The sequence below is a fragment of the Mesorhizobium sp. USDA 3734 genome (genome assembly GCF_056279665.1).
The window spans coordinates 7582962-7625000 of the sequence record NZ_JBWCCW010000001.1; the positions used below are offsets into that span (position 1 = coordinate 7582962).

The following is a 42039-nucleotide window of genomic DNA, read 5'->3' on the forward strand; positions in this document are numbered from 1 at the left end:
CACCGCCAGCACCATCAGCGGCACGCCGATATAGTAGGGCGTGCGCTGCTCCAGACAGAGGTGGCAAGGGATATAGCCGCCGAGATACTGGAAGCCGAGCGCCGAGCCGACGGTGGCGGCCATGGCGAGGGCGAGGAACAAGGCCGTGCGTGTCCGCTGGCGTCCAGTGTCGACATTCATGGTCGCTGTCATGGGTTTTTCGTCCGTTGAGTTCGCCGCCTGCTCAGAACGCGTATTTGACGACGATATAGAGCAAAATCAGGGCAGCCGCGCCGCCGCCGGCGATCAGGCCAAGGCGCTTTTCGATGAATTCGCGGATCGGCTCGCCATAACGGCGCAGCAGCCAGGCCAGCAGCAGGAAGCGGGCGCCGCGTGCCACGATCGCCAGCACGATGAACAGCAGCAAATTGACGCCGATGACGCCGGAAAGGATCGTCACCACCTTGATCGGCGGCAGATGGGCAGCCCCCGACGTGATCAGCATCAGGATGATGAAGCCGACACCCGACGAGGTCCGCAACGCTTCGAACTCGTCATATTTGCCGTAGAATTCCAGGATCGGCCTCGCCACCGCGTCATAGGCGTAATGGCCGATGAACCAGCCGGCGATGCCGCCCAGCACCGAGGCGACCGTGGCGATCAGCGCATAGCGGTAGGCGCGATCCGGCCGCGACAACGCCATCGGCAGATAGAGCACGTCGGCCGGCACCAGGAACACCGAACTCTCGACGAAAGCGATGAAGGCCAGCCACCATTCGGCGGATTTGCGGGCCGCCAGCGACAAGGTCCAGTCGTAAAGTCCGCGAAGCATCGGCACTCCTAATGCGTGTCGCCCAAAGGTGCGCAGCGTTTTCGGGACAATGGCGTGCACAAAAACCAGACCCAAAGCGCCCTATCGTCCCTCCAGACGTGCAGCACTTCGATGCGCCGCCTGTCTAGAAAGATTTTCCGCGCTGCACAATGGCAGCCCCGTCACGAAATCGAAAGGCGCAGTTTGGTCGCATCTTGAGGGCGCCGGAGAATTGGCCAGTTGACGAACGGGCCTCCAACCGTATAGTCCCGCGCCATCCAGGCCGCCCGGCCTGAGCCCCTATGGCGGAATTGGTAGACGCGCTCGACTCAAAATCGAGTTCCGCAAGGAGTGCTGGTTCGATTCCGGCTAGGGGCACCAATTCACTTTTCCGAGTTCGGAATCTGAATTCCGGCAGGGATCAGGACGGTTTGCAGAGGCCGTCCGCGGACACGACAACCGTTGGAGTGCATTTCAACGGCTCGGCTTTTTGGGGCTCGGTGTGCCAGAAGGCATTCCTGAATATGATCGCAAGGCCGATCAGCAGGGCGACCCAAGGGCCAGCTTGTCGCAATTTCCGGTTTGCATCGGTTAACCACCCAAGCTCGGGCTTTACCGCCGCCCCAGCAAGCTCTTCATCCGGTTGCGCAGCAGGCGGGCCATGTTGCGGGTTTCGCGGTAGAGGTGCAACTGCGAGGCGGCCTGGCGGGTGAGGCGGTCGGCGTCCGGCGTCAGGCCGATGACCAGCGTGCCCATCGGCTTGCGCTCGGCCCACAGCCTGCTCATTACCGGATGGTCGGGCACGGCGCAGGAATCGGTCATCATGATGTTGGGGTCGTCGAGATGCTGCCTGGTCACCTCGATCATCAGCAGCGTGCCGGGCGAATAGCTGGCCAGCGTCTCGTCATAGGCGGTCTTCCAGGTGTAGGCGACGCCGGCTTCGACGAAGACGATCAGGCAGGCGATGGTGCGGCCGTCGAGCGTCAATGAATGGATGCGACACATGTCCTGCTCGGCCAGCCGGTGCACGGCTTCGCGGGCAAAGGCGGCGCGGTAGCGGTCGATCGCCATGGCGGTGCGTTCGCGGCCTTTCCAGCCGGCCGCTTCCAGCGTCAGGAAGCTTTCGATGGCGTGGCGGATGTCTTCGGGGCCGCGCGCCACGACATGCTCCAGTCTGCCGAGGTCGCCAAGGCGCCGCTTCAGGCGGCGGAACTCGCGATAATGGTGCGAACGCAGCGACGCCTTCAGATAGTCATCGCCGTCGAGTTCGCTCTCCAGCGCCGGGCGCTGGGTCTGGCCGGTGGTGACCAGCGTCAGGCCGCGCGTCTCGGCCACGGTGGCAAGCAGGCTCGCCACCGGGCCATCGAGCCGGATATCGGCCAGGACGAACACTTTCGGCAGCTTGAGATGCGGGCGCGACAGCATCGAGAAGAAGTCCTCGATGACACCGACCGGATCGTCGCGGTCGACCAGCGGTGTGCCGAGCGGACCGAACGGGCTCGACCACGTGCGCATCACAGGGACGCCGAGCGGCACCACCGGCCGTTCCACGGAGAACGGTACCAAGAGGCGCAGCCGGTTGCGGTATTCGTCGCCGTCGCGGATGACCGCCAGCCGCACTTCTCGATCCTCCAGCCGCGGCATGGCGGGCGCCAGGAAGCGCGGGTTGAAGAACACGTTGGGCTCGACCGTACGGGCGCAGAGATAATCCAGTTCCTCGACCAGGTCGAAGCCGGCCGATGCCGGGTAGATGGCGAGCTTGCGCTCGGGCCGGTTGTTGGCGAGGATCTCGATATGGGCGGGGTCGGCGTCACGGGTCAGCCCGGCAAGGCCGGACACCATGGCGCCGGCGGTGCCGCCGCTGGTTTCCTCAAGCAACGGGATGGCGGCCATCACGCGGCTCCTTTCGCAGGCACGAAGATAAGCATGACGATGCCGAGCTTGCGCCACACCGTGAAGGACAGCGCGCCGGCTTCGAAGATCATGGCAAAGGCGGTGGCCATGGCCGCGCCCCACAGGCCGAACATCGGGATCAGCACCACGTTGAGCGCGATGTTGAAGGCCAGCGTCATGGCATAGACGGCGGCGCAGATGTTCTGGTTGCCGCTCATCGTCAGCAGGCTTTCGCAAGGACCGACGGCGGCGCGCGCCACGACGCCGAAGACGAGCAGGAACAGCAAGGGATAGCCACTGCTGAACTCAGGCCCGAACAACACCAGCATCGGCTCGCCGAGCGCCAGCACCAGCAGCGCCATCAGGAGCGAGGGCCAGAACGTCCATGACACCGTCTCGCGGGCAAAGGCGGCGAGCCTTTGCGGGTCGCCATGCGTGAATTGCGCATAGCGCTGGGCAACGCCGGCCTTGACGGCGAAATAGACGAAATGCACCAGCGCCAGCGTCTTCACCGTGGCGAAATAGACGGCGACGTCGTTGGGATCCATATAGGCACCGACCATCAGCACGTCGGCATTGGTGAGCAGGAAGAAGAAGCTCTCGACCAGGAAGATCGGCAGCGAGACGATGAACCATTGCGCGAAATGGACCTTCATCGGCCCGGCCGGGATCTGCCGTTCCATGCGCTGGGTGACTCCGATGAGCTGACCAAGCGTGGTGGCGTAGGTGGCGGCGATCGAGGCGAAGATCGCCGTTTTTGCGTCGGGGGCGTAGCCGGCCAGCAGCATCAGCGCCATGAACAGCAGGATCAGGATGGGTCGCACGAGATAGGTCGGCGACAGCGCAAACAGCGCCCAGCTGTTGGCGCGCGCCAGTCCCGACAGAAGGTCAGACATGGCGATCATCGGCAGGCAGATGACGCCGAGGATGAACGGGATCACATAGTAGTTTTCGATCCACGGTGCTGCCAGCCAGACGCCGAGCGCGCCGAGTCCGGCGATGACCGTGGAGGCGATCAGCACGAACAGGCGGCTGGCCAGCACGATGCCGCGCAGCTCGTCCATCAGGCCGCGCTCGCGGTATTCGGGAATAAACCGGATGACCGAGGTGTGGAAGCCGAGGCAGGCGAGGTTGCCGACGATGACCATCGTCACCCAGACGAGGACGAAGATGCCGTATTCGAACGAGCCCATCCAGCGCGCCATCAGCACCTGGCTGATGAAGGCGATGACGGCGCTGACGATGCGGATGGAGAAGGCGATGACCGACATGCGGCCGGCCTCGCCGCGCTCGTCGGCGGTGAACAGCACGGCGTCGATGCGGCCAAGCAACGGCCCCATGCGCAGCGCCAAACGCTGCGGCAGGAACCGCCCGGCTGTCGTGGCCGCGGAAAAGCGCACCCCGATTTCTCTCCGTTTTCCGCTTCTTTTCAGGCTTTGGTGTAGCCAAAACACATTAAGAAACGGTTGGGTGGGGAACGGTCCGCGCAGCGGACGAAAAGCCAACGATTTGGCTTTTCGAGTGACGAACGGTGAAGGCCCGGTCCGCCTTCGGGCGGATCAAAAGGTCCAGTGGACCTTTTGAAGGGGCTGAACGCCCGAAGGGCAGGGAGCCATAGCGGCGGGCCGGCGGGCGGGGGGTGCGCGGGACGCGCTTTCGTCGTGCCGGTGGCATGACGAAAGGCGAGCGAACGCCGGGAAGCTTGGGAGGCCGGGTCGGCGTTGCGCTCGCCCCTCCCCTCGCGAGGGGAAGGCCAGGCACCGGGTATATGCGGTGCCAGAGGTGTCACATGGGGAGTGTCACATCCCCTTCATCGCGTCGCAGGACACGTTCGGGTTCATGTCGGCGAAGGTGCCGGTCGGGTTCTGTTTCCAGGCCCAGACATGCAGCTCGTAGAACGGGCCGAGGCCATAGCGGTTGGGGGCGCTGTTGAAGTTGAACAGCTGTCCGCCGAGCGAGGCTGGGCCTTTCGAGGTGATGTATTCGACCGCCACCAGTTTCAGCGTCCCGTCGGCCATCGGCTCGTACATCACCGCCTCGGGCTTGGCGACGTCGACCGCGTCGTCCTTTAGATAGGCGCCATTGACGTAGTGGATGCCCATGGCGCCGCCGGTGATGCCGCTGGCGCAAGGGATCGGCGCATAGCCCTCGGCGGTTGCCGCCGCCACGTTCTCGAAGCGGTCGTTGGCCGTGCGCACCATGTCGGCTAGCATGTTGGCGTCGTGGGCGTGAGCGGTCGTGGCCGTGATCGACAGGAGGGCGGCGAAGCCCGCGGTCCAAAGCGTTTTGGTCATGGTCTTTCCGTTCGTTGTTGATGACGCGACAGGGAGGTCACGACTGGCGGTGGCCAGGCGTGTTTCACGCTGCAGCGTCTGGTTTTGCAATCCGGAACGAACCGTCCGTCCGGTTTGTACGGGCCGCGGTCAGGCGGCGGTTTTCGAAATGTCTTTCAGCGTACAAATGGCACCGCGAAATCAGTGGTCCCACCAGTAATATTGCCAATATTCCCGCTGGATATCGCGCTCCGACAGGCCGATGTCGCGCCTCAGATAATCGTCTTCCGGGGGCAATCGCCGCCGCCCGCCATACAGATGCGAAGGCAGGTTCGCCGCGAACCGCCATAGACGGCCGAGCACGGAGGTTGCTTGGCCGGCGTCTCCCACGACAGGCGCGGGTTCACCGACCGGCAGGCCAGCAAGCAGGTCGCCATTGCCGCGAAGGGCAGTTTGATGCTCATCGATTTGCCGATCATTTTGGGACTCAACGGTAGAAGTAAGGGTCAAGAACCCGCACCTCCATGATCTTGTCGACCGGCAGCGAATTCTTATGGGCCGCGCTGCGGATCGCCTCGGGCGAGGGGCCGTCGTAGATGCAGAAGCTATGCTTCTTGTCGAGCGACACGAAGGACTGCACCCAGGTGACGCCTTTTTCGGCGTTGCGCATGACGACGCCGCCGAGCGCATCGGCGCCGACTTCGGTGATCGGTACGTTGAGACCGTCTGGAAATGTGCGTTCCACCACATAACGAGGCATGGGAAGTTCCTTTTCGCATTGATTCACGCTCGATCTGAGCGCGACCGGACTATGATCACGTTCGACAAGAGCGCACATCGGAGCCATTCCCTATTTTTTGGCGGGACGATTCCCTATGTTGGCGACGTTATTTGTGGAGAGAACCACTGCAATGTGTGTAAAGTCACATCGCAATGCTCTCGCCCAGGGCTATCGTGGCGGCAGCCACCATGGTGGCCACCCCCCAATCTCGCGAGAGAATGACAATGCTTCTGGAACGGCAGACACAGCTGGAGCTACTGGACGGCCTGCTAATGGAAGCAGCACGCGGCCGTGGCCGGGTGGCGGCGCTGGGGGGCGAGGCGGGTGCCGGCAAGACGTCACTCGTCGAGGCCTTCATCGGCCGCGCGGCAGAAGGCACGCGCATCTTGCGCAGCGCCTGCGAGGATCTGTCGATACCCGATCCGCTCGGGCCACTCTATGATCTTGCCCGGGAGGCGCAATGGGCGCTGCCGCAAGCAATCGACCACCGGCAAGGACAAAGATTGCCGCTGTTTTCGGATGCGCTCGAGATATTCGAGACCAAGACGCAGCCAAGCCTGCTGGTGATCGAGGATTTGCACTGGGCCGACGACGCGACGCTGGATTTCGTTCGCTTTCTCGGCCGGCGCATCGTCAACACCCACATCCTGCTTCTGGTGACGGCGCGCAACGACCGCAGCGAGGCACAGATGCGCGTGCGCCGCGCGCTGGGTGAAATCCCGGCGGGCAATGTCGCGCGCATCGACGTGCCGCTGCTCAGCGAGGCGGCGGTGCTGTCGCTGGCCGATGCGGCGGGCCGCGATGGCGACGCCATTTATAGGGCGACGGCCGGCAATGCATTTTTCGTCACCGAATTGTTGTGCGCCGAAAATGAAACGACACCGCCCGCCAGCGTGCGCGACGCCGTGCTGGCGCGGGCCGAGCGGCTGTCTGCCGGCGCCCGCTCGATGCTCGACGCGGTGTCGGTGTTTCCAAGGCGCGCCGATGCGTGGGCGTTGCAGGGCCTGTGCGGCGTGGCCAGCGCCGGGCAGCTGGCGGAATGCGTCTCCGCCGGCCTGCTGGACGATATGGGCGACGGCTATGCCTTCCGCCACGAGATCGCCCGCCGCGCGGTGGAAATGATGCTGACGACGAGCCACAGGCGGCAATTCAACCAGCGCGCGTTGGCCGCGCTGCTCGAAAACAGCGATGTCTCCGCGGGTCGCCTGGTGCATCACGCGGTGGAGGCGCACAATCTGGAAGCCGTGCGCGAATTCGCGCCGCTTGCAGCGCGCGAAGCATCCCGCGTCGGCGCGCATCGTGACGCCGCAGGCTACTATGAGGTCGCCCTGCGGCATGCCGACAGCCTGCCGGCGGTGGACCGCGCCGTGCTCTACGAGAAGTATGCCTTCGAATGCCATCTCATTGGCCAGATCGAAGAGGCCATCGAGGCGCAGGGCCATGCGCGCCTCCTGCATCAGGCTCAAGGCAACAAGGCGAAGGAAGGCGACAGCCTCAGATGGCTGTCGCGCTTTGCCTATCTGATGGGCGACCGCAAGGCCGCTGACGTCTTCGGCGAGCAGGCGGTGGCACTGCTGGAAACCGTGCCTGCCGGCGCCGAACTCGCCATGGCCTACTCCAACCTCTCGCAACTGGCGATGCTGGCCGAGAGGCTGGACGAGGCCTTGCAGCTTGGCGAAAAGGCGGTCGACCTTGCCGAGCGCATGAACCGGCCCGACATCGTCTGCCACGCGCTCAACAATCTCGGCAGCGCCGGGCAGTGGCTGGATCTGGCGGCGGGGCGGCTGCACCTAGCCCGCAGCCTGGAGATCGCGCTCGAGCAGAATTTTCAGGAACATGCGGCGCGCGCCTTCACCAACAGCGCCTGCAGCGAAATGAACCAGCTTGGCTTCGACGCGGCACAGTCCTTCCTCGATCGCGGCATCAACTATTGCGTCGAAAACGATCTCGTCACCTGGCGTGACTATATGCGTGGCGTGCTGGCGCAGCTGCAGTTGCGCCAGGGGCAATGGGAAGAGGCCGCTACCGAGGCGCTTGATGTGCTGTCCAACGACCATGCGACCATGCTGGTCCGCTATCCGGCGCTGATTGCACTGGCGAGACTCCGGATACGGCGTGGCGATCCTTCACCAGAACCGCTTTTCCAGGAAATGAAACAGTTCCTGGAAAAGGGAATGGAGTTGCAGCGGCTGGCGCCCTATGCGGCCGTCATGGCCGAGCAGGCATGGCTAGGGCAAGGCGACGGGCAAGAGGCGCTGCGGCTGATCGATCTTGCCGAGAGCCTGTCGCCGACACGCGCGGTTTTCAGCGAGCTGGCGACATGGCGGCAGAAGCTGGCTCCGGATGCCGACCCCGGCGATACATCAGGCATGGCCGCGCCCTACCGGCTGCTTCTGGCCGGAGACTGGCGGGCGGCCGCGTCACTTTGGGCGGACCTCAACGCACCCTATGAACGCGGGCTTGCACTCGCCCAGGGTGACGAGGAAGCGCAGCGTTTGGCGCTGGAGATTTTCGAAAACCTTGGCGCCAGACCGGTGGCCCAGCATGTGCGCGAAACGATGCGGCGCAACGGCGTCAACATCGCACGGGGGCCGCGCCGCACGACGCGCGAAAATCAGGCCGGCCTGACCCAGCGCCAGATGGAAGTGCTGCAGCTGATCGAACGCGGCTTTTCCAACAAGCGGATCGCCGAGCAGCTAACCATTTCGCCGAAAACCGTCGATCACCATGTCTCGGCGGTGCTGGGCAAGCTGGAGGCCGTTTCGCGCGGTGAAGCCACTGCGGCGGCACGCGATTCAGGGCTGCTGTAGGAAGTGTGTTCGGGAGGACGGGATCAAAGGTCGGCGATCCTTCGCGCGCCGACCTTTCAAATGATCAGGCGAATGCCCCGTGGCAGTGCTTGTACTTCTTGCCGGAGCCGCAGGGGCAGGCTTCGTTGCGGCCGACCTTGCCCCAGGTAGCCTGATTGTTGGGGTCGCGGTCCTCGGGAGCGACGACAGCGGTTGTCTCCGGGCGGACCAGAAGAGCGGTCTCGCCGCCTTCGAAGTCATTCTCGCCGGTGGTGCCGTCGATATGGGTGCCGAACATGTCGGGGGCTTCCGGAGGCGGCGCTTCGGCGGCCTGGCGGACCAGTTCGACGCGCATCAGCTGCGCGGTGACGGCCTGGCGCAGATTGCCCAGCATCGCCTGGAACAGCTCGAACGCCTCGCCCTTGTATTCCTGCAGCGGGTCGCGCTGGGCGTAGCCGCGGAAGCCGACGACCGAACGCAGATGGTCGAGATTGACAATGTGCTCGCGCCACAGATGGTCGAGCGTCTGCAGCACCACCGAGCGTTCGACATAGTTCATCACCTCGGGGCCGAAGCGCTCGGCGCGCTCCTTGGCGGCGGCATCGGCGGCCTGGGTGATGCGCTCGCGGATGTCGTCCTCGGCGATGCCCTCTTCCTTGGCCCAGTCCTCGATCGGCAGGTCGAGATTGAGGAATTCGGCGACCTCGGCCTTCAAACCCGCGACATCCCACTGCTCGGCATAGGCGTTTTCGGGAATGGCCTTGGCGACGATCTCGTCGATAACGCCCTCGCGCATCTCGCCAATGGTTTCAGAAAGGCCTTCGCCATCCATCAGTTCGATGCGCTGCTCGAACACCACCTTGCGCTGGTCGTTGGAGACGTCGTCATATTTCAAAAGATTCTTGCGAATATCGAAGTTGCGCGCCTCGACCTTCTTCTGCGCCTTCTCCAGCGCCTTGTTGATCCACGGATGGATGATCGCCTCGTCTTCCTTGAGGCCAAGCTTCTGCAGCATGCCGTCCATGCGCTCGGAGCCGAAGATGCGCATCAGGTCGTCCTGCAGCGACAGGAAGAATTTCGAGCGGCCGGGGTCGCCCTGACGACCGGAGCGGCCGCGCAGCTGGTTGTCGATGCGGCGCGATTCATGGCGCTCGGTGGCCAGCACATAGAGGCCGCCGGCGGCCAGCGCCTTTTCCTTCAGCCGCTCGACGTCGGCGTGGATTTCCTTTTCCCGCGCCTCGCGCTCGGGTCCGGCCGGCATGTCACCGAGTTCGTCTTCAATGCGCATCTCGGCGTTGCCGCCGAGCTTGATGTCGGTGCCGCGGCCGGCCATGTTGGTGGCAATGGTGATGGCGCCGGGCTTGCCGGCCTGGGCGACGATCGCCGCCTCACGCTCGTGGTGGCGGGCGTTCAGCACCTCGAAATCCGTGAAGCCTTCCTTGCGCAGGCGATCGGCCAGCTGCTCGGACTTTTCAATGGAAGTGGTGCCGACCAGCGTCGGCTGGCCCTTGGCGCTGGCTTCGCGGATCTCCCTGACGATTGCCTTGTATTTCTCCTCGACCGTCCGGTAGACCTCGTCGTCCTCGTCAATGCGGATGACCGGCAGGTTGGTCGGAATCTCGGTGACGTCGAGATTGTAGATGTTGCCGAACTCCTCGGCCTCGGTCAGCGCCGTGCCGGTCATGCCGGAAAGCTTCTTGTAGAGGCGGAAGTAGTTCTGGAAGGTGACGGAGGCCAGCGTCTGGTTCTCCGGCTGGATCGCCACATGCTCCTTGGCTTCGAGCGCCTGGTGCAGGCCTTCCGAATAGCGGCGGCCGGGCATCATGCGGCCGGTGAACTCGTCGATGATGACGATCTCGCCGTTGCGGACGATGTAGTCCTTGTCCTTCTGGAACAGCCGGTGCGCCTTCAGCGCATTGTTGACGTGGTGGACGATGGCGACGTTCTCGACGTCGTAGAGCGACTCGCCCTTGAGCAGGTCGGCGTCGCGCAGCAGGTTTTCGAGCTTCTCGGTGCCTTCCTCGGTGAAGATCGAGGTCTTCTGCTTCTCGTCGATCTCATAATCCTGCGGCTGCAGCTGGATGATGAAGGTGTCGATGGTGTTGTACATTTCCGAACGGTCCTCGAGCGGACCGGAAATGATCAGCGGCGTGCGCGCCTCGTCGACCAGGATGGAGTCGACTTCGTCGACGATCGCGTAATTGTGACCGCGCTGCACCATCTGGGCGCGCTCATACTTCATGTTGTCGCGCAGATAGTCGAAGCCGAGTTCGTTGTTGGTGGCGTAGGTGACATCGGCGGCGTAGGCGGCGCTGCGCTCCTCGTCGGACAGGCCGTGGACGATGACGCCGACCGAAAGGCCGAGGAACTTGTAGACGCGGCCCATCCATTCGGAGTCGCGGGTAGCAAGATAGTCGTTGACGGTGACGACGTGGACGCCCTTGCCGGCGAGCGCGTTGAGGTAGACTGGCAGTGTCGCGACCAAGGTCTTGCCCTCGCCGGTGCGCATCTCGGCAATGCCGCCATTGTGCAGCACCATGCCGCCGATCAGCTGGACATCGAAGGGGCGCATGCCAAGCACGCGGCGCGCCGCCTCGCGGGCGGTGGCAAAGGCTGGCACCAAAAGGTCATCGAGCGAAGCGCCGTTGGCGATGTCCTGGCGGAATTTCGCGGTGCGGCCGACCAACTCCTCGTCGGAGAGCGCCCGCATCTCGTTTTCCATGGCGTTGATCGCCTCGACACGAGGCCGGGTCGATTTGACCCGACGGTCGTTGGAGGAACCGAAAACCTTACGGGCGAGACCGCCGAGACTGACCATCCAATGGTCCTTTCGATAGAATTCTCAATCTTGAGATGAGCGCCGGCCGGCCCCATCAATTCCACGTGAACGTGGACAAACACAAAAAGCGCCCGGAAAACGGTTCTGGACGCAAAGTCGTTGGACAGATAAGAGGGGGCTCAACTGATGTCAACGCCGCGCTGGCCCTGCCGGGCGCGCCAAATTCCGCCACAATCTGGCTGATCTGGAAGCCACCCCCTCCTCACAATCCCCACCGGAGTTATCTTATGTCCTTGTTGTTCCGCCGCGCGTCGCTCGCCAGCCTTGGCTTGGCCTTCGGCCTGTCGGCCCTTTCGCTGTCGCCGCTGATGGCGCAGCAAACCGCTCCCGCTCCGGCGGATGCGGCAGCACCGGCCGCGGCACCGGTCGATCCGAACACCGTGATCGCCACGGTCAACGGCCAGCCCTTGACCGAGGCCGACCTGGTCCTTGCCGAAGGGGAATTGTCGCAGCAGTTCTCGCAGCTGCCGCCCGAGCAGCGTCGTGCCGCCGCCCTTTCGGCTGCCATCGAAATCCGCGTCATGGCAGCCCAGGCGGTCACGTCGGGGCTCGACAAGGATCCCGACTTCCAGCGCCGCATGGCCTTCCTGCAGCAGCGCGCGCTGCATGGCGAGATGGTCGAGAAGGGCGTCGTCGACAAGGTTACCGACGCCGAGGTTCGCGCCCGCTACGACCAGGAAATCGCCAACACGCCGCCCACCAACGAGTTGCATGCCCGTCACATCCTCGTGAAGACGAAGGAAGAGGCAGAGGCCATCATCAAGCAGCTCGACGGCGGCGCCGACTTCCAGAAGCTCGCCAACGAGCACACCAGCGATCCGTCAGGCAAGACCAGCGGCGGCGATCTCGGCTGGTTCGGACCTGGCCAGATGGTGCCGGAGTTCGACAAGGCGGCCTCCGCGCTCGAGGTCGGCAAATACACCGAGCAGCCGGTGCAAACGCAGTTCGGCTGGCATGTCATCAAGCTCGAGGACAAGCGCACCAAGCAGCCGCCGGCCTTCGACGACGTCAAGGACCAGGCCAAGCAAGCGGTCATCCGCGACAAGTATTTCGCGCTGGTCAAGTCGCTGCGTGCCGGCGCCAAGGTCGAGATTCCCGACGCCAACCTGAAGAAGGCGGTCGATACGCTGGAAAGCGCCAAGTAAGCCTGAAAGTATTTTTCGAAAAAGGGCGCGGCAGCCAAGGGTTGCCGCGCCTTTTTTGTCGGCCAGCGTCGGCACTTTTTACCTTCCGGGCGCCGCTATGCCTCGCATCACGTAGTTGACGGCCTTGCGTATCGTCGCTTCGTCCTCGTCGAGCCGGTTGGTCAACAGATGCTTCCAGGCGAAGGAGGCGATCAGGTCGGCGACAACAGCTGAATCGATATCGACGCCGATTTCGCCCCTTGCCCTGGCGCGTTCGACCATCTGGCCGGTATGGGAGCGCCGACCCAGCGCATAGTCGGCAAGGGCAGCGGACGCCGCATCATCCGACTGCGCCTCGGCGATCAGCGACCGGAACACGCTGCCCGACGACGTCTCGCGCCAGTGGGCGAACAGGTTCTTCAGGAAGCCGACGAGATCCTCCTCCAGCCGCCCGGTATCGGGAACATCGACGCGTTTCTGGCGCTGGTAGACTTCGAGCAGCAATGCGGCTTTGCTCGGCCACCAGCGATAGATGGTGGGTTTGCCGGCGCGGGCGCGGCGCGCCACCGCCTCGATCGAGAAACCGGCATAACCGGCCTCGACCAGCACAGCCTCGGCGGCTTCGAGAATAGCATCGGCGCTGGCGGGGTTGCGCCGCGCACCGATCGATCTACGCGCCGGGTCGGCGTCCTCGGCCATGTCTGTCGTCCTCGCCAACAATTTCGCCGGAACTATAGGTGAGGTCGGGGTGAAACGAAACGGACCGTTTTCGACGGGATCGAAGAATGCGTCAGATGACGCCTATTGCATCGCTTGCGATGTCTCGGATTCGATGCGCCAGCCGCTGTCGGCCTTGACCAGGCCAAGCGTAACGCGCGCCTTGCCGGTCAGGCGTGCCGCCGACTTGTCCTTTGGAAGATAGTCATAGCGCATCGCAAAGACGGCCTCGGCGCGATCCTGGCCATCTGGAGTGACCTCCAGGCTGCCTGATACCAGGCCAAGCGACCAGGAGGCCCACTGCGCGAACCAGTCGGCCTTGACCTTGGCGATGGCATCGGCGTCGTAGCGGGTGCCGAAAATGGTGGCCGACGGGCCGTAGAGCCGCTTGACGGTCTCGCTCATCGCCTTGGTGTCAGGCGCCAGATAGTCCTGGCGCAGGAATTTTTCGATCGATCCCTTGTCGTCGCCCACCGAGCGCTCGAGCACGGCAATCTCGGTCGAGGGCGCCGGAGCCGCGGCCGGCTTCTGCGGCTCTGCAGATTGCCCGTCGGAGACGAATTCGAAACGCTCGAGCAGCGAGCCCTGCTCCCAGGGGCGCTGGGCCTCGCGGGTTTGCGAAACCACGTCGCGGCGCACCGCGATCATCATGTCGTTGATACTCTGGCCGGGTTCGGCGATGTGGCGCAGCAGGGCGGCGGCAAAAGGCGAGTTGCGCCCGCTCCCGTCCATGGCGACGGCACCAGGCGCTGTCGAGAAGGCAATGAACGAGCCGCGCGTCGAATCGAACTGCGCCAGCCCGGCCAGCGCCGTCGCCGAGCGGGTGGTGGCGGTGCGGCTCAAGCTGCGGGCAAACGGGTTGTTGCGGCAGGCATCGAGAAACACCAGGCTGACCTTGGTTTGCTGTTCCATGATGTCGAGGACTTCGTCGATCGGCACCGCTTCGAGCTGCAGCTTGACCGGCACGTCCAACCTGGCGTCGATCGGCACGATGTAGTTGCGCCCGTCGACCTGCAGACCGTGGCCGGCATAATAGAAAAGCCCGACGCCGGCGCCTTCGAGTGCGTCGGAGAACTCGCCGATGCTGCGTTCGAGCTCACGTTTGCCGAGATCATTGCCTTCGATGACCTCGAAGCCGATGGAGCGCAGCTTGTCGGCGATGTCGAGCGCGTCGTTGACCGGATTGGCCAGCGTGCCGGCTTCCGCGTAAGTGCCGTTGCCTATGACAAGCGCCACACGCCGTTGCGGCTGCGCATCCGCGCTCAGCAGCAAAAGTCCCAGAAATGCCCATGCGAGGATCGCAAGCCTGCCCATGGCCAGGATCATAACGCCATCGGCCCCGGCGGCGCCAACAGATTTGAAATGCAAGCTTAATCCCGAGTGGGCTCCCGCCCCCGGCAAGAGCGACGAAAACGCCCTTGCGCCGGCGCGGCGTATCGGGCAAACCGACCTTCCCTTGCGATTTTTCCCGCCCGAGGCCTCCATGTCCACGACGATTTCGCCGCTTGCGCCGAAGAAATACCCCAAGATGCCGGAAATCGAGGGGGTGCGCATCGCCACCGCCGAGGCGGGGATAAAGTACAAGAACCGCACCGATCTGCTGACCATGGTCTTCGATGAAGGCACCGCGGTCGCCGGCGTGTTCACGAAATCGAAGTGTCCCTCGGCGCCGGTCGATTTCTGCCGCCAGAATCTCGGCGCCGGCAAGGCGCGGGTGCTGGTCGTCAATTCCGGCAACGCCAACGCCTTCACCGGCAAGAAGGGCCGCGAGTCGACCGCACTGACCGGCGAGGCGGCGGCGAAGGCGGCCGGCTGCAAGGCAAGCGAGGTTTTCCTGGCCTCGACCGGTGTCATCGGCGAGCCGCTCGACACCAGCAAGTTCAGTCATCTGCTCGCGGGGCTGGTCAGCAATGGCAAGCCTGAGCTGTGGACCGAAGCGGCAAAGGCGATCATGACCACGGATACCTATCCGAAAGTGGCGACAGCCACCGTCAAGCTCGGCGACACCGATGTCACCATCAACGGCATCTCCAAGGGTGCCGGCATGATCGCGCCCGACATGGCGACGATGCTCTCGTTCATCGCCACCGACGCGCCGATTGCCGCCCCTGTCCTGCAGGACCTGTTGTCGCGCGGCACGGCCAAGACCTTCAACGCGGTCACCGTCGACAGCGACACATCGACCAGCGACACGTTGCTGATCTTCGCCACCGGCAAGGCTGCCAGGCGCGGCGCGCCAGCGATCTCTGATGCAAAGGATGCCCGCCTTGGTCCATTCCGACGGGCGCTCGGCAAGGTGCTGAAATCCCTGGCGCTGCAAGTGGTGCGCGATGGCGAGGGCGCCCGCAAGCAGGTCGAAGTCACCGTCACCGGCGCCAAATCGGCGCGCTCGGCCAAGCGCATCGCGCTGTCGATCGCCAATTCGCCGCTGGTCAAGACGGCGGTCGCCGGCGAGGATGCCAATTGGGGCCGCGTCGTCATGGCTGTCGGCAAGGCCGGCGAGCCCGCCGATCGCGACCGGCTGTCGATCTGGTTCGGCGACAACAGGCTGGCGCATGAGGGCGAGCGCGATCCCTCCTATTCCGAGGCAGCGACGTCGGCCTACATGAAGCGCGACGACATCCGCATCCGCGCCGATATCGGCATCGGCCGCGGCAAGGCGACGGTGTGGACCTGCGACCTCACCAAGGAATACGTCGCCATCAATGGCGATTATCGGAGCTGATGGTTTTGGGCTCCAGGCACCCGGCAAGCATGCTCGCGATCGTGCGCCGCTACGAGGCGGCCGGCTTTCGCGCCTGGCCGGCAGCCGCCGTCCACTATGACGGCACCTGGGTGGTGCGGCTGACCGCCGGCCATCCGGCCAAGCGTCTGAACTCGGTCAACCCGCTCGATCCCGGCGACACACAGCACATGGCCGACCGTATCGGCCGGGCCAGCCGGCGTTTCGATGCCTATGGCAGGCCGCTGACGTTCCGCATGTCGCCACTGTCGGGTCCGGACCTCACCAGCCATCTCGACCGCGAGGGCTGGAGCCGGTTCGACGAGTCGCTGGTCATGCGGCTGCCGCTGGCCTCCGCTCAACTCGACGCCGCCATGGACCAGATTCCGCTGAAGGACATCAGCCGCTTCATCGGCGCGTCGCTCAAGGTCAGCGGTTCGGATGTTTCGCTGCGGCCCGGCCTGTCCGAGATCATCGGTGCCATCCAGCCCGAGGCCGGACTGTTCGCGCTCGAAGATGGCGCCGAAGCGCTGGCGACGCTGATCTGCGTGCACGACGGCGATCTTGCCGGCCTCTTCGAGGTCGCCACCGACAAGTCGGCGCGCAACAAGGGCCACGGCCGCAACCTGATCCTGTCGGCGCTGAAATGGGCGCGGCTGCGTGGGGCGCGGGAAGCCTGGCTGCAGGTCGAGGCCGGCAATGTGCCGGCGCTGGCGCTCTACCATTCGCTCGGCTTCGAGGAAGTCTATCGCTACCACTACCGCCGGCCGCCTGGTCATGAATGAAGTGATGGCATGAATGATGTGATGCCATGAGTGACGGGACGACCGCCGGCAAGCGCCTGCTCCTGGTCGCCGCCTGCGCGCTGGTCGATGCCGACGGCCGGGTGCTGCTGGCGCAGCGGCCCGAGGGCAAGCAACTTGCCGGCCTGTGGGAATTTCCCGGTGGCAAGGTCGAACCCGGCGAGACGCCCGAACAATGCATCATTCGCGAACTGCACGAGGAAATCGGCATCGAAACCGACATTCCGTGCCTGGCGCCGCTCACCTTCGCCAGTCATTCCTACGACGACTTCCACCTGCTCATGCCGCTGTTCATCTGCCGCCGTTTCCGCGGCATCGCCCAGCCCAGGGAAGGGCAGGCACTGAAATGGGTGCGGCCAAAGCAGATGCGCGACTACCCGATGCCGCCGGCCGACGCGCCGCTGATCCCCTTCCTCATCGATCTTCTTTGAGGGCTCTCGCCCGGCCGCTTCCTGGCCGAGGCGTCGTATCAGCCAGCGTTAATGGAAGATTTATCTCGTCATGAAAAATTGAAGCATGGCCGTTTCAGGCCGCGCCGCGGATTCGCTGGGGAGCGACAGCATGAGCCTAGACAGGGATTGGGATTCGATCCGGCCCGAGCGCGGCTTTCGCGCCGCCGAAGCAGGCATGGGCATATTGCGCATCACGCTGCTGTTCGGTTCGGCCGCGGTGGCGTTGGCGCTGATCGCAACCCCCTTCCTCGACAGCCAGACACGCTCGCTGTCGGCCCGCGATGATTTTGCCGGCGGGCTCGACATGACGGCCACCGGCTCGGTCAGCCATCGCGAAACCTATACGCTGCGCCGCAGCGTGCTGCAGCCGCAACCCAATTCGGTCTGCATCATCAGGTCCAATGGCAGGAGCAGCGGCGACTGCTGATATGGTTAAGAGATTTCGGGAAGGCGTCGGTTTCACCGCCTGTTAAGCCTTTGCCGTTAACCTTTCTTAACAGATCGGCGGTAAGGTTCTGGCTAGAGGGGTTGAGGTCATGAAAGCAGTGCTGCTGCGTTTTCTGAACGACGAGAATGGCGCGACGGTCGTCGAATACGCCCTGATCGTCGCCGTGCTGTCGCTGACCATCATTGGCGGTGTCGGCCAGGTCTTCAATTCGCTCACCTGGCTGTTCAGCGACAACACCAGCAGGCTTGCGAACGCCTTCACACCCTGAGCTTCAGGTCTTTTTCATGCATGTCGTTCTCCCGAACCGGGGCCGCTTTTGGGCGGCATGCATTAGCTTTCCGTGCCCGCGGACAGGATCAACGCCCGCCGGGAGCCTCCAGGATTGCCTTCAACGAGACCTTGGCCGAACCCGGCTTAAGCGGTTTTTGCTGGGATGCGTCAGGCGCCCAGCCGGACATCCAGACGATCGAGAAACTTGCCCTCACGCGGCCGTCGGGGTCGGAAAACCGCTCGGCGTAGATTTCCGCCGCGCGGGCAAACAGTTTGCGTGAGCCCGGCCGCCGGCTGCGATCGGTGAGCGCATTGGTCTCGCCCATGGCCCGCAGATCCGCCATCAGGTTAAACAGGCTGGCATAGCGCACCGTCACCGTCTCGACGTCGGCGACCGGCAGAGCGAGACCGGCGCGCTGCAGAAGCGCACCGGCATCGCGCACGTCGGTGAACGGGATGACACGCGGGCTGGCGCCGCCGTAAAGCTCGGTCTCGGCCGCAAGCAGGCTTTCGCGCAGTTCGAAAAGCGTGCCGGCGCCGGCAAAGGCACCGAGGAAAAGCCCGTCCGGCCGCAGTGCGCGGCGGATCTGGATCAGCATGCCGGGAATGTCGTTCATCGCTTGCAGCGACAGAAGCGAAACCGTCAGATCGAGGCTCTCCGGCTCGAACGGCACGGTTTCGAGCGGTGCGATCAAGCCGGCGCCGCCACCGCTCAGGAAAGCCGTATCCGTTTCGACGCGGACAATATCGGCGACCTTGCCGCTTTCGGCGAGCGTTTCGGCTGCCGCCGAGGTCTGGCAAAACAGCACAGCCGCCTTGCCGAACCGCCGCTCGACGGCGCCCAGCCGGTCGGCAAGATCCTCGGCGGTGCGGCGCATGAGGAAGTCCGCGCCGTCAACCGGATGGGTAAGCGCGCGCCGCTTGTGCGCCAGCCACAGAGAGGTATCCATTATCGGCTGCAACGGGCAGATCCTTGTTTGTCCACGCCCTGATATAGTTGGTATACTTGGCACGGAGAACCAACCACGTGGCCGATCCGATGTCCAAGATCAAGCCCGGCGAGATCAAGCGCTTTGCCCGATCGGCCCTCGGCTGGCCGGCGCGCATCCTGTTTCCGCCGGTCTGCGCTGGTTGCCGCCGGCATGTCTCGCAGCCCGGCGTGCTGTGCGGCGCCTGCTGGCCGAAGCTCAGACTGCTGGAACGGCCATGGTGCCCTGTGATGGGCACGCCGTTCACCCACCATATGGGCGAGGGCTTTCTGTCGGCCGAGGCAATTGCCGATCCGCCGCCCTTCGAGCGGGCGCGGGCTGCGGTCGCCTATTCCGGCGTCGCCCGCCAGATGGTGCAAGGGCTGAAATACCAGGACCGCACGGATCTCGCGCCGTGGATGGCGCGCTGGATGGTGCGCGCGGGTGCCGATCTCATCGCCGAAGCGGATGTGGTGGTGCCGGTGCCCCTGCACTGGCGACGTTTCTTCAGGCGACGGTTCAACCAATCGGCGGAACTGGCGAGGGCAGTGTCGGTGCTCAGCGACTTGCCCTTCGCACCCTCGGCGGTGCGGCGTGTGAAACTCACCCGCCAGCAGGTTGGGCTGGAGCGGCAGGAGCGCGAGGAGAATGTGCGGGCCGCCTTTCGAGTGCCCGCCGAGGCGGAAATCGAGATTGCCGGCCGCAGGGTGCTGCTGATCGACGATGTCTACACCACCGGCGCCACTGTGCGTTCCGCCACCAAGGCACTGAAAAGGGGTGGTGCGGCCGCCGTCGATGTGCTGACCTTTGCCCGTGTGTTGCCGGGGGACTTTCGGGCGGACGAGTCCGCGACTATATAAGTCGGCAACGAACAGCGGAAATTCGTCATGGCCGATGTCACTATCTACACCCGCATGATGTGCGGCTATTGCACGGCAGCCAAGCGGCTGCTCGAGCGCAAGGGCGTCGCCTTTACCGAGCACGATGCCTCTTTCTCGCCGGAACTGCGCCAGGAGATGATTTCCCGCGCCCACGGCCGCTCGACTTTCCCGCAGATTTTCATCGGCGATACGCATGTCGGCGGCTGCGACGACCTCCACGAGCTGGAGGCCGAAGGCCGGCTGGACAAACTGCTCGCCAACGGCGCGACGATTTGAGGATATGACGATGGGCATTTTCAAGGCGGCTGCGATCCAGATGCGTTCAGGCGAGAGCCCCGAGCGCAACGCGGTCGATCTCGAACGGCTGGTGCGTGAGGCTGCAAGCCAGGGCGCGACTTATATCCAGACGCCGGAAATGACCGGCGCACTGATCCGCGACAAGCAAGCGCGCGCCGCCTCCTTCACTTCCGAGGACAAGGACATCATCGTTTCGACCGCACGCAAGCTGGCCAAGGAGCTCGGCGTCTTCCTGCATATCGGCTCGACCGCGATCCTGCGCGCCGACGGCAAGCTCGCCAACCGGGCGCTGCTGTTCGGCCCGGACGGCGCCACGCTCGCCACCTACGACAAGATCCACATGTTCGACGTCGATCTCGACAATGGCGAGAGCTGGCGTGAATCCGCCGCCTATGAACCGGGCACCGAGGCCGTCGTCACCGAAATCGAAGGTGCAAGGCTCGGCTTCGCCGTTTGCTACGATCTGCGCTTTCCGCAACTCTTCCGCGCCGAGGCACTGGCAGGCGCAGATCTGCTCTCGGTGCCGGCCGCCTTCACCCGTCAGACGGGCGAGGCGCACTGGCACGTGCTGCTCAGGGCGCGCGCCATCGAGAATGGCGCCTATGTCGTCGCCGCCGCGCAAGGTGGCTTGCATGAAGATGGCCGCGAGACCTACGGTCATTCGCTGATCGTCGATCCGTGGGGCCGTATCATCGCGGAAGCCGCGCACGACGAGCCGGCGGTGATCGTCGCCGAGATCGACCCGGCGCAGTCGCTTGCCGCGCGCAAAAAGATCCCCAATCTTAGGAATGCGCGGGATTTCGCCGTCAATGCCGGCTTGGGCGAGGCGCCGCGGCTCAGGGGGGCGGCCTCTTGATCCGTTTTGCCCTGATCTGCGAGCACGAGCACGAATTCGAGGGCTGGTTCCGCAGCAACGACGATTTCGACACCCAGAAGAAGCGCGGCTTTGTCGACTGCCCGACCTGCGGCTCGCACAAGGTGCAGAAAGCGCTGATGGCGCCGGCCGTCTCCACGGCGCGCAAGCAGGAAACGATAGCGCTCGCCATGGGCGAGGCGCAGAAGCAGGCTTTGGCGCAGCTGAAGGCGATGGCCGAGAAGGTGCGCGAGAATGCCGACTATGTCGGCGACAAGTTCGCCGAGGAAGCGCGAAAAATCCATTTCGGTGAAAGCGACGCGCGCGGCATCTATGGCGAGGCGACGCTGGAAGAAGCCAAGAGCCTGGCCGAGGACGGCGTCGAGTTCATGCCGATCCCGGTGTTTCCGGACGACCGCAACTGACCGGCTAGCTCAAGCTCCCGATCAATTTCTCAAGCAGCCGAGAGAGCGTTTCCCTTTCCGCCGGGGTCAGGCCCGAGAGAACCTCATGTTCGTTGGCAACATGGGCGGCTACGGCCTCGTCGATCAATGCGAGACCCTTTTCAGTCAGCCGCACCACAATGCCGCGCCGATCGTTTGGGTGCGGCCCGCGCAGGATCAATCCGGACGTTTCGAGCCGGTCGAGCCGATTGGTCATGGCGCCTGACGTCACCATTGTCGCTTCGTAGAGAGCGGTCGGCGTCAGCGCGTAGGGTGAGCCAGCGCGACGCAGCGTGGCCAACACATCGAATTCTCCCGACTGCAATCCATAACGGGCAAACACCGGCGCCAGGCGCTCGCGGGCGATCAGCGAGGAGGCCTCGTTCAGCCGCCCGAGCACGGCCATCGGCGAGACATCCAGATCGGGCCGCTCCCGCTTCCATTGCTCGATCGCTCTTGCTGCCCTGTCCAACTGTCTCACCATCATATATCTTGACGTTAAGAATCTTTCCATTATCTTACCGCAAGATGCAATGCCGGCCAAGGGCTGCGCGCGACAGGGTTCGATCATGAAATTTCTCTGGGATTCGGCGCTCGGTCTGCTGGTCGTCACCGGCGGCCTGCTCGGCCTGACGCTGCCGTTCGGCAAGCTCGCCACGGCTGCCGGCGTGCCGGCCATGGTCTGGGCCTTCGTCATCTCGCTCGGCGCCGGCGGCGTCTTGCTATGCGTGCTCTTGGCTCGCGGTCAGCGGGTCCGGCTCACCGCGCACAAATTGCGCTACTTTTTCGTCACCGCGGCGGTGTCCTATGCCGTGCCCAATCTCCTGATGTTCTCAGCCATCCCGCATCTTGGCGCCGGCTACACCGGCATCATGTTCACGCTGTCGCCTGTCATCACGTTGGTGTTTTCCATCCTGCTGCGTGTCCGGCGCCCCAACATGCTGGGCATTGTCGGCATCGCAGTCGGCTTTGTCGGCGCCGTCATGGTGGCGGTGACGCGCGGCGAGGCCGGCCAGCCGGCCGATCTGTTCTGGGTGGTGATGGGGCTGCTCATCCCGGTCAGCCTTGCCGCCGGCAACATCTACCGCACGGTCGACTGGCCGCAAGGCACCGGCCCGATCGAGCTTGCCGTCGGCAGCCATTTGGCGTCGGCGGCGATGCTGTTTGTCGGCATTCTCGCCCTGTTCGGCGTCAAGGCCTTCGCTCCCCTCGGCGGCGTGCCGCTGGTCGTCGTCGCGCAAATTGCGTCGGCATCGGCGATGTTCGCCTTCTTCTTCAGGCTGCAGGCAGTTGGCGGTCCGGTCTATCTCAGCCAGATCGGCTATGTGGCGGCGGCCGTCGGCCTGTTTGCCGGCACCATCTTCCTCGGCGAGCACTATCAGCTGCTGACCTGGGCGGGTGCACTCATCATCACCGCCGGTGTGTTCATCACCACCATGGCGCAAAGTCAGAAGGCGTAGAGGGCCTCTTAGAGGCCATCCGAATTACCTTGGCGTTTGAAGCGGACCTCACCTGAATTTGTATCCGGATTTGCTTTATCTTCCTGTTTGAGCGTGATCCTCTCCGAGAGCCGTTTCCGCTTTTCGGAATCGTGCTCTGGAGTTAGCCATGACCGAATCGAAGGCATCCGAGGGAAGTCCTGTCGGCGTTGCCGATTTTCGCGCCGCGATGCGGCTGATCGTCGGCAATGTCAGCGTCATCACCGCTGGCACCGGCGAGGACCGCTCCGGCCTGGTGGTCATTTCGGTCGTCTCGCTGTCGGCCGAACCGCCCAAGGTGATCGCCTGCGTCAACCGGTCGTCGTCGACCTGGCCGGTGATCGAACGCTACCGGCATTTCGGCGTCAACTCGCTTGGCCCCCAGCATCAGCACGTGGCCGAGCGGTTCTCCGGCTTTGGCGGCATCAAGGGCAAGGACCGCTATGAGGGCGCCAAATGGATGACGCTCAAGACCGGAGCTTTATTGCTTTCGGATGCGGTGGCCGCCTTCGACTGCAGCCTCGACGAGATGATCGATCGCGGCACGCATTCGATCGTCATTGGCTCGGTCGAGGCCGTGCGCACCCACGATGCCGGTCAGGCGCTGATCTACTGGCGCGGCGGCTACAGGGCGCTCGATTCTGAATAGGATCAGACCGAGCCTTTTTCCGCCAGGACCATGTAGTTGACGTCCATGTCCTTCGATCGCGACCAGCGGTCCGCAAGCGGGTTGTAGGTGACGCCGGTGCGGTCGATGATGGTCAGGCCGGCGCCGCCAAGCGCCTTTTCGAGTTCTTCCGGGCGCACCAGCTTGCCGAACTGGTGGGTGCCGCGCGGCAGCCAGCGCAGCACATATTCGGCGCCGATGATGGCCAGTCCGAGCGCCTTCAGCGTGCGGTTTATGGTGGCCACGAACATGATGCCGCCAGGCCGGACCATCTCGCCGCATTTGGCGACGAACAGGTCGATGTCGGCGACATGCTCGACCACTTCCATGTTGAGGATGACGTCGAATTTTTCGCCGGCGTCGGCAAGGTCCTCGGCTGTCGTGGCGCGATAGTCGACGCTGACATTGCCCTCGGCGGCGTGCAGCTTCGCGACTTCGATGTTTGTTTCGGAGGCATCCGCTCCCACAACCTCGGCGCCAAGCCGCGCCATCGGCTCGCACAAAAGGCCGCCGCCGCAGCCAATGTCGAGGATGCGCAGCCCCTCGAAAGGCCGTGCCGCGCGCGGATCGCGGCCGAAGCGCGTCGCTATCTGGTCGCGGATATAGGACAGCCGGACCGGATTGAATTTGTGCAGGGGACGGAACTTGCCGTTCGGGTTCCACCATTCGGCGGCAAGGGCGGAAAAGCGTTCCACTTCTCCGGCATCGATCGTCGATCGTCGGGGCTCTGGCATAGATAGGTCTCCTCGAACGCAAGGAAGTCGGGCGTGAGACCGCGAATGTCAAGGCAACAATTTTCGATGCTGCCAAAAGGGCTGACAGAGTGGCTGGGCTGGCAGCGTGGCCGGCCTACTTCGTACCCAGCACGTCGCGCAGTTTCGCCGCCAGTTGCTCGATGGTGAACGGCTTGGCCAGGAAGTTCACGTCATGGTCGAGCACGCCGTTGTGGACCACGGCGTTCCTAGTGAAGCCGGTGGTGAAGATCACCTTCAAATGCGGCATGCGCGCGACCGCTTCTTCCGCCAGTTTGCGGCCGTTCATCACCGGCATGACGATGTCGGTGAACAGGAGCGCGATGGCCGGGGTTTCCGCCAGCTTCTGCAAAGCTTCCTGGCCGCTTGCGGCATCGATGACGGCGTAGCCGAGTTCGCGCAAGGCATCGGTGGTGGAGGCACGCACACGGGCATCGTCCTCGACGACAAGGATCGTTTCGGAAACCGGTGCGGCGGGATTCTGGCCTCCCCCTGTGGGCATGGCAGGCTCCTCCGGGCCGAAGAATCGCGGCAAGTAGATCTTGATCGTCGTGCCCTCGCCGGGTTCGGAATAGATTTTGACGTGACCACCCGACTGTTTGACGAACCCGAACACCTGGCTCAGCCCCAGGCCGGTGCCCTTGTTGACCGGCTTGGTGGTGAAAAAGGGCTCGAAGGCCTTGGCGATAATTTCGGGGGACATGCCCGAACCGGTGTCGCTGACGGCGATCATCACATACTGGCCGGCCGCGACCTCGGCATGGGTGGCGGCGTAACTGTCATCGAGATGGCTGTTGGCGGTTTCGATGGTCAGCTTGCCGTCATCGCCCATGGCGTCACGCGCGTTGACGGCCAGGTTGAGAATGGCGTTCTCGATCTGGCTCGGATCGACATGGGTCTTCCACAAGCCTCCCGCCAGCACGGTTTCGATGCGGATGGTTTCGCCGAGTGCCCGCCGGATCAGGTCCGACATTCCGGTCAGCAGACGGTTGGCGTCGACGATCTGCGGCGCCAGTGGCTGCTGACGCGAGAAGGCGAGCAGCCGGGCGGTCAGATTGGCGGCACGGGTCGCCGCGTCGATCGCCGCTTCGATGAATTTTGCGATGTCGTGCTCGCCGCGCGCCAGCTTGCGCTCGGCGAGGTTCATGGCACTGATGATCACCGCCAGCATGTTGTTGAAGTCATGGGCGATGCCGCCGGTGAGTTGACCCACCGCCTCCATTTTCTGCATCTGGCGGATCTGGGATTCGGCCTTTTCCCGCGTCTGGATCTCATTGCCAAGCGCGATGTTCTTGCGCACCAACTCATCCTGGGCAACGGCCACCTCGTGGAAGCGGCGGCGCGATTCCCTGATCGTGTAGGCGCCAAGCAGGAAGATCGCCAGCAGCGCCGCCAGCGAACCGATCCGCAGCCAGGTTTCGACCTGGTCGGTATGCTCGTCGCGCGCGGCGACGGCGGCGGCGCCGATGCGTCGGATCGTATCCATGCTGGTCCGGATCTCCTCCATGACGGCCTTGCCCTGGCCGCTGCGGACCAGATCCAGCGCCTTCGTCGCATTGCCCTGGTCGTACAGGGCAATCGTCTCGGCCAGTTCAGCCTGCTTTTGCGAAAGCGCGTCCTTGATATGGTTGATCTGCTGGACGACCTGGTCGTCCGGGGCAGTCATGCTGTCGATGCGCGCAATTTGCCCCGGAATGGCGCCGACAGCCCGCCGATAGGGTTCGAGATAGGATTTCTCGCCGGTCAGCAGATAGCCGCGCTGACCGCTCTCCGCGTCTTGCGCCAGCGAAAGCAGGCCGGAAAGCAATTCCTGATATTCGATTGCCTCGCGCGCGGCGGCGCGATTGGCTCTCTGGCCCTCGACCAGTATGGCACGGCTGCCGACGATCAGCGCCAACACCGCGAAGCCGATGACAAGCGGGAGCGATTGCCATCGCATGGCGCGTCGAAGACGAGCAATCATCTGTAATACCGGACCAAAAGTAATTCCCCGCGGGCAGCATTTCGTAGGCGGCGGCGGAGCGGAACGCAATATGCCGTCTTCTTGAAGCCGGCAATCCGCCGCCAGCCTTGCGAAACCTTCATCATTTGGCTAAGGAGGCCGCGCATTCAACGGCCGGCGTCAGCCGGCCTTCCGCTTTTCGGGATTCCCGCTGTTTTGGCTGGAGTCCGGCTTCAGTCAAAGGCATTTCGCTCCCATGGCGCGCATCGTGATGAAATTCGGCGGGACCTCCGTCGCCGACATCGCCCGCATCCGCAATGTGGCGCGTCACGTCAAACGCGAGGTCGATGCTGGCCATGAGGTGGCGGTGGTCGTTTCGGCGATGGCCGGCAAGACCAATGAACTGGTCGGCTGGACGCGCGAGGCCTCGCCGATGCACGACGCACGCGAATATGACGCGGTCGTCGCTTCCGGCGAACAGGTCACGGCCGGCCTTCTGGCGATCACCTTGCAGAACATGGGCGTGCATGCCCGTTCGTGGCAGGGCTGGCAGATCCCGATCAAGACCGACAACGCGCATGGCGCGGCGCGCATCCTCGACATCGACGGTGGCTTCCTGATCAAGCGCTTCGGCGAGGGCCAGGTGGCGGTGATCGCCGGTTTCCAGGGCATCGGTCCGGACAATCGCATCGCCACGCTTGGCCGAGGCGGCTCCGACACCAGTGCGGTTGCCATCGCCGCGGCGGTCAAGGCCGACCGCTGCGACATCTACACCGACGTCGATGGGGTCTACACCACCGATCCGCGCATGGAACCCAAGGCGCGGCGGCTGGGCAAGATCTCGTTCGAGGAAATGCTTGAAATGGCCTCGCTCGGCGCCAAGGTTCTGCAGGTGCGTTCGGTCGAGCTTGCCATGGTGCACAGGGTGCGTACCTTCGTGCGGTCGTCCTTCGACGATCCCGATGCGCCCGGAATGGGGGATTTGCTCAATCCGCCCGGAACGCTCATTTGCGACGAGGAAGAGATCGTGGAACAGCAGGTCGTCACCGGAATTGCCTATGCCAAGGACGAAGCGCAGATTTCGCTGCGCCGCGTCGGCGACAGGCCGGGCGTCGCCGCCGGCATCTTCGGGCCGCTGGCCGAGGCCAACATCAATGTCGACATGATCGTCCAGAACATTTCCGAGGACGGCAAGTTCACCGACATGACCTTCACCGTGCCGTCGGGCGATGTCGACAAGGCGCTGGCCGTGCTCGAGCGCCTCAAGGCGTCGATCGGCTACGATGTCGTGCAGTCGGAAGCCGGCATGTCGAAGGTTTCGGTCATCGGCATCGGCATGAGGAGCCATGCCGGCGTCGCCGCCACCGCTTTCAAGGCGCTGGCCGACAAGTCGATCAACATCCGCGCCATCACGACCTCCGAGATCAAGATTTCGATCCTGATCGACGGTCCGTACACCGAACTTGCGGTTCGTACTTTGCATTCCGTCTACGGTCTGGATAAGCAGTAGCGAGAACGATTTGAGTTGTTGCGTGTGCGCCGGTCGCAGTGGAAACTGCGGCGGGAAGAATGCCCATTGGAGAAGAAGCCGCGATGCGTGATCAGGCCAGTGGCCCGCGCGTTTTGCTGAAACGGCTCCGCGAGCTCATGCAGGAGCCGCTGGAGCCGCAGGAGCGGCTTGACCGGATCGTGCGCGACATCGCCTCCAACATGGTCGCCGAAGTGTGCTCGCTCTATGTGCTGCGCGCCGATTCGGTTCTCGAACTCTATGCCACCGAAGGTTTGAACCCGAACGCCGTCCACCTGGCGCAGTTGCGGCTCGGGCAAGGCCTGGTCGGCACGATCGCGGCCAGTGCGCGGCCGCTCAACCTCTCGAATGCGCAGGAACACCCGGCCTTTGCTTACCTGCCGGAGACCGGGGAAGAGATCTACAACTCCTTCCTTGGCGTGCCGGTGCTGCGGGCAGGGCGCACGCTGGGCGTTCTGGTGGTGCAGAACAAGACCATGCGCCACTACCGCGACGACGAGGTCGAGGCGCTGGAAACCACCGCGATGGTGATCGCCGAGATGATCGCCACCGGCGATCTGGCGCGGCTGACCAGGCCTGGCCTCGAGCTCGATCTGCGCCGTCCGGTCAGCTTCACCGGCCTTTCCTTCAATGACGGCGTCGGGCTTGGCCATGTCGTGCTGCACGAGCCGCGCATCGTCGTCACCAATCTGTTCAACGAAGACAGCGAGGAAGAGGTCCGCCGGCTCGAAACCTCGCTCGGCTCGCTCAGGCTCTCGATCGACGACATGCTCGAACGCCGCGACGTCGCCTTCGAGGGCGAGCATCGCCAGGTGCTGGAAGCCTATCGCATGTTCGCCAACGATCGCGGCTGGGTGCGCCGGCTGGAAGAGGCGATCCGCAACGGCCTGACGGCGGAAGCAGCCGTCGAAAAGGTACAGAGCGACATGCGCGCCCGCATGCTGCACATGACCGATCCCTATCTGCGCGAACGGATGAGCGATTTCGACGACCTCGCCAACCGGCTGCTGCGCCAGCTGATGGGGCGCGGGCCGGAGGATGTCGCGGCATCGCTGCCGAAGGACGCCATCATCGTCGCCCGTTCGATGGGGGCCGCCGAACTGCTCGACTATCCCAGGGACAAGATGCGCGGGCTGGTGCTCGAGGATGGTGCCGCCACCAGCCACGTCGTTATCGTCGCGCGCGCCATGGGCATCCCAGTCGCCGGCCAGATGAAGGGCGCCGTTTCCATGGCGGAAAACGGCGACGCCATCATCGTCGACGGCGAAGAGGGCGTGATCCATTTGCGGCCGCAGCCCGATCTCGAGGCCGCCTATGCTGAAAAAGTGCGTTTCCGGGCGCGCCGGCAAGAGGTCTATCGCGAGCTGCGCAAGAAGCCGTCGACGACCAGGGACGGTGTCCAGGTCGACCTGTTGATGAACGCCGGGCTTGCCGTCGACCTGCCGCAGCTTGCCGAAGCGGGTGCGGCCGGCATCGGCCTGTTCCGCACCGAACTGCAGTTCATGGTCGCCTCGACGTTTCCCCGGGCCGAGGCCCAGGAAAAGCTCTACCGCGACGTGCTCGAGGCGGCGCGCGGCAAGCCGGTCACCTTCCGCACCATCGATATTGGCGGCGACAAGGTGCTGCCCTACTTCAAAGGCGCGATCCAGGAAGAGAACCCGGCGCTCGGCTGGCGGGCGATCCGCTTGACGCTTGACCGGCCGGGGCTGCTGCGCACCCAGATCCGCGCCCTGCTCAAGGCCAGTGGCGGGCGCGAGCTCAAGCTGATGCTGCCGATGGTGACCGAACTTGGCGAGATCGCCCAGGCGCGCGAGATCATCGACCGCGAAGTGCGGCATCTCTCGCGTTTTGCCCATCATTTGCCGACCAGCCTGAAGCTGGGAGCGATGCTTGAAGTGCCGTCGCTCCTGTTCCAGCTCGATGAACTGATGAAGGCGGTCGACTTCGTCTCGGTCGGTTCGAACGATCTGTTCCAGTTCGTCATGGCCGTCGACCGCGGCAACACGCAACTGGCCAACCGCTTCGACACTCTGTCGGCACCGTTCCTGCGCGTCCTGAAGCAGATCGCCGATGCCGGCGTCCGCAACCACACGCCGGTCACCCTGTGCGGTGAACTCGCCGGCAAGCCGATTTCGGCGATGGCGCTGATCGGCCTCGGCTTCCGCTCGATCTCGATGTCGCCGGCCTCGATCGGCCCGGTCAAGGCGATGCTGACGGAACTGCCGCTGGATGAGTTGGAGGCGTTCTTCGACGACAATCTGATGGCGCCGGCGCAGGGCTTGCCGATGCGGGCGCTGCTGCAGGCCTTTGCCGACGACCGTTCGATTCCATTGTAGCACCCTCATCATGGTCAACCTGCCCCGCGATCGTATGGATCAAGTCGTCAAGCGTTTCGAGATGCTTGAAGCACAGATGTCGGCTGGCCCGGCGCCGGATGCCTATGTGCGCATGGCCTCCGAATATGCCGAAATCCAGGACATGGTGGCCAAGGTCAGGGCACTGCGCCTGGCCGAGCATGAGCAGGCCGACCTCGAAGCCATGCTTGCCGACAAGGGCACCGATGCCGAGATGCGCGCGCTCGCCGAAGCCGAGTTGCCGGAGGTCGAGGACCGCATCGAGGCGTTGCAGAAGGATATCCAGATCCTGCTGTTGCCCAAGGATGCCGCCGACGACAAGAACGCCATCCTCGAAATCCGCGCCGGCACCGGCGGCGATGAGGCGGCGCTTTTTGCCGGCGACCTGTTTCGCATGTATGAGCGCTACGCTGCCGAACGCGGCTGGCGTTTCGAGACCGCCTCAGCCAGCGATGGCGATGCCGGCGGTTTCAAGGAAATCATCGCCACCGTCTCGGGCAAGGGCGTCTTTGCGCATCTGAAATTCGAATCCGGCGTGCACCGCGTGCAGCGGGTGCCGGCGACCGAGGCGAGCGGGCGCATCCACACGTCGGCGGCAACCGTCGCCGTGCTGCCCGAAGCCGAAGAGGTCGACATCGACATCAGGGCCGAAGACATCCGCATCGACACGATGCGCGCTTCGGGTTCGGGTGGTCAACACGTCAACACCACCGATTCGGCTGTCCGCATCACCCATTTGCCGACCGGCATCATGGTGGTGCAGGCGGAAAAGTCGCAGCACCAGAACCGGGCCAAGGCGATGCAGATCCTGCGTGCCCGGCTCTATGACCTGGAGCGCGGCAAGGCGGACGAAGAGCGCTCCGAATCGCGCAAGTCACAGGTCGGTTCCGGTGACCGCTCGGAACGCATCCGCACCTATAATTTCCCGCAAGGGCGCGTCACCGACCACCGCATCAACCTGACGCTCTACAAGCTCGACCGGGTGATGATGGGAGAACTCGACGAGATCATCAACGCGCTGATTGCCGATCACCAGTCCAAGCTGCTTGCCGACATCGGCATCGATGGCTGATCAACTGCCCGAGACGCTGGGGCAGTTGCTGCGGGAAGCGCAGGCTCGGCTTGCCGCCGCCGCTATCGATGATCCGGCGCTCGATGCGAGGCTGATCGTCGAGCATTTCTCCGGCACGACACGCACGCAAGCCATTGCGGGCTCCGAACGCAAGGTCGATGCTGGCGTTGTTGCCGAAATCGATGCCGCCTTAAGACGCCGCGCCGGCGGCGAGCCGGTGCACCGCATCCTCGGCTATCGCGAATTCTACGGCTTGCGCCTGTCGCTGTCGCCGGAAACGCTGGAGCCGCGGCCGGATACCGAAACGCTGGTCGATGCGATGTTGCCCTTCGTCAGGGCCGTGGCAGTCCGGGAAGGCGAATGCCGCATCCTCGATCTTGGCACCGGCACCGGTGCCATTGCACTGGCGCTGCTCAGCGCTGTGCCGACAGCTAACGCCACCGGCGTCGATCGGTCCGCGGGCGCGCTGGCGACGGCGGCCCGCAATGCCGGGCAACTGGGCCTTGCAGGCCGATTCACGGCGCTTCAGTCGGACTGGTTCGAAAAAGTTTCCGGTCGGTACCATGTAATTGCCGCAAACCCTCCCTATATACCTTCCGAAGACATTGGAAATCTGCAGGACGAAGTCCGCAATTTCGACCCGCGCCTGGCCTTGGATGGCGGCGCGGACGGTCTGAACCCCTACAGGATCATTGCCGCGGAGGCGGCAAGGTTTTTGGAAACTGAAGGCAAGATCGCGGTCGAGATCGGCCACACGCAGCACAATGAGGTCTGCGAGATATTCGCTGTAGCCGGCTACGTCCCGGGCGGTGTTTTTCGTGACCTCGGTGGAAACGACAGGGTTATTGTCTTTGAAAGGATAAAGCCTTGACGCAATGCAAAAAAGCGCTTGGCAATACCGGGGAATACGGCTAGGGTCGCCTTAACCGGATGAGACGAAGCAGGCAGTGCTCTTAGCGATTCGGTTTTCCTTGGAAATAGCTGCCTTCTTGCGCAAACGATGCCCAAGCTTCGTGCGGGAATCGTCCGGCAAGTGATGTAACCGGAACAGGATGGCACGTGGCGCCAACGCAATTGATGCGGGCGAACGCCGGTGAAGAGACGAAACGGCTGGCTGCATGAGCGCCTCCGTTCGTGAAGAGTTTTTCGAAAATTTCAAGATGAAGAGAGTTTGATGAGGCCACAACAGCAGAACAGGCGCATGCGCGGTCGCAACAACAATGGCGGCGGCGGTGGTAACAATAACAACAATAACAACAACAACCGCAAGGGACCAAATCCCCTGACGCGCAACTACGAGAGCAATGGCCCGGACGTGAAGATCCGCGGTTCGGCTCAGCAGATCGCCGAAAAATACGCCACCCTTGCCCGTGATGCACACAGCTCCGGCGATCGGGTCATGGCGGAGAACTATCTCCAGCATGCCGAACATTACAATCGCATCATCGCGGCCGCGCAGGCGCAGATGCCGATCCAGAACGCGCAGCAGAATCGCGATGATTTCGACGATGACGGCGACGATGATCGCGACGATTTCGACAACAGCGGCAACAACAGCAACACTGTTTCCGACGTCCAGGTGCCGGTGATCAACCATGGCGCCGGCCCGCAGCCGGTCATCGAAGGCATGCCGGCCGAGGTCGCGCTCAACCGGGAAGGTGGCCGCGACAATCGCGACAATGCCGGGCGTGACAATGGCGGGCGCAACAATGGTGGCCGCGACAACAATGGCGCACGCCATCGCGATCGTCGCCCCAATGGCGGTTACGGACAGAACGGCCAGCGCGACTTCGGTTCGCCTGCGGAGCAAGGTGGTCAGCCCCAGCGCAACGAGGCTCCGATAGAAGCCGAAGCCGCTTCGCCGACGGAATCCGTTGCAGCGGCCGAACCGGCTCCGTTGTTCGAGAACCTGTCGCCGGCAGGTCTTGCCGCCCAGGCCGAGCTCAACGAGGCGGCTGCCGAAAGCGGTGCTGCCCGTCGCCCGAGGCGTCCGCGCCGTCCGCGCGTCAACGCCGATCAGGTTGACGGCGGCGGCGACAATGCCAATTCCGGGGCCGATGCCGGTGAGGCTGCTGCGGCCCCGATCGACAGCGGCAATGCTGAACCGGTCATTGTCGACATCGACAACTGATCGAACGACATTTCAAGACGTTGAGCGGCGGGGAGAAATCTCCGCCGTTTTTGTTTTGCGCTGCGATGGAATATTATGCGTTGACCGACATCAAGGCGTCTTGAGACAGCATGGCCTATGCACCATATCTCGGCTGAACAGGATCCGGCTCGAACGGGCGGATTCGTCACCGCAATCTGATCCGGTGCCGCAAAGCGGGCCGGTGACGGAAGGAGACAGATATGAACCTTGAGAAATACTCAGAGCGCGTGCGCGGCTTCATCCAGTCCGCGCAGACCATGGCGCTCTCCCGCAACCACCAGCAGTTCACTCCCGAACACATCCTGAAAGTACTCGTCGACGACGACGAGGGCTTGGCCGCATCGTTGATCGAGCGCGCCGGCGGCAACGTCCGCGACGTCAAGCTTGGCGTCGAGACGGCGCTCGAAGCGATGCCCAAGGTCGAGGGCGGCAATGGCCAGCTCTATCTGGCGCAGCCACTGGCCAAAGTGTTTTCGACCGCCGAGGAACTGGCCAAGAAAGCAGGCGACAGCTTTGTCACCGTCGAGCGGCTGCTGCAGGCGCTTGCCATGGAGAAGTCGGCCAAGACCGCCGACATCCTGGCCAAGGCCGGCGTCACCGCACAGGCGCTCAACCAGGTCATCAACGACGTCCGCAAGGGCCGTACCGCCGATTCGGCGAGTGCCGAACAGGGCTACGATGCGCTGAAGAAATACGCGCGCGACCTGACCGCGGATGCGCGTGCCGGCAAGCTCGATCCGGTCATCGGCCGTGATGACGAGATCCGCCGCACCATCCAGGTGCTGTCGCGCCGCACCAAGAACAATCCGGTGCTGATCGGCGAGCCGGGTGTCGGCAAGACGGCGATCGCCGAGGGCCTGGCGCTGCGCATCGTCAATGGCGACGTGCCGGAATCGCTGAAGGACAAGCAGCTGATGGCGCTCGACATGGGCGCGCTGATTGCCGGCGCCAAATATCGCGGCGAGTTCGAGGAGCGGCTGAAGGCCGTGCTTTCGGAAGTCACCTCTGCCGCTGGCGGGATCATCCTGTTCATCGACGAGATGCACACGCTGGTCGGCGCCGGCAAGGCGGACGGCGCCATGGATGCGTCGAACCTCCTGAAGCCGGCCTTGGCGCGCGGCGAGCTGCACTGCGTCGGCGCCACCACGCTCGATGAATATCGTAAGCATGTCGAGAAGGATGCAGCCCTTGCCCGGCGCTTCCAGCCGGTGTTCGTCGACGAGCCGACGGTGGAAGACACCGTTTCGATCCTGCGCGGCCTGAAGGAGAAGTACGAACAGCACCACAAGGTGCGTATTTCGGATTCGGCGCTGGTGGCGGCGGCAACGCTGTCCAACCGCTACATCGCCGACCGCTTCCTGCCGGACAAGGCGATCGACCTGGTCGACGAAGCCGCATCGCGGCTGCGCATGCAGGTCGATTCCAAGCCCGAGGCACTGGACGAGATCGATCGCCGCATCATGCAGCTCAAGATCGAGCGCGAGGCGCTGAAGGTCGAGACGGACGATGCCTCGAAGGACCGGCTCGCCCGCCTGGAAAAGGAGCTCGTCGGCCTCGAGGAGGAATCGACCGAGATCACCGCCAAGTGGCAGGCCGAGAAGCAGAAGCTTCGGGCTGGCCGCCGATCTCAAGAAGCAGCTCGATGAGGCGCGCAACGATCTCGCCATTGCCCAGCGCAAGGGCGAGTTCCAGCGCGCCGGCGAGCTTGCCTATGGCAAGATCCCGGAACTGGAAAAGAAGCTGAAGGAGGCCGAGGCCCAGGACGGCAAGGTCGGCATGGTCGAAGAGGTGGTCACGCCAGACCACGTCGCCCATATCGTCTCTCGCTGGACCGGCATTCCGGTCGACAAGATGCTGCAGGGCGAGCGCGACAAACTGCTGCGCATGGAAGACGAGATCGGCAAGCGCGTCGTTGGCCAGGGCGAGGCGGTGCAAGCCGTTTCCAAAGCGGTGCGGCGCGCCCGCGCGGGCCTGCAGGATCCGAACCGGCCGATCGGCTCGTTCATGTTCCTCGGGCCGACGGGCGTCGGCAAGACCGAACTGACCAAGGCACTCGCCAGCTTCCTGTTCGACGACGAGAGCGCGATGGTGCGCATCGACATGTCGGAGTTCATGGAGAAGCACTCGGTCGCCCGGCTGATCGGCGCACCTCCCGGCTATGTCGGCTATGAGGAAGGCGGGGCGCTGACCGAAGCTGTACGGCGGCGGCCCTATCAGGTCGTGCTGTTCGACGAGATCGAGAAGGCGCATCCCGATGTGTTCAACGTGCTGTTGCAGGTGCTCGATGACGGCCGCCTGACCGACGGCCAGGGCCGCACGGTCGACTTCCGCAACACGCTGATCATCATGACGTCGAATCTCGGCGCCGAATATCTCGTCAATCTCGGTGAGGACCAGGATGTCGACCAGGTTCGCGACGAGGTGATGAATGTCGTCAGGGCATCGTTCCGGCCGGAGTTCCTCAACCGCGTCGACGAGGTGATCCTGTTCCACCGGCTGCGCCGGCAGGATATGGGCCGCATCGTCGAGATCCAGCTCAAGCGGTTGGAGAGCCTGCTTGTCGACCGCAAGATCACGCTGTCGCTGGACCAGGAGGCGATCGACTGGCTGGCGGCCAAGGGCTATGAGCCGGCCTATGGCGCGCGGCCGCTGAAGCGGGTGATGCAGAAGGAATTGCAGGACCCGCTGGCGGAGAAGATCCTGCTCGGCGATATCCTCGACGGCTCGACCGTCAAGGTGACAGCCGGTTCCGACCGGCTAAACTTCCGCTCGAAGCCTACGATCGTCGCGGCGGAAGCGGCAGCCTGATCCAAAGCCGCGCGTCCAGCTGGATGCGCGGCTTTTTCATACAAATGTGGGGCGCGGATGACGCTGGACGACTACAACAGCTTTTGCGCCTCGCTGCCCTCGACGACCCATGTCGTCCAGTGGGGCGGCGCCCATGTCTGGAAGGTCGGGGCCAAGGTCTTCGCGATCGGCGGCTGGGACCAGGGCCAGCAGCTCTTCGTCACCTTCAAATGCTCCGATATCGCCTATGATGTGCTCAAGGAGCAGCCGGGCCTGCGGCCCGCGCCCTACCTTGCCTCGCGCGGCATGACGTGGATCCAGCGTCGGACAAGCCAGAGCATGGATGATGCTGCGCTGAAGGATTATCTGCGCGAGAGCCATCGCCTTGTCGCCCTGAAGCTGACCAGGCAGGCACGCAAGGAATTGGGACTCGCCGCAAGCTAGCTAATATTCCTCGAGGCGCCGAAAAACCGCCATCTTCATGCCCGGTTCATGTTGGAACCATATGGTAGGTAACTGGTTTGCTGGCGAAGGGGTTCGCCTTGCAGGGACACTGCCGGGCGGCGGCAATTACGGACCGGAGAGTTTGGCTACCATGTTCCGCACGATCTTGACCCTTTCGGCCTTTGCAGCCGGGATGCCCTTTTCAGGCGCGCTCGCCACGCCGACACAGGACAGCGCACCGCCGATTGTCCGTGCCGCCAATGATGGCGGCATCCTGCTCGCCCAGGACGGCAATCTTGACATTTATTACGACGCCAGGGGCAACCGCGTCATCGTCGACGCCGATACCGGCAAGGTTATCGCCATCCAGCCGCCGCAGACCCGGCTCGACCGCCGCGCGTTGCGCCGGGAGACACGTCTGCGCGAGTTGGGCCGCGCCCCCGAGGGCGACGACCGCTACTATCTCGACGATCCGGAAGACATGGCGCGGTTCCGCCGCAAGCAGTTGGAAGAGGAAGGCCGGGTTATCCCGCCGCCGGCGGACGAATACGATCCCTACGGTGACAATTCCGTGGATGCCTATCCGCCGGCACCGCAGGACGATGGCAGTTACGACAACAATTATCCCGACGCGCCGCAGCCGGCAAAGCCGGGTACCATCAAGCGTCAGCCGCTGAACGAGGCCTCGATAGACCCTGCCCAGCCTGCAACTTCCACCGAAGAGGCGCTGCCCGCCGATCAGGCGGCGCTGCCGCCGAAGGCTGGCGACAAGACCACTGTTGCCCCGGCGCTTTCGCTGGGAGCGCGCCAGGATGTCGCCGCACTTCAGGTGCTGCTCGATCGCGGTGGCGCTTCGCCTGGCGTCATCGACGGGCGTTTCGGTTCGAATGTCGACAAGGCGCTCGCCGCCTACAACCAGATCACCGGCAGCAATCTGCGATCGACCGACGCGGTCGGCATCCAGGCGGCACTGGCGCAATCCGGGGGCGATGCCTTCGCCAACTACACCATCACACCGGAAGATGCGGCCGGTCCCTATGTCGCCTCGATCCCTGAAGACTACAGTCAGAAGGCCCAACTCGACCGCATGGCCTACACGTCGGTGACCGAGGCGCTGGCGGAGCGCTTCCACATGGACGAGAATTACCTCAAGGCGCTCAACCCGGACGTCAACTTCAATCGCCCCGGCACGATCATCAAGGTCGCCAATTTCGGCAGGCTGGTCTCGACGCCGGTTGCCCGCATCGTCGCCGACAAGGACAAGAAAGAGGTTTTCGCCTATGATGCCGGCGGCAAGCTGGTAGCAGCCTATCCCGCAACCATCGGTTCGTCGGATACGCCGTCACCATCCGGCACGCATACGGTATCGCGCGTCGCGCTCGATCCGAACTACACCTACAACCCCAGCATCAATTTCAAGCAGGGCCAGAACGACAAGGTCCTGACCATTCCGCCAGGCCCGAACGGCCCGGTCGGATCGGTCTGGATCGCCCTGGACAAGCCGACCTACGGCATCCACGGCACACCGGACCCATCGAAGATCGGCAAGACCGAAAGCCATGGTTGCGTGCGCCTGACCAACTGGGATGCGCGGGAACTGGCCAAACTCGTTTCGCCGGGTGTCACGGTGGAGTTTGTCGGCGGACCTTCAGCCGATGACCTTGCGCAGCAGTGAACTCCGAAGTGCGGCGGCATAGACCAACTGCACGGCCAGGATGAAGCCGATGCTGAGCAAGGGACTGACGAGTGAGAGTGCGGCGCCGAGCGCCCACAGGATCTGCGCCTTGACGATGCGCAGATAGACCGTGCGTTTGGTCTCCGCGTCGACATCCTCTGCCAGGAAGCCGTTTTTCTCCGCATAGCGCCAGCTGGCGAACAGCGTGACGCCGAGCATCAGCAGATTGAGCCAGTAGACCAGCACCGCGGTTCTGAACTCGAGGAAGTCGGCCAGCAGGTCGGTCGAGAACGGCAGCAGGGCGATGAAGGCGAGAAAGCAGAGGTTCAGCGTGGCAAGCCGTCTGTCGGACTTGGCGATCAGACCATGCTGCGCCTGCTGGCCGAACCAGAAGATGGTCAGCGTCAGGAAGCTCAAGGCATAAGTCAGGAAGCGCGGCGCCAGTGCAGCGATCGCGGCGAGCAGCTCGCGTTCGGAATGGATCGCCTCGTGCGCCGGCACCCTGATTTCGAGAACGATCAGGGTGATCGCGATGGCGAATACCCCGTCGGTAATGCCGACGATACGGCCGCGTCCCTCCGCTGATGCTTCAAGTGGCCGCTTCATCGATGTCTCCCCGTCTGCATCTTCCCGAAAACCTAGCACGGCTGCCGCCGTTTGCATCCGGATAGGGTGCGACCCTGGCAGTAGCCTGTTCCATCCCGATTTTCGGGATAGGGCTCCATTTCTTCGTTTGAGCATGATCTTTTCCGAAAACCGGTTTCCACTTTTCGGGATCATGCTCCAAATGGCTGGTTTCAAGGACAGCAAGCCACTGGCCGGTTGTTGCCGGTGCGCTGGGGGTCTAAGCAAGTTTCCATGCATTCACCGAGCGAAGCCGCCGCCGTCCCGCTGACCAGCCCGGTCACGAATGGAACGTTCTGTCCGCAGTCGCAGCGGCGATTTGTGCTGATCGCGGCAATCCTGGCCTCGGCGCTCGGCTTCATCGACGGTTCGATCCTGGCCATCGCCACGCCGGCGATCCGCGTCAACCTCGGCGCCAGTCTGGCCGAGGCGCAGTGGATTTCCAATGCCTATGCGTTGACGCTCTCGGCGCTGATCCTTGCTGGCGGTGCTGCCGGCGATCGATTCGGCCTGCGCCGCGCCTTCGTGGCAGGCATTGCGTTGTTCATTGTCGCCTCGCTTGCCTGTGCGCTGGCACCGAATGCGGCGGTGCTGATCGCATTTCGTGCCGTCCAGGGCATTGGCGCGGCGATCATGGTGCCGGGCAGCCTCGCCATCATCGCCAAGGCCTACCCGAAAAAGGAACGCGGCCGGGCGATCGGTATCTGGGCGGCGGCTTCAGCACTGACCACGGCACTTGGCCCGGTGCTCGGCGGCTTCGTGCTGTCGGCTTTCGGTGACGGCATCTGGCGGGCGATCTTCGCCATCAACCTGCCGCTCGGCCTGATCTCGATCTATCTTCTGCTGGCCAAGGTTCCAGCCGACGCACCGACGGAGAAACGCAGCCTGGATCTCGGCGGCGCCGCGCTGGCCACATTGGCTTTCGGTGCGCTCGCCTACGGGTTGACCTCGATGAGCGCCAGCGGCGAGGGCCACATGGCCGGGCCGAGCATTGCCGCCGGTGTGGTATTGCTGGCGGTCTTCATCGTCTTCGAGCTTCGGCAGCGCGAGCCGATGATCGACCTCAGCCTGTTTCGCGTCGGCGCTTTCGCCGGCGCCAATGTCGCCACGTTCTTTCTCTATTTCGCGCTGTCGGCCAATCTTTTCTATCTGCCGATGCTGCTGATCGCCGGCTGGGGACTGAGCACGGCCGAGGTCGGCTTCATCTTCCTGCCGCTGTCGGCGTCGATCGCCCTTTTGTCAGGACCGGTCGGCCAGCTGTCGGACCGGATCGGGCCGCGTTTTCCGATCGCTTGTGGCAGTCTCGTCGTGGCTTTCGCCTTTGCCGGACTTGCCTTGCTCACCCATGCCGGCATCCACAATTTCTGGACGGGAACGTTCCCGCTGATGGCGCTGATGGGGCTCGGCATGGCGCTGGTCGTGTCGCCATTGTCGACCGCGATCATGACGGCGGTGGAAGACAAGGACACGGGTGCGGCCTCCGGCATCAACAATGCCGTCTCGCGCATTGGCGGCCTGATCGCGGTGGCGGCGATGGGTTCGCTCGCCGCCTGGGTCTACGCGAATGCACTGGATGGCAATGCGATGTCCGGCGTGCCTGGCTTTGGCGAGCCGGCGACGGCAGGACTTGCGACCGCCGTCGATGCGGCAAGGCTCGCCGCCAGCGACGCTGCGTTTGCCGCCGTCTCTTCGGTGACCGCGCTGCTTTGCCTGCTTGCGGCTGTCATCGCCTGGACGACCATTTCCGGGGAACGGCTGCCATGGTCGCGGCGCGTCGAGAATCCGCAGGGCTGAGAAATCTAAAAAGCCCGACGGATCAACCGTCGATCTTGGCGCTCGCAACTTTCAGCGAATCGCTGTCTTCCTGCTTCAGCAGTTCGTCGATTCGCTCGCGTTCACGCTTGAAGGCGACGAGGTCATCGCCCTTGAGCACCTTGCCGACCGGCAGGCGGACCCGCATCGGATCGACCTTGGTGCCGTTGACGATCAGCTCGTAGTGAAGATGCGGACCTGTGGCGAGGCCGGTCTGGCCAAGGAAGCCGATGGTCTGGCCCTGGCGCACATGCACGCCCGGTTCGATGCCTTTGGCAAAAGCGCTCTGGTGATTGTAGGACGTCTCATAGCCATTGGCATGACGGATGATGATCTGTTTGCCATAGCCGCCGGCCCAGCCAACCTTCTCGACAGTGCCGTTGCCGGCGGCGATGATCGGCGTGCCGATCGGCGCGGACCAGTCGACGCCGGTGTGCATGCGGACATAGCCCAGGATCGGATGCTTGCGCGCGCCGAAACCGGAGCGGAATTTCCCGGCCGGCAGGGGATTGCGCAACAGGAACTGCTCGGCGCTCGAGCCGTCCTCGTCGAAATAGTCGGTGCCGCCATCCTGCATCTGGAAGCGGTAGAAGTTGCGCGTCTGGCCGCCGAATGTCGCGGAGACGTAGAGAAGCTCGGAGCTGTCCGAGGTCTGGTCATCGCCATCGGGCTGCGAGAACAGGACTTCGATGCGGTCGGAGGGGTTGAGGCGGGACTGGAAGTCGACGTCGGACGCCAGCAGCTTGATCAGCCGCTGCGTCATCGCCTTGGACATGCCGTAGGAATAGGCGGCGCGATAGATGCCGTCATAGACATTGGGCAGGTTGCCGCGCACCACCACCGGCGCCGACGAATCATCGAAGGCCGTCAGCAATTCGGGGTTTGGATCCGGCTCCTGCGCGGGCACATACTGGCCGCGGTCGTCGAGCGCGATGGTGACGATGTGCTGGGTCCGGTCGTAGACGCTGGTGCGCACGACCTTGGCGGCATCGCCGTGAACCTCGAGACCGACACGCAGCACGGTTCCGGCCTTGAGCGCCGTCGCGTTCAACAGCTTGGTGATCGCTTCGGCCATGCCGGTGGCATCCTCACCCGTATAGCCCGAATCAGCAAAAGCCTCAGTGACGTCGAGATCCTTGGTGAAGGGGATGATTTCCTCGGCGAAAGCCGGCGCCTGGTCGTCGGCGGTGGCGCGCGGCGCCACCGAGACGTTTTCAGGCACGATCTTGACGTCGTAGGAGCCTGCCATGCTCTCGGCAAAGGCTTCGCCGAATCGCTGCGGGTCGACATAGTGAAGTGAAGCGACCTGCACGGCGCCGTCGCTGAGGTCGGTGCCGGCTTCGCGCACCACCTTTTCTACCTCGTCGGCGGACAGGTCGCTCTTTTCGTCGAAGGAAGCCGTGTCGATC

37 protein-coding genes, 1 tRNA gene and 1 pseudogene (2 of these 39 running past the window's edge) are annotated in these 42039 nt (G+C 63.9%); 23 read left to right on the forward strand and 16 right to left on the reverse strand.

Going from position 1 to position 42039, the window contains the following annotated elements:
* Positions 1 to 192, reverse strand: partial view of a disulfide bond formation protein B gene (locus ACZ89F_RS36460; protein WP_476097124.1) — the 5' end (the start) only. It extends 333 nt beyond the left edge of the window; 192 of the gene's 525 nt are visible here — the first part of the coding sequence; the start codon lies at positions 190 to 192; its stop codon lies off the left edge, out of view.
* Positions 193 to 223: 31 nt separating this feature from the next.
* The gene (locus tag ACZ89F_RS36465) at positions 224 to 811 is read right to left on the reverse strand and encodes a YqaA family protein (protein ID WP_476097126.1); all 588 of its coding nucleotides are present in this window, start codon (positions 809 to 811) and stop codon (positions 224 to 226) included.
* Between the two features lie 275 nt (positions 812 to 1086).
* On the opposite strand from ACZ89F_RS36465, the gene ACZ89F_RS36470 reads away from it, so the two are divergent.
* Positions 1087 to 1171 (forward strand) — tRNA-Leu (locus ACZ89F_RS36470).
* Between the two features lie 231 nt (positions 1172 to 1402).
* Here ACZ89F_RS36470 and ACZ89F_RS36475 read toward each other — a convergent pair.
* From ACZ89F_RS36475 to ACZ89F_RS36495, 5 genes are all read right to left on the reverse strand, one after another.
* Positions 1403 to 2683, reverse strand: a complete 1281-nt coding sequence (locus tag ACZ89F_RS36475) for a GNAT family N-acetyltransferase (RefSeq protein WP_476097127.1) — start codon at positions 2681 to 2683, stop codon at positions 1403 to 1405.
* Positions 2683 to 4083, reverse strand: coding sequence for a lipopolysaccharide biosynthesis protein (locus ACZ89F_RS36480; RefSeq protein ID WP_476097129.1), 1401 nt, complete (start codon positions 4081 to 4083; stop codon positions 2683 to 2685). The genes ACZ89F_RS36475 and ACZ89F_RS36480 overlap by 1 nt, the downstream gene beginning before the upstream one ends.
* Before the next feature lie 399 nt (positions 4084 to 4482).
* A complete protein-coding gene (locus ACZ89F_RS36485; RefSeq protein ID WP_476097131.1) occupies positions 4483 to 4977 on the reverse strand; it encodes a hypothetical protein in 495 nt (164 codons plus the stop codon).
* 180 nt (positions 4978 to 5157) lie between these two features.
* On the reverse strand, positions 5158 to 5466 hold the full coding sequence (locus ACZ89F_RS36490) for a hypothetical protein (RefSeq protein ID WP_476097133.1): 309 nt from the start codon (positions 5464 to 5466) through the stop codon (positions 5158 to 5160).
* Positions 5444 to 5716, reverse strand: coding sequence for a DUF4242 domain-containing protein (locus tag ACZ89F_RS36495; RefSeq protein WP_109658603.1), 273 nt, complete (start codon positions 5714 to 5716; stop codon positions 5444 to 5446). Before ACZ89F_RS36495 ends, ACZ89F_RS36490 begins: the two co-directional genes overlap by 23 nt.
* A gap of 245 nt (positions 5717 to 5961) precedes the next feature.
* Between ACZ89F_RS36495 and ACZ89F_RS36500 the strand changes: the two genes are divergently transcribed.
* On the forward strand, positions 5962 to 8547 hold the full coding sequence (locus tag ACZ89F_RS36500) for an ATP-binding protein (RefSeq protein ID WP_476097468.1): 2586 nt from the start codon (positions 5962 to 5964) through the stop codon (positions 8545 to 8547).
* 64 nt (positions 8548 to 8611) lie between these two features.
* Here ACZ89F_RS36500 and secA read toward each other — a convergent pair whose 3' ends face one another.
* A complete protein-coding gene (secA, locus tag ACZ89F_RS36505; RefSeq protein WP_476097135.1) occupies positions 8612 to 11344 on the reverse strand; it encodes a preprotein translocase subunit SecA in 2733 nt (910 codons plus the stop codon).
* A 248-nt stretch (positions 11345 to 11592) separates the two neighbouring features.
* On the opposite strand from secA, the gene ACZ89F_RS36510 reads away from it, so the two are divergent.
* On the forward strand, positions 11593 to 12510 hold the full coding sequence (locus ACZ89F_RS36510) for a peptidylprolyl isomerase (protein ID WP_476097137.1): 918 nt from the start codon (positions 11593 to 11595) through the stop codon (positions 12508 to 12510).
* Positions 12511 to 12588: 78 nt separating this feature from the next.
* Here ACZ89F_RS36510 and ACZ89F_RS36515 read toward each other — a convergent pair whose 3' ends face one another.
* Positions 12589 to 13188 (reverse strand): TetR/AcrR family transcriptional regulator, encoded by a 600-nt coding sequence (locus tag ACZ89F_RS36515; RefSeq protein ID WP_476097139.1) that lies wholly within the window; start codon positions 13186 to 13188, stop codon positions 12589 to 12591.
* Positions 13189 to 13290: 102 nt separating this feature from the next.
* Positions 13291 to 14574 carry a caspase family protein gene (locus ACZ89F_RS36520; RefSeq protein WP_476097140.1) on the reverse strand — a complete coding sequence of 428 codons (1284 nt, stop codon included), beginning with the start codon at positions 14572 to 14574 and terminating at the stop codon, positions 13291 to 13293.
* A gap of 115 nt (positions 14575 to 14689) precedes the next feature.
* On the opposite strand from ACZ89F_RS36520, the gene argJ reads away from it, so the two are divergent.
* The 5 genes from argJ (at position 14690) to ACZ89F_RS36545 (ending at position 17899) form a co-directional block, all read left to right on the forward strand.
* Positions 14690 to 15931: a bifunctional glutamate N-acetyltransferase/amino-acid acetyltransferase ArgJ gene (gene argJ / locus ACZ89F_RS36525; RefSeq protein ID WP_476097142.1), complete on the forward strand. Its 1242-nt coding sequence runs from the start codon at positions 14690 to 14692 to the stop codon at positions 15929 to 15931.
* Between the two features lie 29 nt (positions 15932 to 15960).
* Positions 15961 to 16713: a GNAT family N-acetyltransferase gene (locus tag ACZ89F_RS36530; protein WP_476097144.1), complete on the forward strand. Its 753-nt coding sequence runs from the start codon at positions 15961 to 15963 to the stop codon at positions 16711 to 16713.
* A 26-nt stretch (positions 16714 to 16739) separates the two neighbouring features.
* On the forward strand, positions 16740 to 17162 hold the full coding sequence (locus tag ACZ89F_RS36535; RefSeq protein WP_126070648.1) for a (deoxy)nucleoside triphosphate pyrophosphohydrolase: 423 nt from the start codon (positions 16740 to 16742) through the stop codon (positions 17160 to 17162).
* Between the two features lie 130 nt (positions 17163 to 17292).
* Positions 17293 to 17610: a hypothetical protein gene (locus ACZ89F_RS36540; RefSeq protein WP_476097146.1), complete on the forward strand. Its 318-nt coding sequence runs from the start codon at positions 17293 to 17295 to the stop codon at positions 17608 to 17610.
* A gap of 109 nt (positions 17611 to 17719) precedes the next feature.
* Positions 17720 to 17899 carry a Flp family type IVb pilin gene (locus ACZ89F_RS36545; protein ID WP_476097148.1) on the forward strand — a complete coding sequence of 60 codons (180 nt, stop codon included), beginning with the start codon at positions 17720 to 17722 and terminating at the stop codon, positions 17897 to 17899.
* 88 nt (positions 17900 to 17987) lie between these two features.
* On the opposite strand, the gene ACZ89F_RS36550 is transcribed toward ACZ89F_RS36545, so the two are convergent.
* Positions 17988 to 18863 (reverse strand): methyltransferase domain-containing protein, encoded by an 876-nt coding sequence (locus ACZ89F_RS36550; protein ID WP_476097150.1) that lies wholly within the window; start codon positions 18861 to 18863, stop codon positions 17988 to 17990.
* Between the two features lie 65 nt (positions 18864 to 18928).
* On the opposite strand from ACZ89F_RS36550, the gene ACZ89F_RS36555 reads away from it, so the two are divergent.
* The 4 genes from ACZ89F_RS36555 to ACZ89F_RS36570 are packed head-to-tail and all read left to right on the forward strand — an operon-like array spanning position 18929 to position 21325.
* On the forward strand, positions 18929 to 19729 hold the full coding sequence (locus tag ACZ89F_RS36555) for a ComF family protein (RefSeq protein ID WP_476097152.1): 801 nt from the start codon (positions 18929 to 18931) through the stop codon (positions 19727 to 19729).
* A gap of 27 nt (positions 19730 to 19756) precedes the next feature.
* A complete protein-coding gene (gene grxC / locus ACZ89F_RS36560; protein ID WP_056583465.1) occupies positions 19757 to 20026 on the forward strand; it encodes a glutaredoxin 3 in 270 nt (89 codons plus the stop codon).
* A gap of 10 nt (positions 20027 to 20036) precedes the next feature.
* Positions 20037 to 20903: a carbon-nitrogen hydrolase family protein gene (locus tag ACZ89F_RS36565; protein ID WP_476097154.1), complete on the forward strand. Its 867-nt coding sequence runs from the start codon at positions 20037 to 20039 to the stop codon at positions 20901 to 20903.
* Positions 20900 to 21325, forward strand: a complete 426-nt coding sequence (locus ACZ89F_RS36570) for a DUF1178 family protein (protein ID WP_091585387.1) — start codon at positions 20900 to 20902, stop codon at positions 21323 to 21325. The genes ACZ89F_RS36565 and ACZ89F_RS36570 overlap by 4 nt, the downstream gene beginning before the upstream one ends.
* A 4-nt stretch (positions 21326 to 21329) precedes the next feature.
* Here ACZ89F_RS36570 and ACZ89F_RS36575 read toward each other — a convergent pair whose 3' ends face one another.
* The gene (locus ACZ89F_RS36575) at positions 21330 to 21815 is read right to left on the reverse strand and encodes a MarR family winged helix-turn-helix transcriptional regulator (RefSeq protein ID WP_476097469.1); all 486 of its coding nucleotides are present in this window, start codon (positions 21813 to 21815) and stop codon (positions 21330 to 21332) included.
* 97 nt (positions 21816 to 21912) lie between these two features.
* On the opposite strand from ACZ89F_RS36575, the gene ACZ89F_RS36580 reads away from it, so the two are divergent.
* Both ACZ89F_RS36580 and ACZ89F_RS36585 read left to right on the forward strand, forming a co-directional pair.
* On the forward strand, positions 21913 to 22803 hold the full coding sequence (locus ACZ89F_RS36580; RefSeq protein WP_476097156.1) for a DMT family transporter: 891 nt from the start codon (positions 21913 to 21915) through the stop codon (positions 22801 to 22803).
* A gap of 148 nt (positions 22804 to 22951) precedes the next feature.
* Positions 22952 to 23470, forward strand: a complete 519-nt coding sequence (locus ACZ89F_RS36585) for a flavin reductase family protein (protein WP_476097157.1) — start codon at positions 22952 to 22954, stop codon at positions 23468 to 23470.
* A 2-nt stretch (positions 23471 to 23472) separates the two neighbouring features.
* Here the strand turns inward: ACZ89F_RS36585 and ubiG are convergent, their stop codons facing one another.
* The gene (ubiG, locus tag ACZ89F_RS36590; protein ID WP_476097159.1) at positions 23473 to 24222 is read right to left on the reverse strand and encodes a bifunctional 2-polyprenyl-6-hydroxyphenol methylase/3-demethylubiquinol 3-O-methyltransferase UbiG; all 750 of its coding nucleotides are present in this window, start codon (positions 24220 to 24222) and stop codon (positions 23473 to 23475) included.
* 115 nt (positions 24223 to 24337) lie between these two features.
* A complete protein-coding gene (locus ACZ89F_RS36595; RefSeq protein WP_476097161.1) occupies positions 24338 to 26179 on the reverse strand; it encodes a CHASE3 domain-containing protein in 1842 nt (613 codons plus the stop codon).
* A 259-nt stretch (positions 26180 to 26438) separates the two neighbouring features.
* Here ACZ89F_RS36595 and ACZ89F_RS36600 point away from each other — a divergent pair, with 259 nt between their 5' ends.
* From ACZ89F_RS36600 to ACZ89F_RS36635, 8 genes and pseudogenes are all read left to right on the forward strand, one after another.
* Positions 26439 to 27692 carry an aspartate kinase gene (locus tag ACZ89F_RS36600; RefSeq protein ID WP_476097163.1) on the forward strand — a complete coding sequence of 418 codons (1254 nt, stop codon included), beginning with the start codon at positions 26439 to 26441 and terminating at the stop codon, positions 27690 to 27692.
* A gap of 83 nt (positions 27693 to 27775) precedes the next feature.
* On the forward strand, positions 27776 to 30046 hold the full coding sequence (gene ptsP, locus ACZ89F_RS36605) for a phosphoenolpyruvate--protein phosphotransferase (protein ID WP_476097165.1): 2271 nt from the start codon (positions 27776 to 27778) through the stop codon (positions 30044 to 30046).
* 10 nt (positions 30047 to 30056) lie between these two features.
* Positions 30057 to 31136, forward strand: coding sequence for a peptide chain release factor 1 (gene prfA, locus ACZ89F_RS36610; protein WP_476097166.1), 1080 nt, complete (start codon positions 30057 to 30059; stop codon positions 31134 to 31136).
* Positions 31129 to 32007, forward strand: a complete 879-nt coding sequence (gene prmC / locus ACZ89F_RS36615; protein ID WP_476097168.1) for a peptide chain release factor N(5)-glutamine methyltransferase — start codon at positions 31129 to 31131, stop codon at positions 32005 to 32007. The genes prfA and prmC overlap by 8 nt, the downstream gene beginning before the upstream one ends.
* Before the next feature lie 303 nt (positions 32008 to 32310).
* Positions 32311 to 33267, forward strand: a complete 957-nt coding sequence (locus ACZ89F_RS36620) for a DUF4167 domain-containing protein (RefSeq protein WP_476097170.1) — start codon at positions 32311 to 32313, stop codon at positions 33265 to 33267.
* Positions 33268 to 33488: 221 nt separating this feature from the next.
* Positions 33489 to 36096 (forward strand): annotated as a pseudogene (gene clpB, locus ACZ89F_RS36625) (ATP-dependent chaperone ClpB).
* A gap of 57 nt (positions 36097 to 36153) precedes the next feature.
* Positions 36154 to 36519, forward strand: a complete 366-nt coding sequence (locus tag ACZ89F_RS36630) for an MmcQ/YjbR family DNA-binding protein (protein ID WP_476097172.1) — start codon at positions 36154 to 36156, stop codon at positions 36517 to 36519.
* Between the two features lie 151 nt (positions 36520 to 36670).
* Positions 36671 to 38194 (forward strand): L,D-transpeptidase family protein, encoded by a 1524-nt coding sequence (locus tag ACZ89F_RS36635; RefSeq protein ID WP_476097173.1) that lies wholly within the window; start codon positions 36671 to 36673, stop codon positions 38192 to 38194.
* Here ACZ89F_RS36635 and ACZ89F_RS36640 read toward each other — a convergent pair.
* Complete coding sequence (locus ACZ89F_RS36640; RefSeq protein WP_476097175.1) at positions 38168 to 38800, reverse strand: TMEM175 family protein; 633 nt, start codon at positions 38798 to 38800, stop codon at positions 38168 to 38170. The two genes, ACZ89F_RS36635 and ACZ89F_RS36640, sit on opposite strands and share 27 nt — an antisense overlap.
* A 252-nt stretch (positions 38801 to 39052) precedes the next feature.
* On the opposite strand from ACZ89F_RS36640, the gene ACZ89F_RS36645 reads away from it, so the two are divergent.
* Positions 39053 to 40612, forward strand: a complete 1560-nt coding sequence (locus tag ACZ89F_RS36645) for an MFS transporter (RefSeq protein ID WP_476097177.1) — start codon at positions 39053 to 39055, stop codon at positions 40610 to 40612.
* A 22-nt stretch (positions 40613 to 40634) separates the two neighbouring features.
* Here the strand turns inward: ACZ89F_RS36645 and ACZ89F_RS36650 are convergent, their stop codons facing one another.
* Positions 40635 to 42039 carry the 3' portion of a M23 family metallopeptidase gene (locus ACZ89F_RS36650; protein ID WP_476097179.1) on the reverse strand. The gene runs 563 nt beyond the window's last position, so only the last 1405 of its 1968 coding nucleotides appear in the window; its start codon lies beyond the right edge, outside the window — the gene reads right to left on this strand; the stop codon is at positions 40635 to 40637.

Bases quoted from the DNA above. Each gene is read 5' to 3' on its own strand.
- ACZ89F_RS36465 (WP_476097126.1), bottom strand. From the start codon at position 811: ATGCTTCGCGGACTTTACGACTGGACCTTGTCGCTGGCGGCCCGCAAA.
- ACZ89F_RS36475 (WP_476097127.1), bottom strand. From the start codon at position 2,683: ATGGCCGCCATCCCGTTGCTTGAGGAAACCAGCGGCGGCACCGCCGGC.
- ACZ89F_RS36485 (WP_476097131.1), bottom strand. From the start codon at position 4,977: ATGACCAAAACGCTTTGGACCGCGGGCTTCGCCGCCCTCCTGTCGATC.
- ACZ89F_RS36495 (WP_109658603.1), bottom strand. From the start codon at position 5,716: ATGCCTCGTTATGTGGTGGAACGCACATTTCCAGACGGTCTCAACGTA.
- ACZ89F_RS36500 (WP_476097468.1), top strand. From the start codon at position 5,962: ATGCTTCTGGAACGGCAGACACAGCTGGAGCTACTGGACGGCCTGCTA.
- secA (WP_476097135.1), bottom strand. From the start codon at position 11,344: ATGGTCAGTCTCGGCGGTCTCGCCCGTAAGGTTTTCGGTTCCTCCAAC.
- ACZ89F_RS36510 (WP_476097137.1), top strand. From the start codon at position 11,593: ATGTCCTTGTTGTTCCGCCGCGCGTCGCTCGCCAGCCTTGGCTTGGCC.
- ACZ89F_RS36515 (WP_476097139.1), bottom strand. From the start codon at position 13,188: ATGGCCGAGGACGCCGACCCGGCGCGTAGATCGATCGGTGCGCGGCGC.
- argJ (WP_476097142.1), top strand. From the start codon at position 14,690: ATGTCCACGACGATTTCGCCGCTTGCGCCGAAGAAATACCCCAAGATG.
- ACZ89F_RS36530 (WP_476097144.1), top strand. From the start codon at position 15,961: ATGCTCGCGATCGTGCGCCGCTACGAGGCGGCCGGCTTTCGCGCCTGG.
- ACZ89F_RS36535 (WP_126070648.1), top strand. From the start codon at position 16,740: ATGAGTGACGGGACGACCGCCGGCAAGCGCCTGCTCCTGGTCGCCGCC.
- ACZ89F_RS36540 (WP_476097146.1), top strand. From the start codon at position 17,293: ATGAGCCTAGACAGGGATTGGGATTCGATCCGGCCCGAGCGCGGCTTT.
- ACZ89F_RS36545 (WP_476097148.1), top strand. From the start codon at position 17,720: ATGAAAGCAGTGCTGCTGCGTTTTCTGAACGACGAGAATGGCGCGACG.
- grxC (WP_056583465.1), top strand. From the start codon at position 19,757: ATGGCCGATGTCACTATCTACACCCGCATGATGTGCGGCTATTGCACG.
- ACZ89F_RS36565 (WP_476097154.1), top strand. From the start codon at position 20,037: ATGGGCATTTTCAAGGCGGCTGCGATCCAGATGCGTTCAGGCGAGAGC.
- ACZ89F_RS36580 (WP_476097156.1), top strand. From the start codon at position 21,913: ATGAAATTTCTCTGGGATTCGGCGCTCGGTCTGCTGGTCGTCACCGGC.
- ACZ89F_RS36585 (WP_476097157.1), top strand. From the start codon at position 22,952: ATGACCGAATCGAAGGCATCCGAGGGAAGTCCTGTCGGCGTTGCCGAT.
- ubiG (WP_476097159.1), bottom strand. From the start codon at position 24,222: ATGCCAGAGCCCCGACGATCGACGATCGATGCCGGAGAAGTGGAACGC.
- ACZ89F_RS36595 (WP_476097161.1), bottom strand. From the start codon at position 26,179: ATGCGATGGCAATCGCTCCCGCTTGTCATCGGCTTCGCGGTGTTGGCG.
- ACZ89F_RS36600 (WP_476097163.1), top strand. From the start codon at position 26,439: ATGGCGCGCATCGTGATGAAATTCGGCGGGACCTCCGTCGCCGACATC.
- ptsP (WP_476097165.1), top strand. From the start codon at position 27,776: ATGCGTGATCAGGCCAGTGGCCCGCGCGTTTTGCTGAAACGGCTCCGC.
- prfA (WP_476097166.1), top strand. From the start codon at position 30,057: ATGGTCAACCTGCCCCGCGATCGTATGGATCAAGTCGTCAAGCGTTTC.
- prmC (WP_476097168.1), top strand. From the start codon at position 31,129: ATGGCTGATCAACTGCCCGAGACGCTGGGGCAGTTGCTGCGGGAAGCG.
- ACZ89F_RS36620 (WP_476097170.1), top strand. From the start codon at position 32,311: ATGAGGCCACAACAGCAGAACAGGCGCATGCGCGGTCGCAACAACAAT.
- ACZ89F_RS36630 (WP_476097172.1), top strand. From the start codon at position 36,154: ATGACGCTGGACGACTACAACAGCTTTTGCGCCTCGCTGCCCTCGACG.
- ACZ89F_RS36635 (WP_476097173.1), top strand. From the start codon at position 36,671: ATGTTCCGCACGATCTTGACCCTTTCGGCCTTTGCAGCCGGGATGCCC.
- ACZ89F_RS36640 (WP_476097175.1), bottom strand. From the start codon at position 38,800: ATGAAGCGGCCACTTGAAGCATCAGCGGAGGGACGCGGCCGTATCGTC.
- ACZ89F_RS36645 (WP_476097177.1), top strand. From the start codon at position 39,053: ATGCATTCACCGAGCGAAGCCGCCGCCGTCCCGCTGACCAGCCCGGTC.